Below are 57,671 nucleotides of genomic sequence, written 5' to 3'. Positions count from 1 at the left end.
AAGATGTCGGCCAGCACGTCGGAGGCCAGGAAATCCGTCAGCCGCTCCACGGTGGGCTGGTTGAACAGGGCCGTACTGCTGATGCCCCGCCCCAGCTGCTCCTCCAGGCGGCGCTTGACCTGCGTCAACAGGAGCGAGGTCATACCGAGCTCGAAGAAGCTGTCCTCCATCGGGAGCTCCTCGTCCTCGGGCATGAGCAGCGCCGTCTTGAATTCCGCCACGACGATTTCTTCCAGGAGCATCCGGCGTTCCGACCGGGGTGAGGACACCAATTGTTCTGTCATACCGGTCGAGTGAAGCACAGGCTCCGTGACGACCGGCTGACGTCCTCCTGACCCGTACGCCCCGTCAGTTCAGCGTCAGCAGCGACATGGGAGGCTCGGGCGGCAGGAGTGTGTGAGATCCGGCGTGGAGGAGCCAATAATGCAGACCGATGCAAGGGAAGAGCTGCGGAGTCAGGGATATTCGTTGCTGCCGGCCGAAGGGCTCGTCCTCGACGCCGAATCGCGTCAACACGCGAAGGAATTGGCGGCCGAGTGGGACAACCTCGAAACGGACCGGTACCTGAAGGGCGGCTCCCGCTTCCGCGAGCGGCGCTACGACCGCTTCCTGTACCTCCCGCGCGCCGAGGAGGTCCGGCTGCGCCCCCACCGCCCCTACTTCCAGTCGATGGGGGCGAACGACTACGCCGGCGGCATCGACCGCGAGGTGGCCCCGCTCAGCCGGACCACCCTGGACAACCCGCTCCTGACCCGGCTGCTGCGCGCGAACTTCGAGAAGTTCCCCGTGGGCGCCGACGACGCCCGGCTGGACGATCCCTGGGACGTCCAGTGCCACCAGTTCCGGATCATCAGCACCCCCGACGAGACGGGCGAGCCCACCCCGGAGGGCCCGCACCGCGACGAGGTCGACTTCGGGGCGATCCACCTGATGGGCCGCTTCAACGCCGACGGCGGCGAGTCCCAGGTCTACGACCTCGACCGCCGGCTGGTCACCGAGTTCACCCTCACCGCGCCGATGGACACCATGTTCTGGGCCGACGCCCAGATCCTGCACGCCGTCCGCCCGATCTTCCCGCAGGACCCGTCGAAGGCGGCGGTCCGCGACGTACTGATCATGGGCTACCGGCACGCCCCGGAACTGCGGGGCTCGGACGAACTCCGCGACGCCGCCGTGCTCGGGGGTCCCACCGGCTGACCCCGGAACCGACGCCGAACACCGACATGACGATGCCCCCGAGCCGCTCACCGGCTCGGGGGCATCGTCATGGAGCGTTCACCCCCATTCGTTGCAACGGCTGCGAGGGGGGTTTGTTGCGTTAGATTCAAAACCATTGCAATGAAATCCACGCCTCCATCTGCATGTTTGTGGTTCTCGCGCAACGAATGTGTTGCCAACACCGTGAATGCAACGTAGCGTTTGCGTCATCGGAAACAGCGGGCCGGACCAGAGCACGCTGCAGAAGCTGAGGAGAGCACGATGCAGAAGTTCGACACCCAGGCCCCCGTCTCCGCCGTTCTCGACATCCCCGCCGGGCACATCCGCTTCATCGCCGCCGATCGGTCCAACACGACGGTGGAGGTCCTGCCGGCGAACCCCTCGAAGAGCCGCGACGTGAAGGCCGCGGAGCAGGTCACCGTGGCGTACGCCGACGGGGTCCTGCGGATCGAGGCCCTGCCGCCGAAGAGCCGGATCCTCGGCAGCTCGGGCTCCGTGGAGGTGACCGTCCAGCTGCCGGCCGGGTCCCGCGTCGAGGCGAAGCTGGCCGCCGGCGAGTTCCGGGGCGTCGGTCGCCTCGGAGACGTCACCTTCGAGGGCGCCCAGGGCACCGTCAAGGTCGACGAGACCGCCGGCGCCCGCCTCAGCCTCCTCGCCGGAGACATCTCGGTCGGCCGCCTGGGCGGCCCGGCGGAGATCAGCACGCAGAAGGGCGACATCCAGGTCAGCGAGGCCGTTCGCGGCACGGTGACCGTGCGCACGGAGGCCGGCGACCTGTCGATCGGCGCCGCCCGCGGAGTCTCCGCCGCCCTGGACGCCGGCACCGGTTACGGCCGGATCCACAACGCGCTCAAGAACAGCGACGGCGCCGCCGACCTGACCATCCACGCCACCACGTCCTACGGCGACATCACCGCCCGCAGCCTCTGACCGCCCGAAGTCCCCGATAGCCCGAAGCCTCTACAAGGAGCAGCTCCCACCATGACGAACCTGGCCATCGCGGCGCACGGGTTGCGCAAGTCCTACGGTGACAAGACCGTCCTCGACGGCATCGACCTGGCCGTTCCCGCCGGAACGATCTTCTCCCTGCTCGGCCCGAACGGCGCCGGCAAGACCACTGCCGTGAAGATCCTCTCCACCCTCATCACCGCCGACGCCGGCGAACTGCACGTCGCCGGCCACGCACTGGCCACCGACGCCCGCTCCGTACGATCGGCGATCGGTGTCACCGGCCAGTTCTCCGCCGTCGACGGCCTGATCACCGGCGAGGAGAACATGCTCCTCATGGCCGACCTGCACCACCTCACCAAGGCCGAGGGCCGTCGGATCACCGCCGAACTCCTCGCACGCTTCGACCTCGTCGAAGCCGCGAAGAAGCCCGCCTCCACCTACTCCGGCGGCATGAAACGACGACTCGACATCGCCATGACGTTGGTCGGCAGCCCGCGGATCATCTTCCTCGACGAGCCCACCACCGGCCTCGACCCCCGCTCCCGCCACAACATGTGGCAGATCATCCGCGAACTCGTCACCGGCGGCGTCACCGTCTTCCTCACCACCCAATACCTCGAAGAAGCCGACCAGCTCGCCGACCGCATCGCCGTCCTGAGCAACGGCAAGATCGCCGCCGAAGGCACCGCCGCCGAACTCAAGCGCCTCATCCCCGGCGGCCACGTCCGACTCCGCTTCACCGACCCCACCAGCTACCGCACCGCCGCCACCACCCTGGCCACCGCCACCCGCGACGACGAAGCCCTCGCCCTGCAACTCCCCAGCGACGGCAGCCAACGCGACCTGCGCACCATCCTCGACCGCCTGGACGCCGCCGGCATCGAAGCCGACGAACTCACCGTCCACACCCCCGACCTCGACGACGTCTTCTTCGCCCTCACCGGCGCCCCGATCCCCACCCAGAACACCCAGACCACCGAGAACGCCCCCTCCAAGGAGAACGTCCGATGAGCTCCCTCTCCCTCGCCGTACGCGACTCCTCCACCATGCTGCGCCGCAACCTCCTCCACGCGCGCCGCTACCCCTCCCTCACCCTGAACCTGCTGCTCACCCCCGTGATGCTGCTCCTGCTGTTCGTCTACATCTTCGGCGGCGTCATGAGCGCCGGCCTCGGCGGCGGCGCCGACCGCTCCGCCTACATCGCCTACGTCGTCCCCGGCATCCTGCTCATGACCATCGGCTCCACCGTCATCGGAGCCGCCGTCTCCGTCTCCACCGACATGTCCGAGGGCATCATCGCCCGCTTCCGCACCATGAACATCCACCGCGGATCCGTCCTCATCGGACACGTCGTCGGCAGCGTCCTGCAATCCATCGCCAGCGTCGTCCTCGTCGGCATCGTCGCCGTCGCCATCGGCTTCCGCTCCACCGACGCCACCGTCCTGGAATGGCTCGCCGCCTTCGGCCTCATCGCCCTCTTCGCCCTCGCCCTGACCTGGATCGCCGTCGGCATGGGCATGGTCAGCCCCAACGCCGAAGCCGCCAGCAACAGCGCGATGCCCCTGATCCTCCTCCCCCTGATCTCCAGCGCCTTCACCCCCATCGACGCCATGCCCGGCTGGTTCCAGCCCATCGCCCAGTACCAGCCCTTCACCCCCGCCATCGAAACCCTCCGCGGCCTCCTCCTGGGTACCGAAATCGGCTACAACGGCTGGCTCGCCCTCGCCTGGTCCATCGCCCTCACCGTCCTCGGCTACCGCTGGTCCACCTCCTCCTTCAAGCGCGACCCCAAGTAGGCGGAGTGAGCCCGAGGCCTCGCGCCGACGCTCCGCCCGAGGGCGGCGTACCCCCGACATCACGTCGGACGTACGCCGCCCCTTCGGCGTTCTCCGGGCTCAGACCGAGTACGGGTTCGCCGCCCGCGCCCCGCGCAGCGCCTCGGCCCACCACACGAGGCGCTCGATCATCACCTTGGCGGCGGTCCCGGTGGCCTCCGGATCGGTGGGGCGGCCCTCCCCGTCGAACTGCGACCAGACGTTGTGGAAGCTGACGGTGTCCCGGACGGTGACCGCGTGCACCTCGGAGAAGACCGGGCGCAGGTGCTCGACGGCGCGCAGACCGCCGGACATGCCGCCGTAGGAGACGAAGCCGACGGGCTTGGCGTGCCACTCCCGGTTGTGCCAGTCGATGACGTTCTTCACCGAGGCGGGGTAGCTGTGGTTGTACTCCGGCGTGACGATCACGAAGGCGTCCGCCGCGCCCAGCCGTTCGCGCAGCGACTCGGCCGCCGCGGCCGTCGCCCCGGTGGGCCGGGAACCGTGGGCGGGGAAGGTCATGGGCAGGTCGACCTCGTGCAGGTCGATCAGATCCGTCTCGATCTCGGGGTGTTCGCCGACGCGGTCGGCGAACCAGTTCGCCACGACGGGGCCGAAGCGCCCTTCGCGGACGCTCCCGATGACGACGGCGAGGCGCAGGGGGCTGACGGACATGGTGTGCTCCCGAGGAGGTCGGTCGGTGCCGACCGGTTGATCGACTCGACCTGAGCCTAAAAGCTGAAGTTTGGTTGAGGTCAAGGCCGGATCGGAGGCCCGGGACGGGACCCCGGATCCCTTGACCTCGACCGAGGTCGAGGTCGAGGTACCAGCCTGGGCGTCATGAGCACAGATGCAGCGAGCGGTTCCGGTCCCGACACCGACCTGGACGCGATCGCCGACGGCCTCGCCCCGGGCGCGACGGTCGTCGGCATCGGGGAGGCCACCCGGTCCGCCCACGAGACCTTCGTCGTGCGCGAGCGGATCTTCCGCCTGCTGGTGATCCGGCACGGCTTCCGGCTGCCGGCCGTGCACGAGGCCGCCGGCGCCGCCGCCCGCCTCGACCGGTACGTGGCCACCGGCGAGGGCACGGCCGCGGGCGCCCTCGCCGGCGCCTGGAGCCCTTGGCGCAGTGCCGAGATGGCCGGGGCCCTGGAGTGGATCCGGGAGTTCAACCGGGAACACCCGGGGGACCCCGTACGGATCGTCGGGATCAAGCCCGCCCAGGCGCGGGCCGAGGACATCGCCGTCCTGGCCCACGTACGGTCCGTGGCCCCGGAGTCGGCGGCGCGGCTCGCCTCCCACCTGGACCCGATCCGGACCGCCCACGACACCGAGGAGCACGTCCGACTCGCCCGGGGGACGCACCTGGGACGTCCCTTCGTCGAGCACGCCCGCGACGCCCTCGCCCTGGTCGAGTCCCTGCCCGACCCCGACGCCGGCGGTGTCCTGGCACGGATGCGGTTGGTCGTGGACCTCCACGAGCGCAGCGTCGCCACGCGCGGCGACTACTCCGGCGAGGCCTCCGTGGGGGCGGAGGCGATCGGCGAGCGGCAGGCCCGCACCGGCGCCCGCGTGGTCTATTGGGACGGCACGGCCCACACCGCCGCCACCGACCGGGCCCTGGGCCTGACCCCCGATCAGGGTCCGCGTCCCACCACCGGCGTCCTGTTGCGGCAGCGGTACGGCGCGGGCTGCGTCTCCGTGGCGATCGGCCCTGATCCGGTCGCCCCAGCGGGGCTCGCGCCACAGGGGCGCCACGAGCACGGAGCCGGCCTCCGCCCCGTTGGGCTCCGCGTGAGGAACGCGGCGATCGTCCCGGACGGCCGGCGGGGCCCGGGACGATCGGCGGGTCCGCTCGGCCCGGGGTCAGTGGGCCCGGGGTCGGAGGGCGCCAGGTCAGTGGGCGCGGGGTCAGACGGAGGCGCCGCTGTCGACGGCCGGCGAGTTCCCGAGGACCTTGACGGCCTGGTAGTACGTCCAGGCGGTGGAGTCGCAGGAGGTGCGCTTCGCGCCCGTGTAGGCGGAGCACACGCGCTTGAGGTCGGAGTAGAAGGCGTCGTCGAGCCGGGGCTTGTTCGCGCTGAACGATCCGGCCGCCTTGTAGTTGCGGTACCCGAAGTCGTGGCGGGCGCAGGCCGTCTGGAAGGGGAATCCGAACGGGTTGTCCGGGGAGGACGAGCAGTAGTCGGTCGACCAGTCGAACCCGTAGGCCGACCAGCTGCCCTGGCTCCCGCGCGCGGACACCCAGGAGTTGTAGCTCGCCGTGCCGGACTGCGTCCAACCGCTCAGGACCTGCGGCTTGTCGGCCGGGGCGGCCGAGGCGGGGGTGGCCAGGGCGACTATTCCGGCCACCAAGGCTGCGGTGACGGCGGTGAGTTGACGGCGCATCGGGTTCCTCCTGCGACAGTGCGCCGGGAATCCTCCGGCGCCGATGCACATCAGACTGGAAGACCGGAATATTACGGAACCCCTCTGCGGCTATACGGAATCTCTTTGCACCACATGCGGATGTTCGACGAGGGCAATGCCCGGGATCGGCCCGGTGTGATCATCTGAAGTGGATCTACCAGCCGGTAACTGGTCACATTGGCAGGTGCGTCGGGGAAACCGGCACAACGCAAACACCCGGGGGGATCGCAGCGATGCGAGAGTTTGTATTCAGTCTGTTAGGACCACTCGACGTACAAATCGACGGAATGTCGGTCCATCTGGGGGGAGCCCGACAGCGGACGGTCCTCACCATGCTGCTGCTGTCGCCCGGCCGCATCGTCTCCGTGGACAGCCTCATCGACGCCGTGTGGCCGGGCGGCGCCCCCACCACGGCCCGCAACCAGATCGCCATCTGCGTCGCCGGCCTGCGCCGGGTCTTCAAGGACACCGGCGCCCCCCTGATCACCACCTCGCACCCCGGCTACGTCCTCAACCCGGTCGACCACCGCATCGACTCCGTCGCCTTCGACGACGCGGTCCTCCAGGCCCGCGAACTCTCCCGCAGCGGCAAGAGCGCCGAGGCCTGCGACCGCTACGCCGAGGCCCTCTCCCTGTGGCGCGGACGCGCGCTGGAGGGGGTCACCGGCCCCCGCGTCGAGCAGGAGGCCTCCCGCCTGGAGGAACTGCGCCTGGACGTCCGCGAGGAGTACGCCGGCCTGCGCCTCCAGCTCGGCCGCCACCGGGCCCTGATCCCCGAGCTCTACACCCTGGTCGTGGAGAACCCGCTGCGCGAACAGGCCCGCGCCCACCTGATGCTCGCCCAGTACCGGTCCGGCCGCCGGGCCGACGCCCTCGCCGTCTTCCGCGAGGGCCGTCGGCTCCTCGTCGACGAACTGGGCATCGAGCCCGGACCCGTCCTCCAGGGCCTGCACGACCTCGTGCTCAGCGACTCCCCCGAACTCACCCAACCGCCCGCCGACCCCACCCCCGCCCCCGCCACCCACATCGCCGCCCAGTTGCCCGCCGCCTCCGCCTCCTTCACCGGCCGCGCCAAGGAACTGAGCGCCTTGGACCGGATGCTCGACGAACGCCTCGGCCAGTCGCCGCTCACCATGGCCGCCATCAGCGGCATAGGAGGGGTCGGCAAGACCGCCCTGGCCGTCCAGTGGGCCAACCAGATCGCCGCCCGGTTCCCCGACGGCCAGCTCTTCACCGACCTGCGCGGCTACGACGAGACGTACGAGCCCGTCTCGCCCGCCACCACCCTCGATCGCTTCCTGCGCGACCTCGGCGTCCCGGGCCCCCAGATCCCCGCCGATCCCGGCGACCGGGCCTCCCTCTACCGCAGCGTGCTCGGCGGCAAGCGCGTCCTGATCGTGCTCGACAACGCCCGCTCCTTCCGCCAGATCCGGCCACTGCTCCCGGGCAACGGCCGCTGCTGCGTGATCATCACCGGCCGCGACCTGATGGACGACCTGATCGGCGACTACGCCGTCCTGCGCATCGGCCTGAACACGATGTCCGCGCAGGAGGCCACCGCCCTGCTCGCCGGGGTCGCCGGCGCGGAGCGGATCGCCGCCAACCCCAGCGCCACCGAACGCCTGGGGGAGCTGTGCGACCGCCTGCCGCTCGCCCTGCGCATCGCCGGCGCGCGCCTCGCCGCGAAATCCCACTGGACCGTACGCAGCCTCGTCACCCGGCTGGAGGACCAGCGCCGCCGGCTCGACGAACTCAGCCCCGGCGAGGGCGGCGTGCGCGCCGGCTTCAGACTCAGCTACCGCGACCTGTCCCCGCCCGCCCGCCGCCTCTACCGCCGCCTCGGCCTGCTCAACGTCCCCGACTTCGCCTCCTGGGTCGGCGCGGCCCTGATCGACGCGGGCCCCGACGGGATCAACGACGCCGAGGACCTCATCGAACAGCTCGTCGACACCCAGCTCCTGGAGGTCTCCGCCTCCTCCGGCCCCGCCACCCGCTACCGCTTCCAGGACCTGCTCCGGCTCTTCGCCCAGGAGTGCGCCCAGGCGGAGGAGACCGAGGAGGACCGTACGGCCGCCCTGGAACGGGCTTACGGCGGCTGGCTCCACCTCGCCGACGCGGCCCGGGAACGCACGTACGGCGGCACGCACGCCATGACGTACGGCCGGGTGAAGCCCCTGGCCCTGCCCGACGACCTCGTGGACGAGCTGCTCGCCGACCCGATGGAGTGGTTCGAGTCCGAACGCGTGGCCCTCGGCGACGTCATCAGCCAGTCCGCGGCCGGCGATCGGTTCGCCGGCTACTCCTGGGGGCTGACCCTCAACAGCACCACCCTCTTCGAGGCCCACAACTACCTGGAGGACTGGCGCACCTGCGCCGAACAGGCCCTGGCCGCCGCCTCGCGCACCGGCGACGCGCTCGGCGAGGCGACCATGCTGCGCTCCCTGGCGACCCTGGCCATCTACCAGCGCCACTACCCGCAGGCCCAGCCGCTGCTGCTGCGCTCGCTCGCCCTGTTCGACGAGATCGGCGAGGTGCACGGGCGCGCCGTCACCCTGCGCAACCTGGCCCTGTGCGCCCGTTTCTCCGGTGACCTGGAAAGCGCCACCGCCGACGCCCGCAGGGCCCTGGAAGGGTTCCGCACGGCCGCCGACACCGCGGGCGAGTCCCACGTACTGGGCCTGCTCGCCCAACTGGAACTCGAACGGGGCAACCTCGCCGAGGGCATAGAGCTGTGCACGCAGGCCATCGCCAAGAGCAGGGAGGCGGGCAGCGTCCGGGGCGAGACCCAGAACACCTACCGGCTGGCCGAAGCCCTGCTGTTGCACGGCGACCCGGTCGGCGCCGAGCGGACCTGCCTGACGGTGCTGGAACTGACCCGCGCGGAGGGCGACCGGCTGGGCGAGGCCCACGCGCTGCGCGGGATCGGCGAGGCACGCTGGCGCCAGGGCGACTGGAACGGTTCGCAGACCGCGCTGCTCCAGGCGCTGGAAGTGGCCGAGGAGGTCGGCGACCGCTTCCTCCAGGCCCGCATCGAGGCCGACCTCGGCTTCTCGCTCGCCGTGCGCGGGGCGCCCGACGCGGTCGGCCGGCTCGAATCCGCCCGCGTCGTGTTCGAGGAACTGCGCGCCCCGGTCTGGCGGGACCGGGTGACCCGGGCCCTGCCCACCGTGGTCGCGGCGGTGGGGCCCGTCCCGCCGGAGGCCCTCGTCCGGCTGCTGGAGGAGGGCTGAGGCGAGCGCGCGAGAACGGGAAGGGCCCGGTGCCCGCGGGGACCGTCACATGACGGCCGGTGCGGCACCGGGCCCTTCCGTTCGCGCTGTTCGATCGATCGGCCGGGCCGATCAGGTCCAGGGCACCTCTCCGCCGTCGACCAGGTCGACGACGGTTCCCACGACCACGTCCACCACCGCGTCGACCACGTGGGGGAGCGGGCCGGTCCAGGGCACCTCCGGGTTGGGGCCGGTCCACGGAACCTCGTCCTGAAGGGTGTCGCGGGCGGTCGACGACACCGGCAGCCCGCTCGCCGCCGCCTCACCCGCAGAACCCGCCGCGAGGGCCACGGCGGCGGCCACCGAGCAAATGATGCCGGCGAGAACGGTGCGGGTGCTTCGCATACGGAATCTCCTCGTCAAGTCCACTTCGTCGCCGCCGTACCGGGGCGATGAGAAGGACGCTACGAACCGCCTCTGTCGGCCCGATGTTGCTCTTATTTCGCCGATGGAGTTTCGGGTTCCGGAGGCCTGAAATCGTTTCGACATCGACGGGACAGAGGTTTCGGCCATCGTGTGGCCCAGAGCCTCCACCCGGCCCGTCGTCGACAGGAAACCATGGACCTCCAGTTGCTTGGCCCGGTTGAGGCCACCCGCGAGGGCGCGCGCGTCGCGCTCTCGGGAACGAAGATGCACACCCTCCTCGCCGCCCTCCTGCTGGCCCGCGGCCGGGTGGTGCCCGACACCCGCCTCAGCCGGCTGCTGTGGGGAGCCGATCCGCCCGCCACGATGAGCGCGCAGATCTACACCTACGTCTCGCGGCTGCGCAAGCTCCTCGAACCCGAGGTCACCCTGGAGCGCCGCGCACCCGGATACGCCATCAAAACAGGTACGAGCCGTGTGGACATCCTCGAATACGAGCGACTCGACCGAACCGGCCGCCAGGCACTCCAGGAACACCGCTACGCCGAAGCCGCCGGCCTCCTGCGGGGCGCGCTGGAATTGTGGCAGGGGCCCATGTTGGTGAATGTCACCGAATTCCTCGCGGAGGAAGAAATTCCGCAATGGGAGGAGGAGCGCGCCGCCACTCTGGAAAACCGGATGGAAGCCGATCTCGCCCTCGGAAGGCACCCGGAGATCGTCGCCGAACTGACCCGGCTGGTGGCCGATTTCCCCCTGCGCGAGCGGATGCGCGCCCAGCTGATGACCGCCCTGTACCGGTGCGGACGCCAGGCCGACGCCCTCCACGTCTTCCACGAGGGCCGCTCGGTCCTCGCCGACGAGCTGGGGGTCGACCCCGGCAGCGGGCTGAAGGCCGCCCACCAGGCCCTGCTCTGCGCCACCCTGGACCTCGACCCGCAGACCGTCCGGCGCGCCACCGCCTCGCTGTCCGCCGCCCCCGCCCCCGCCGGAGCGCGGGCGGCCCGCGGACCTCAGGGCGCCACCGACCCCGGGGCCGCCCCCGCCCACGCCCGGGTACCGGGCCCCCGGAGTCCGGAGCCCGCCGGCGCCGTGCGCCCGGTGCGTGGCGAAACCGCGGCCACCTGGGCCGACGCCCCTCGGGCCACCTCCACCGAGGGCGCTCCGGCCGGGGCCGCGCCCTTCATGCCGCCCCCCGACATCGCCGGCTTCACCGGCCGGGCCCGCGAACTGGCCGCGCTGCGCCGCGTCCTCGCCGCCCCCGCCGGCCCCGGTGAGCCCGCCGGCCCCCGCCGCTGCCTGATCACCGGCATGGCGGGCATCGGCAAGACGGCCCTCGCCGTCCACGCGGCCCACGCCGCCCGGGAGGAGTTCGCCGACGGGCAGCTGTACGCCGACCTGACCGGGCCCGACGGCGCCCCCAAGGACCCGCGCGGCGTCCTGGCCCGCTTCCTGCGCGCCCTCGGCACGCCGGCGCCCGAGTCCGCCGTCCACGACCTGGAGGAACTCGTACGCATCTACCGCACCCGCACCGCGGGCCGTCGCCTCCTCGTCCTCCTGGACAACGCCCCCGACGGCGCCGAGATCGCCCCGCTCCTGCCCGCCGGGCCGCACGCCGCGGCCCTGGTCGTCGGACACGTCCACCTCGCCGTCGAGACCGGGCCGCTCACGCTCGCCCTCGGCCCGATGAACGCCGCCGAGTCCCTCGCCCTGCTCACCGCGACGGCCGGACGGGCCCGCACCACCGCCGAACCGGCCGCCGCCCGGCTGATCGTGGAGCACTGCGCCGGGATGCCCCTCGCCCTGCGCATCGCCGGAGCCCGCCTCGCCGCCCGCCCGCACTGGTCGGTGGCGCGCCTGGCACAACGGCTGGCCGACGAGCCCACCCGCCTGGAGGAACTCGCCTTCGGCGAGCTGGACGTGGCCGGCTCCCTCGCGGGCTGGCTGCGCCGCACCGACACCGAGAGCCGCGAGCTGCTGGCCCGGCTCTCCGTGCTCGGCGCGCGGCCCTTCTCCGCCGCCTCCGCCGCCACCGTCCTCGGACTGCCCGTCCGGCGGGCCGAGGACCTGGTGGAACGCCTCGCCGACGGCGCCCTCCTGGAGCCGGTCCGCTCGCCCGGCGTCCTGGGCGGCCCGTCCGCCCACGCCTTCCACTTCCACCCGCTGGTCCTGCTCCACGTCCAGTCGCTGCCGGTGGAGCGCCCCGTACGGGCCACGCTCGCGCAGGCCGGCTGACGACGGACGGGCCCCCCTTCCCCGGAGTTCGCTCCGGGGAAGGGGGGCCCGTCCGTGCGCCCCGGCACGTTCAGCGCGGGGCGTTGCCCGCGCGCACCGCCATCGACCCGCGGCAGAACTCCAGTACGGCCATGGCCATCGTGCCGCCGGGACGCCCGAGGCGATCGGCGTAGCGGCGGATGACGACGTTCTCCCGGCCCAGCTCGGTCCGGCGGCCACCGGCCGAGATCCGGGCGCTCTGGACGGCCTCGGAGAGCCCGTGGCGGCGCTCCAGCAGGTGCAGGATCTCCGCGTCGAGGACGTCGATGGAGTCGCGCAGGCCGGCGATGACCTCGTCGGCGGAGACGGGCGCGACGGTCGTGAGGGTGGACGAGCTCATGGCGTTCTCCCGGTGGGGTGGACGGACGGAACGGACGGACGGAACGGACGGACGTACAGACGTGCGGACGTGCGGGGCCTGGTGGGCGACCGGGTCAGCCGTTGACGGCGTCGGGTACCGGCTCGCCCGCCAGGGCGAGCAGCACGGACGCGGCCACCGAGGTCCCCGCCTTCTCCTGGGCCTCGACCGTCCCGGCGCCCAGGTGCGGGGTCGCCACCACGTTGTCCAGGCCGAACAGCGGGGAGTCGGTGCACGGTTCGGTCGCGAAGACGTCCAGGGCGGCCCCCGCGATCCGGCCCTCGACCAGCGCCTCGTACAGGGCGTGCTCGTCGACGATGCCGCCGCGCGCGGCGTTCACCAGCCGCACCCCCGGCTTCATCAGGGTCATCGCCGCGGCGTCGATCAGGCCGACGGTCTCGGGGGTCCTGGGCAGGTGGACGGTGAGGAAGTCGCTCAGGGACAGCAGGGTGTCCAGCGGCACCAGCCGCACCCCGGCCCGCGCGGCCGAGGCCTCGTCCGCGTAGGGGTCGTAGGCCACCAGTTCCATCCCGAAGGCGGCCATCCGGGAGGCGACCAGGGAGCCGATGCGGCCGAGGCCGACGATCCCGAGGACCTTCCCCGACAGCTCCACGCCGGTGAAGCGGGCCCGCTGCCACCGGCCCGCCCGCAGCGAGGCGTCGGCGGGTGCCACGTTGCGGGCCACGGCGAGGAGCAGCGCGATGGCGTGCTCGGCGGCGCTGACGATGTTGGAGGTGGGCGCGTTGACGACCAGGACGCCCGCGGCGGTGGCCGCCGCCACATCCACGTTGTCGAGGCCGATGCCGGCGCGGGCGATCACCCGCAGCCGGGGCGCGGCGGCGATGGCCTCGGCGTCCATGGTGGTGGCGGAGCGCACGAGCACCGCGTCGGCGTCGGCGAGCGCGGCGAACAGCGCGGGGCGGTCCGTGCCGTCGCAGCGGCGCACCTCGACCTCGGTGCCGAGCGCCGCGACGGTGGCCGGCGACAGCTCTTCGGCCAGCAGGACGGTCGCTCTTCGGACGGGGGGCGCCTCGGTGGCGCGGAGGGGGGCGAGCACGGCGAAGCTCATCGTCGGTCCTCTTTCGGATCGGTTCGACTCGGGTGGGTGCGCACACGCCGCCGGGCGACGTGCGTCGTGCGGGAGGCCTCACTGACGGGCGGCGGCCAGGTCCAGGGCCCGGGCGCGCAGCGCGATCCGGGCGGGCACGAGACTGGAGACGAGGGCGAGACCGAGGCCGGCGACGGCGGCGGCGCCGATCGCGGTCCAGGGCAGGCTCAGGGGGAGCGAGGGACCGGACTCCAGGATCCGGTTCCCGATCAGCAACAGGGTGGCGGCCTGGGTGCCGGTGGTGACCAGCAGGGCCAGCGCCGTGGCGGTCGCGGCCGTCAGCAGCGCCTCGACCCCCACCATGGACAGCACCTGGCGGTCGTTGCCGCCGGTGAGCCGGAGGGTGGAGAAGTCCCGCAGCCGGTCGCCGGTGGACATCATCATCGTGTTGACGATCGCGATCAGGGCGTAGAGCAGGGCCGGACCCAGGATCGCGATCATGGCGATCCAGTCGGAACGGGACCGGGGATCGTCGTCCCCGCCCCACGCCGCCGCCGCGGTGACCTCGGCCCCCGGGACCGCGGCCGGTGCCGGGAGCCCGGCCGGGGCGGTGAGGAAGGCGGCGGTGGGCCGGGGTTCGTCGTTCAGGTGCCCGGCCACGACCGCGTACGGCAGGAGCACCTCCGCCAGGCTCAGCGGCGTCTTGACCAGGGCGACCACGGCGAGGGTCACCGAGGTCCCGTCGTCCAGGGTGGTGGTCAGCCGGTCGCCGACCTGCCAGCCGTTGGCCTCGGCCAGCGAACGGGAGACGGCGACGGAGGAGCCCCGCAGGGCGTCCAACGAGCCCGCCTCGGTGGGGAGTTTCCAGGTGGCGGCGGCGTCCCCGTCCACCGCGGTCGCGGCGATCGTGCCCGAGGCCGCGGCCCCGGAACCCGAACCGGAACCGCCGTCCAGCCCGTTCAACCAGGTCGTGCGGACCGTGGTCGTGCCCACCCCGGGCAGGGCGCGCAACCGCTCCACGGTGTCCGGGGTCAGGGTGGAGCCGCCGATGGGTTCGACGACGTACGAGGCCCGCAGCGCCTCCCGCGACTGGACGGTCCGCGCGTCCCCGAAGGTCAGCGTCGAGCCGACCACCGTGCCCGTCAGGCCGATCACCAGGAACATCGGGGTCGCCGTGGAGACCGTGCGCCGCACCGCCGCCAGGGCGTTCTGCCGGGCCAGCAGGCCCACCGCGCCGGACGCCGGCAGCACCGGCAGCGTCAGCAGCCGCACCAGCGCGGGGACCAGCAGCGGCGCGAACAGGGCCACCGCCATGATGGCCATGACGTCGATCAGGAGCGACCAGACGGGCATGTTCTGCGGATCGCGCAGCTGCGGGTCCTGGTCCATCCCGGGCGGCATGGTGGTGAACAGGACCAGCACGGTCGCGAACACCAGCAGATAGCCGACGGCCCACAGCCAGCGGCCGAGGGTCATCACCTTCCCGTCGACCGCGGCGTCCCCCAGCGCCTCCACCGGACGCACCCGGCCGGCCCGGCGGGCCGCCGCGTAGGCGCCGACCACCGCCACCGCCACCTCGACGGCGGCGGCCACCAGCAGCGGCCCCGCGCTGATCTCCACGGTGAAGCCCTCGGGCGCCGCCCCCCGCGAGACCAGCCAGCGGGCGAACAGCGGCGCCACGGCCAGGCCCAGGAGGGCCCCGCAGACCGAGGCGGCCAGCGAGACGACGACCGCCTCGCCGAGCACGAGCAGCCGGACCTGGCGCGGGGTCGCGCCGACCGCCCGCAGGAGCGCCGTCTCCCGACGCCGCCCCGCGACCGCGAAAGCGAACGTCGAGGCGACGACGAACACCGACACGAAGCCGGACATGCCCGCCATGAAGGTGAGCAGCTTCTTCAGGGACGGCGCCGACGGGTCGTCGTTCTGCAGACCGGCCGACGTGCTGACGAGCAACCCCGTCGCGGCGATCAGGGCAACGCCCAGGGTGAGCGCGACGAAGGAACCGGCGAAGCCGAGCCACCGCTTGCGCAGGGTGGCCGCGGCCACCGGCAGCAGGAGCGAGATGCCCATCAGCGGCCACCGTCGATCCGGGCCGGCTCCGCGGCGGGGCGCGGATCGGCTCGCGGACCGGCCTGCGGATCGGCTTCCGGGTCGTCCTCCAGCCGCGCCATGTGCTCGGCCACCCGTCGGGCGGTCGGCCGGTGCATCTCGTCGGTCACGCGGCCGTCGACGAGGAAGACGACGCGGTCCGCGTAGGAGGCGGCCACCGGGTCGTGGGTGACCATGATCGTGGTCTGGCCCTGCTCGTCGACCAGGCCGCGCAGCAGCTTCAGGACGGTCTTGCTGGAGCTGCTGTCCAGGGCGCCCGTCGGCTCGTCGGCGAACAGCACCTTCGGGCGGGTGATCAGGGCCCGGGCGATGGCCACGCGTTGCTGCTGGCCACCGGACATCTGCGAGGGCAGGTGCCCGGCGCGTTCGCCGAGCCCGACCCGCCCGAGCGCCGCCCGCACCTCGGCCGGATCCGGACGGCGGCCGGCCAGCCGCAGCGGCAGCCCCACGTTCTGCTCGGCGCTGAGCGCGCCCAGCAGGTTGAAGGCCTGGAAGACGAAGCCGATCCGGTCCCGGCGCAGCTCGGTGAGGGCCTTCTCGCGCAGCGGGCCCAGGTCGACGCCGTCCACGACGACGCGTCCCGAATCGGGGCGGTCCAGGCCGGCGGCGCACTGCAGGAGGGTGCTCTTGCCCGAGCCCGACGGGCCCATCACCGCGGTGAAGGTGCCCTGTTCGAACGTCACCGAGATCCCGTCGAGGGCGCGCACCTGCGCCGCCGAACCGGCCGCGTAGCAGCGGCTGACCTCTTCGAGCCTGACTAACTGGTTGTCGTGCATTTCCTCAACACCTATCAAGTGATCTCGTACGGGTGGGGTGGACCGTCGCCTCGTTCGGCCTGGTTCAGTACCCACCCCGGGGGGCCGGCAGATCCTGCGGCCCGGTCCTTTCTTCCCCGAGGACGTCCCCGGGAGCCGGCTGTTCGAGCCGGCCCACCGGGGTTTGCCTCGCGTCGGCGACCGCCTCCAGGATCCGCGTCATCCGGTCCAGGAGGTCCTGCGCCCGGTCCTGCCGGTAGACCTGAGGAAGGTACCCGAGGTGCAGTCCCAGCCTGCTGTCGTCGAGCCCCGGCACCGCCTGCATCCGCAGCGGGTAGTGCGTGGCGTCCTCGCTGTCCCCTCCGGCCAGCCGCAGCCCGTCCGTCGCGCCGGCCCGGCCCAGCAGCGTGCCGGCGTCCAGCGGGGTGTTCTTGACGACGGTCGTGGTGTCGAAGAGCGGCCCGCCCCCCGTCAGCCGCTGCACGTGGCCGAGCCCGAGGTGGTGGTGGGGCAGCAGGGCGGTCTGTTCCTCCTGGACGCGGGTGAGCAGGGCGCCCAGCGGCTCCGCCGGATCCAACCGGACCCGTACGGGCAGGGTGTTGATGAAGTTGCCGACCATCCGCTCGATGCCGGGCACCTCCGGGGTCCGCCCGGAGACCGTCGAGCCGAAGACCACGTCGTCACGGCCCGTGTGCCGGGCCAGGACCAGTGCCCAGGCGGCCTGGACCGCCGTGGACAGGGTGACCCCGGCGGACCGGAGCCCCGCGTGGAGCCGGGCGGTCAGCTCCGCCGACAGCTCCACCCGGACCGACTCCTGTTCCCGGGGCTCCTCCTCGGCGACCTCGGGGGCGACCAGGGTGGGGGCCACCGGCCCCGCCAGGGCGGCCCGCCAGGCGGACTCCGCCGCGACGCGGTCCCGCCCGTCGAGCCAGGCCAGGTAGGCGCGCAGCGGGGGCGGCGCGGGCAGGGAGGAGGCCGCGTCGCGTTCGGCGTACAGGGTGAACAGCTCCTCGACCAGCACCGGCACCGACCAGCCGTCCCAGAGGATGTGGTGGGCCGTCAGGACCAGCCGGTGGCGCCCGCCCGGCAGGGCGATCAGCAGCACCCGCAGGAGCGGCGGGGCGGCCAGGTCGAAGCTGCGCCGGCGCTCGCCGCGGGCCAGTTCGCGGGCCCGTGCCTCGGCGTCCTCGTGGGCGCCGAGGTCGGCCGACAGCCAGGGCAGCGCCACCTTCGCGTGGACCACCTGGACCGGCCGCTCGGTGTCGTGCCGGAACCCGACCCGCAGGGCCGGCTGCCGGGCCATCAGCCGCTCGGCCGCCGCGCGCAGGGCGTCCGCGTCGAGCGGCCCGTCCAGGTCGAGGGCGAGCTGCGTGGTGTAGACGTCGGGCTCGTCGCCGTCGTCCCCGGTGAGCAGGGCGTGGAAGAGGAAGCCCTCCTGGAGCGGGGTGATCGGCAGTACGTCGACGAGGTCCGGGTCGGACCTCTTCAGCAGGGCGGTCTCCTCCTCCAGGCCGGGGAAGGGCCCGTCGAGCCAGGGGGAGTCCACGGGCCGCTCCTCCCGACCCACCTCCGCGGCCACGGAGGCCAGCGCGGCGGGCGTGCGCTGGACGAACACGTCCCGCACGGTGAGCGAGAGCCCCTCGGACCGGGCCCGGGAGACGAGCCGGATCGCGGTGATGCTGTCGCCGCCCAGGTCGAAGAAGGAGTCGTCGGCCCCCGCGATCCCCGAGGCCCCCGGGACGCCCAGGACCTCCGCGAACAGCGCGCACAGCAGGGCCTCGCGGGGCGTGGCGGGCGCCCGGCCGCCCTCGGCGGACGCGGACCGCGGCGCGGGCAGTGCCTTGCGGTCCACCTTGCCGTTGGCGGTCAGGGGGAGCTCCGGGAGCGCCACGAACGCGGACGGGACCATGTAGTCGGGCAGCGAGGCCCCCAGGAAGGCGCGCAGGGCCGGGGCCCCGACGTCCTCCCCGACCACGTACGCCACGAGCCTCTTGGCGCCCGGCCGGTCCTCCCGGACCAGTACGGCGGCCCGTTCGACGCCGGGGTGCGCGGTCAGCGCCGACTCGATCTCGCCGGGCTCGATCCGGAACCCGCGGATCTTGACCTGGTGGTCGGTGCGGCCCAGGTAGTCCAGGGTGCCGTCGGCCCGCCACCGGGCGAGGTCGCCGGTGCGGTACATGCGCGAGCCGGGCTCCCCGAAGGGGTCGGCGACGAATCGGTCCGCCGTCAGGTCCGGACGGCCCAGGTAGCCGCGGGCCAGACCCGACCCGGCCAGGTACAGCTCGCCGGGAGCGCCGGCCGGCACCGGCTGGAGGTGCGGATCGAGCACGTACAGGCGGGTGTTGGGGATCGGGCGGCCGATCGGCGCGAGGACCGGCCCGGTCAGCGGGTCGCTCATGCTGGCGCAGACCGTGGACTCGGTCGGACCGTACGCGTTGACCATCCGACGCCCCCGCGACCACCGGTCCACCAGATCGGGGGCCGTGGCCTCGCCCGCCACCACCAGCGTGGAGCCGGGCGGCAGCGCGTCCTCGGGCATCACCGGCAACGCCGACGGCGGCAGGGTCACGTGCGTGACCCCGTGCTCGGCGATCAGCGCGGCCAGCGTCGGGCCGGGCAACAGCCGGTCCGCGTCGCCGAGGACCGCGCGGGCCCCGGTCAGCAGGGCCATGCACAGCTCCCACACCGCCGCGTCGAAACTCGGCGAGGCGAAGAGCAGCACCCGGCTGTCCGGGGTGACGCCCAGACCCGCCCGCTGCCCGGCCACCATGGAGGCGACGCCGCGGTGGGTGACCACCACCCCCTTGGGGCGGCCGGTGGAGCCCGAGGTGTAGATGACGTAGGCCGGGCGGTCCGCGTGGCGGGCCACGGTCAGACCCCGGCCCGAGTACCGGCCGTGGTCGGCGCGGTCGACCAGCAGCACGGGAGCCGCGCACCGCGGCAGCCCGCCGGCGGCCACCTCGCCGCTCGTGACGACCAGCGCGGGAGCGGAGTCGGCCAGCATGTACGCGAGCCGGTCGGCCGGGTAGCCCGGGTCGAGCGGCACGAACGCGGCGCCCGCCTTGAGCACGGCCAGCTGCGTCACCACCAGCTCCACCGACCGGTGCAGCGCGACGGCTACGAACTGCTCGGGGCCCGCCCCCCGCCGCACCAGCAGCCGGGCGAGCCGGTTGGCGCGGGTGTTCAGCTCGCGGTACGTCAGCTCCGTGTCCCCGTGCACCAGCGCGACCGCGTCCGGAGTACGGGCCACCTGGGCCTCGAAGAGCCCCGGGATCGTGAAGTGGCGGCCCGCGGCGGGCACGTCGCTGTCGTTCCACTCGACCAACAGCCGCCCCCGCTCGGCGGGGGACAGGACGTCGAGCCGGCCGACCGGGGTGCCGGGGCGCTCCGCGAACGCGGTGAGCACCCGTAGCAGCCGGTCGGCGACCCCGCGGGCCTGCTCGGCGTCCAGCAGGTCGCCCTGGTGGTCCAGCCGGAAGCGCAGCCCGTCGGGGCCGGGCCGGGCGACCATGCCCAGCGTGTAGTGCACCGCGTCATGGCCGTCCACCCCGTCGAGGACCAGCCCCGAACCGGCGGTGGCCGCGGCCAGCGCGGAGACGTCCAGCGGATAGTTCTCGAAGACCATCGCCGTGTCGAACAGCGCGCCCACGCCGGTGACCTGCTGGATCTCGGCGAGCCCCAGGTGCTGGTGGCCCAGGAGCGCCGACTGCTCGCGCTGCATCCGCTCCAGCATCGCCCCGAGGGACTCGGCGCCGTCCAGACGCAGCCGGACCGGAACGGTGTTGATGAACAGGCCGACCATCGACTCGACGTCGGGCAGCTCCGGCGGACGCCCGGAGACGGTCGAGCCGAAGACCACGTCGTCGCGCCCGGTCAGCCGGGCCAGGACCAGCGCCCAGGCGCCCTGGAGCACCGTGTTCAGGGTCAGCCCCGCCGTGCGGGCCCACCCGGCGAGCGCGTCGGACACCGGCGCGGGCAGCCCGAACTCCAGTCGCTCGGGCACCGTCGGTGCGCGCCCGGGATCCGCCGGGCGCACCAGCGTGGGCTCCTCGACCCCGGCGAGTGCCTCGCTCCAGGCGGCCCGCGCGGCCTGCCCGTCGACGTCGGCCAGATGGGTGAGGAAGGCGCGGTACGGGCGCACCCGCGCCAGGGGCGACGGCCCGGAGTCCGCCCCGTACAGGCTCAGCAGCTCCCGCACCAGCACCGGCATGGACCAGCCGTCGAGCAGCAGGTGGTGGTTGGTCAGCAGCAGCCGGTGGGCGTCGGGGCCGGTGCGCACCAGGGTGAAGCGCAGCAGCGGCCCCTCGTCCGGGGTGAAGCCGACGGACCGCTCGGCGGCGGCCAGCGCGTCGGCGCCGGGGAGGCGCTCCTCGGGCGGCAGGTCCGTGAGGTCCACCTCGAACCAGGGCGGTTCGACGGCGCCCGGCACGACCTGCACCGGCCGGCCCAGGCCCTCGTGGTGGAACTCGGCGCCCAGGTGGGGGTGGCGGGCGAGCAGATCGCGGGCGGCGCGGCGCAGCCGGTCCGCGTCGAGCGGACCGTTCAGACCGAGCCACAACTGGGCGGTGTAGACGTCGCCCTCGCCCCCCTCGCCGGCCTGGAGGCTGTGGAAGAGCAGGCCCTCCTGGAGCGGGGACAGCGGCAGGATGTCCGCGAGGCCGGGCCTGCGGCGCTCCAGCAGCTCGATCTCGCGCTGGGTCGGCGCGGCCGGGGCCACGTCCGAGGGCGAGCGGCCGCCCGCTCCCGGACGGGAGCCGTCTCGGGCCAGCGCCCGCAGGGCGTCGAACCACAGGGCGGCCAGCTCGGCCACCTCCTGCTCGCCGAGGAGCCCGCGGGCCCAGCTCCAGCCGGCCACCAGCTCGGGACCGTCCGGCCCGTCCTGGGTCAGGGCGTTGAGCTCCAGGGCGTGCCCCAGCGGCATGTCCGGCAGCCCGCCCGGGATGCCGTCCCCGAGGCGCGGGACCACCGCCCAGTCGGCGTGGGCGCCGGGTGCGGCGAAGCGGCCCAGGTAGTTGAAACCGATCTCGGGGGCGCCGAGCGGGGCCAGCCGTTCGGCGCCGCGCGGGTTGAGCCGGCGCAGCATGCCGAAGCCGACGCCCTTGCCGGGGACGGCCCGCAGCTGCTCCTTGACGGCCTTCAGGGCGGCGCCCGGGTCGAGGTCGAAGTCCGCGCCGGAGCCCGGGTCGAGGTCCGCGCCGGGGACGCCGGCGGCGTCCAGCAGGACCGGGTACATGCTGGTGAACCAGCCCACGGTGCGCGACAGGTCGGCGCCGGGGACCGCCGCGTCCTCGCGGCCGTGACCCTCCAGGTCGAGCAGCACCGGCCGGTCGTCGCCCCGCCAGCGCCGGTACGCCAGCGCGAACGCGGTCAGCAGCACGTCGTTGACCTCGGCGTGGAACGCGGCCGGCACCGCCGTCAGCAGGGCGTGCGTCACCTCGGCGGGCAGCCGCAGGGTCAGCCGGTCCGCCGTCTCCAGCGTGTCCGTCCGCGGGTCGAGCGCGCGATCCGCGACGGGCGCCGCATCGGCGGACAACACCGCGCTCCAGTAGGGGAGTTCGGCCTCGCGCTCCGGCGAGAGCGCCGCCTGAGCGAGGCGGTGGGCCCAGGTGCGCAGCGAGGTGCCGACCGGATCCGGCCGAGGGGTCTGGCCCCGCGACACCGCCGCCCAGGCCCGCTCCAGGTCCGGGGCCAGCACCCGCCAGGACACGCCGTCGACCACCAAGTGGTGGAGGACCAGGACCAGCAGACCCGCCTCGGCGGGCCCCCGGTCGCACCACACGACGCGCACCGTGCCGCCCGGCTCGCGCGGCGCGAGCGTGGCGAGCGCGGCCCGACCCTCGGCATCCGCCAGCGCGTCCAGCGCCGCCCCGTCCAGCCCGCCCGCGTCCACCCGGCGCACGAGCGCCGCCGCGTCGACCGACCCGGGCGGGCCCACGACCAGCGTCTCGTCGGTGCGGTGGGCCCGCAGCGCGTCGTGCCGGTCCAGCAGGGCCCGTACGCAGTCCACGAGCCCCTCGTGGGTCAGCGCCGCCGGCACCCGCAACACCATCGACTGGTTGTAGCCGTCCAGCGGACCGCCGAGGCCGTCCGCCCAGCGCATCACCGGGGTCAGCGGCAGTTCGCCCAGACCCGCTCCCTCGGCCTCCACCGGTGCGGCTTCCACCTCGGTCGCGGCCTCGGCCAGCGCCGCCGGCGTACGCAGCCCGAACACCTCGCGCGGACTGAGCACCAGCCCCGCCCGACGGGCCTGCGACACCAGCTGGATGGCCATGATGCTGTCACCGCCCAGATCGAAGAACGAATCGTCGGCGCCCGCCCGCGCCACCCCGATCACCTCGGCGAACAGCGCGCACAGCACCTCCTCGCGCGGGGTGCGCGGCGCGCGCCCCGCGCCCGAGCCGGCGACGGCGGGGGCGGGCAGGGACCGGGTGTCGAGCTTCCCGTTCGCCGTCAGCGGCAACGCGTCCAGCGTGACGAAGGCGGCCGGCACCATGTGCGCGGGCAACACCGCGCCCAGCGCGGCGCGCAGCTCGCCGTCGGCGAAGGCGGCGCCGGGCGCGGGCACCACGTAGGCGACCAGACGCTTGTCGCCGGGGCGGTCCTCGCGGACGACGACCGCGCCGCTCGCCACCCGCGCCACCGCGAGCAGGGCGGCCTCGATCTCGCCGAGTTCGATGCGGAAGCCGCGGATCTTGACCTGGTGGTCGGACCGGCCCAGGTACTCCAGGGCGCCACCGGCGAGCCGGCGGGCGAGGTCGCCGGTGCGGTACATGCGGGTGCCGGGCTCCCCGAAGGGGTCGGCGACGAACCGGTCGGCGGACAGGTCGGGGCGGCCGAGGTAGCCGCGGGCCAGGCCGGCGCCCGCCACGTACATCTCGCCGCGCTCGCCGACCGGGGACGGTCGCAGCGCCGAGTCGAGGACGTAGATCGCGAGGTCGGGGATGGGCCGGCCGATGAGACTGCGGGTCTGGCCCGCCGTCGCGTCCTCGTCGAGCGCGAGGTGGCTGACGTGCACGGTCGTCTCGGTGATGCCGTACATGTTGACGAGCACGGCCTCCGGGTGGGCCCGCTGCCAGGGCGCCAGCCGGGCCAGGTCCAGGGCCTCACCGCCGAACACCACCCGGCGCAGGGCCAGTTCACCGACGGGATGGTCGGCGTCGGCCCGCATCAGCTGGTAGAACGCCGACGGCGTCTGGTTGAGGACCGTCACCCGCTCCTCGGCGAGCAGGGTCAGGAACTCCTGCGGCGAGCGGCTCACCGCGTGCGGTACGACGACCAGCCGGCCCCCGTACAGCAGCGGACCCCACAGCTCCCACACGGAGAAGTCGAAGGCGTAGCTGTGGAACAGCGTCCACACGTCCTCGGGCCCGAAGTCGAACCAGTGCCGGGTCGCCGTGAACAGCCGCACCACGTTGCGGTGCGGGATCACCACGCCCTTGGGGCGACCGGTGGAGCCGGAGGTGTAGATGACGTACGCCGGGTTGCCGGGCGTCAGCGCGGCCGTCCGGTCGCCGTCCACGAGCGGGCCCGGATCGGCCCCGGCCAGCGCGGCCAGCGTCTCCGGCGCGTCCAGGACGAGCACCGGCACCGAGGTCGTCGGCAGCCCGGCCACACCCGCCATGGTGGTGATCACCAGGGCCGGGGCGGCGTCCTCCATCATGTAGGCGAGCCGGTCGGCCGGGTAGTGCGGATCGAGCGGCACGTAGCCCGCACCCGCCTTGACCACGGCGAGCAGCGCCGTCACCAGCTCGGCGGAGCGCTCCAGCGCGACCGCCACGTAGCCCTCGGGGCCGGCGCCGCGGGCGGCTAGCAGCCGGGCGAGCCGGTTGGCCCGCTCCTCCAACCGCGCGTACGTCAGCGACTCGGAGCCGTGGGTGACGGCGGTGCGGTCGGGATGCAGGGCCGCCCGCTCCTCGAAGAGCGCGGCCAGCGTGCGGTCCTCGGCGGGCACCTCGGCGTCGGGAGCGTTGCAGCCGACGATCAACTCCCGGCGCTCCTGCTCGCCCACCAGCTCCAGCCGGCCGACGGCCGCCCCGGGCTCCTCCAGCGCGGCGTGCACGAAGTTCAGGAAACGGTCCTGGTGGGCCGCCGCCGCGTCGATGTCGCAGGCGTCGGGAGCGGCGTCGAAGTCGATCCGCAGCCCCTCCTCCTCGCCCAGGTCGTAGATCCCGATCGACAGGTCGTCGACGGGACCGTTGCTGAGGTTGTGCTGCACACCCGGCTGTCCCAGGAAGCCCAGGTCCGGGGCGAACGCCATGATGTTGACCATCGGGGCCGCGATCCGGCGGCCCGAGTCCCCGCCGGACACCTCCCGGCACAGGTCCTCGTAGCGCGGCAGCTGGTGCGCCAGCGCGGCGCGCACCTCGGAGCGGACGGCGGCCACCAGCTCGCCGATCCGCAGCTCGGGGCGGACCGCGAGCCGCAGCGGCACGACGTTCGAGGTCATGGCGGGCGTGCGGCGGGTCAGTTCCGTGGTGCGGCCGGTCACCGGCAGGCCGAGCACCAGCTCGCCCTGGCCGGACACCCGGTGCACGTACGCCGCCACCAGCGCGATCATCAGCATCGACCAGGGCGCCCGGGCGGACCGCGCCACCTCGCGCACCCGCCGCGCCTGCGGCGCCGTCAGCCGTACGCTGCGCCGCACGAACGGCGCTCCAGCGGCGGGCCGTTCCCCGCCCGCGCCCTCCGCCAGGCGCGGTGTGTCCCGCAGCCCCGCGAGCCTTCGCGCCCAGTGGGCGCCGTCCTCGGCGGCGGCCGGCGAGAGCCGGTAGGCGGCGTCCTCCGCCAGCACCTCGGCCAGGCTCCCGAAGGGACCGGGCTCCCAGGCGGCGCCGGCCAGTGCCCGCACGTACAGCTCGGTGAGCCGGGCGTCGAGCAGGGCGGCGGACATCCCGTCCAGGATGATGTGGTGGTAGCGCTGGTAGTAGAGGAAGTGCTCGGGGGCCAGCCGGAGCAGGGCGACGGTGTAGAGGTTCCCGGCCGCCAGGTCCACCGGCGTCGCCAGGTCCTCGTCCATCCAGGCCCGGGCGCTCGCCAGGGGGTCGGCGGCGTCGCTCAGGTCGAGCAGGCGCAGCGCGCGCCCGCCCGGCTCGGGGTCCAGCACCTGCCACAGTCCGCTGTCGTCCCGCTCGATCCGGGCCACGCGCAGGATGTCCGCCTCGGCGGCCAGCCGGTACCAGGAGGCGCGGAGCAGTTCCGGGTCGAGCGGCCCGCGGACCTCCTTGTACTCGGCGACGTTGTATCGCCGGCCGGTCGGGTCCAGGTCGTGGGCGAACCAGATGCCGCGCTGGGCGGCCGAGAGCGCCAGGCGCCCGCCGAGGTCAGCCATGGTTCGGCCCCGCCACCGGCTCGCGCAGGCCCAACGGCCGCAGGTCGGTCCAACGGGTGTTGACGAAGTCCACGCACGCGGCCCGCCCGGCCTCGGGCAGCGCCACCGTCCACCCCTCGGGAACCTCGGCGAACGCCGGCCAGAGGGAGTACTGCTCCTCGCCGTTGACCAGGACGTGGAAGACGCCGTCCTGGTCGTCGAAGGGGTTGTTCGCCATCGGGAGAGCTCCTTGGGGTGTGGTGGACGTCAGTGGGCGGCCGGGGCCGGGGCGAGCGTGTCGGCGAGCAGCGCCATCAGTCCTTCCGGTGCGCTCTCCAGGTAGAAGTGGCCGCCGTTCAGCTCGCGCAGGTCGAAGGCGCCGGTCGTGTACCGCTCCCAGGCCGCGGCGTCGGCGCGCGTGCAGGCGGCGTCGTACGAGCCGGATATCGCGGTCACCGGGCAGGTCAGCGGGGCGCCGGGGCGGTGGGTGTAGGTGTCGATGAGGTGGAAGTCGCCGCGCAGCACGAACAGGGCCAGCTCGCGCAGCTCCTCGTGGGCGAGCAGCATGCCCGCGTTGCCTCCGAGGCCGGTGACGTAGCGCAGCATGCCCTCGTCGCCGCGGAACTCCGGGGCCAGGGGCGCGCAGTCGTCCGGGGCCTTGCGGGCCGAGGCGAAGAAGTGGACCAGCGCGGGGCGCAGCGCGCGCGGCAGGGAGCGGGCCACCTCGTAGGCGACGGTGGCGCCCATGCTGTGCCCGAAGAAGGCCACCGGCCGGTCGAGGAACGGTTCGATCTCGGCGGTCGCCTCACGGACCAGGGTGTCCATGTCGGGGGCCTGTTCCACCATGATGCGGTCCTGTCGGCCCGGGTACTGGACCGCCGTGACCTCGATCGACGGGGGCAGCATCTCGGCCCACCCCCGGTAGGCGCTGGCGGCGCCCCCGGCGTGCGGGAAGCAGATCAGCCGCAGCCGCGCGGCGGGGCGCGGCACGAAGGTGCGGAACCAGGTGCTCACGCCGTCACCCGCTCGGCCGGGGCGTACGGCTCGGCCATCGCGACGGCGATCCGGCGCGGCCCCGTGAACGGCTCGCGGCCGTGCGCGGCCAGCATGTTGTCGACGACGAGGATGTCGTCGGCGCGGTAGTCGAAGCGGGTCGAGGCGGCCCGGTAGCACTCCCGCAGGTGGGCGGTGACCTCGTCCGGGATCGCCCCGCCGTCGCCGTAGAACGTGTCGCTCGGCAGGTCGCCGGCGCCGAACAGCTCCAGCAGGCCCTCGCGGACGTCGGGCGCCAGCGTGGTGTGGTGGAAGAAGGTGATGTGGTTGAACCAGACCCGCTCACCGGTCACGGGGTGGACGTGCACCGCCCGGCGGACGCCGCGCGTGCGCAGGCCGCCGTCCGGCTTCCACTCGAACTCCAATGCCTTCGCACGGCAGTTGGCCTCGACCTCAGCGCGGTCCTCGGTGTTGAAGACGTGCCGCCAGTCGACGCCGAAGCCCTCGTGGAAGTTGCGCACGACCATCCAGCCGCGGCGCTCGAACTCCTCCAGGACGGTCGGGTCGATCCGCCGCAGCACCTCGCGGGTGTCCGCCAACGGGGTCGCCCCCAGCGTCTCGGCCTCGCGCACGCAGTGGAAGTAGAGGACCTGCGGCCAGGAGGCCTGGTACGAGTTCTCGGTGTGCAGGAAGATCTCCTCGTCCGGCGGGTAGTCCGTCGAGGTGTAGACGTTGCCCTTGATGGTGGAGCGCGGGGAGGAACGCTCGGAGTACTTCAGCGGCTCCCCGGACAGCGCCCGTACGACGTCGGCGAAGCCGTCCACACCACCGACGTCGAAGCCGCGCAGCAGCAGGGCGCCGTGCGTGCGCAGCTTCTCGCGCAGGTGTGCCGACTCCTTGCCGATCAGCTCGACGATGCCGGGGCTGCCGCTCTCGCGCTCCACGGCGAAGGCAAGTGTCTGCGCGGTCATCTGTCTCTCCTCGTCTCGACCGGTTGTGCCGCCGGCTCGGGAACACGAAGAACCCCCGGCCGGATCACTCTCCGGCCGGGGGCTATACATCTTCGATACAGGAGCTGCGCGGACCGCCGTCACCGATGGCCGGCGCCCTCCTCGTGGCTCGTCAGCGGTCCACTCCCACCGCCTTCAGGATGCGTTCGTTGAACTCCCCGTTGGTCAGCACGACCACTCCGCCGCCCTGGTGCAGGCGGTTCATGGAGACCGCCTGGTAGCCGCCGGGCGAGCCGCCGTGGCCGTACTCCACCTCCGTGCCGCCGGCGTCGACGATCGTGCCGAGGCCGTAGAAGGAGTCGCTGTGCGGGGTGAGCAACTGTCGCGCGGACTCGCGGGACAGCAGCGCCAGCGGGCGCCCCAGGTAGCCGCGGCGCACCTCCAGTTCGAAGCGGGCCATGTCCGCCGCCGTGCTCCACAGGCCGGCCGCCGCCAGCTCCGGATGGATCAGCCAGCCGCCCGGGAGGGGCCGGCCCTCCTCGTCGTGGCCGAGGGCCACCGGCCGGCCGGAACGCTCCGGGAAGTCCTGGTCGAAGCTGCTGCCCGTCATCCCCAGCGGATCGAGCACCAGCCGTCGGGCCAGGGCCTCGAACGGTTCCCCGGTGACGTCGACGAGGAGCTGTTCCAGCACCGAGTAGTGGGCGTTGGACTTGTGGAACTCCGACCCGGCGGGCCGCTCCGCCACCGCGCCCAGGCGCAGCAGGTCCACCAGCGGCGGCACCGGCCGACCCCGGGGCACGCCCCGGCGCGGGGTCTCGGCGAGCCCGCCCAGATGGCTGAGCAGGTGGCGCACGGTGACGGGCCGTTCGGCGGCCGGCAGCCGCCAGGTGCGCAGGTACGCGTCGGCGTCCGCGTCCAGCTCCAAGACCCCCAGATCGACCAGGCGCAGGACGGCCACGGCCGTCACGTGCTTGCCCCAGGAACCGACCTGGAAGAGGGTGTCGGGCGTGACCGGCTCGTCCGAGTCCGCGCTCAGCGTGCCGATACCCTCCAACGCGACCAGCTCGCCGCCCTCGATCACCGCCAGGCTCGCGCCCGGCACCCCGCTCGCCGCGAGGGCCTCCCGTACCGCCTGCGGGTCGAACGCCCGCTCGGCCGCCGGGGCGCCGCCCGTGCGGGGCGCCGCGGGTGCGGCGGTCAGGGCCGCCGCCGTCACGGCCGCCGCGTCCACGGCCGCCGCCAGCGCGGCCAGGGTGTCGTGCTGGTAGAGGAGGAACAGGGAGATGTCGAGCCCCGCCCGGCGGCCCGCCGCGATGACCCGGATCACCAGGATCGAGTCGCCGCCCAGCCGGAAGAAGCCGTCCTCACGGCCGATCCGCCCGATGCCGAGCGTCTGCGACCAGATCGCCGCGATCCGCCGCTCGGTGGCCGTGGCGGGCTCGGTGTACGCCCGGTCCCCGGCCGACCACTGCGCCGGTTCCGGCAGCGCCTTGCGGTCCACCTTCCCGTTGGGCGTCAGCGGCAGCGCGGGCAGCGCCACGTAACCCGCCGGGACCATCGCCTCGGGCAGCGTTCCGGCGAGCCGTTCGCGCAGGGCGGCGGCGTCCGGGGCGGCGCCGTCGACGGTGACGACGTAGCCGATGAGCTGCTCGTGGCCCAGCGGCCCCCGGCGCACGGCGACCGCCGCGTCCGCGATCTCCGCCAGCGCCGTCAGCGCCGCCTCGATCTCGCCCAGCTCGATGCGCACGCCGCGCACCTTGACCTGGTGGTCGACGCGGCCCAGGAACTCGACGGTGCCGTCCGCGTTCCAGGCCGCCACGTCCCCCGTCCGGTACAGCCGCGAGCCGGCCGGACCGAACGGATCGGGCACGAACCGCTCGGCGGTCAGCGCCGGGCGGCCTCCGTAGCCGCGCGAGACCCCGGTGCCGCCCGCGTACAGCTCACCGGGGACTCCCAGCGGGACCGGCGCCATCGCGGAGTCCAGTACGTACAGCCGGGTGTTGCGCACCGGCCGTCCGATGGTGACCCGCGCCTCGCCGACCGGATCGCCGGCCCGGACCAAGGCGTGCGTGATGTCGTCCGAGCACTCGGTCGGCCCGTAGGCGTTGACCATGGGCACGTCCGGGAAGCGGGCGAACCAGCGCCGGCACAGGTCCGGCGGCAGCGCCTCCCCGGTCACCACCATCCACCGCAGGGCGGGCAGGTCGAAGCCGATCAGGCCGGCGTCCCAGGCGTCGAGCGCGGACCGCAGCAGCGACGGCACGACCTCCAGCACGGTGATCCGCTCGTCCGCCGTACGACCGAACAGCGCCGCCGGATCCGCCACGGCCGCCTCCTCGACCACCCGGACCCGACCGCCGACGGCGAACGCGACGAGCATCTGCCACACCGAGATGTCGAAGGACATCGAGGCGTTCTGCACGATCGAGTCGGCCCCGGTCAGCTCCAGGTCCTCCACCTTCGCCAACAGGTGGTTGGCCATGCCCCGCCGGGTGGCCTCGACCCCCTTCGGCCGGCCGGTGGAACCCGAGGTGTAGATCACGTACGCCAGGTGGTCCGGGTCCGCGAGCGCGGTCGGAGCCGTGGCGGGCAGGTGCGCCCAGGCCTGCGGCCGGTCCAGCGCCACGACAGCCCGGCGCGGACCGTCCCCGGCGTCACCGAACCCCTCGACCGCCTCCCCCAACACCACGCGGACGTCCGCGTCGGCGGCCATGTAGGCCAGCCGCTCCGCCGGCAGCGTCGGGTCCAGCGGCAGCCAGGCACCGCCCGCCTTGAGCACCGCGAGGACCGCGAGGACCGTGGCGGGGGAGCGGCGGGCGTGGACCGCCACGACCGTGTCCGGTCCGACCCCGAGCGCCCGCAGGTGGTGGGCGAGCCGGTTCGACTCGGCCGCGACCTCGGCGTACGAGAGTTCCACCCCGTCGGCGACGAGCGCCGTACGCCGCGGATCCTCGGCGGCGAACCGGTCCAGTTCTTCCTCCACGGCCACCCACGCGGGCTCGCGGTCGGTCTCGGTGAAGGAGCGCAGCAGCTCCTCCTCCGCCTCACCCAGGTACGTCCGGCGCGCGTCGCCGTCCGGTGAGGCCGCCATCGAGGCGAGCACCGCCCGGTACATGCGGGCCAGCCGCTCGCCGTCGGCCCGACCGAGCACCCGCGAGTCCGCGGTCAGGTTCAGGCCCCGGCCGCCGGTGGCGACGCTCAGCGCGAACTCCGTGGTCGTCTCGCCGACGCTCGAACCCGCGTCGATCCGGTCGCTGTTGAACGACCGCAGGTCGTGGTAGTTGAACAGGACGTCGATCTGCCGCTGCGAGCCCGGAGCCTCCCGCTGGATCGCCGCCATCGGATAGCGGCGGTGGGCCCACAGGTCGACCTCGCGGGCGAAGACGTCCCGCACCAGCTCGCCCCAGGTCCGGGCCGAGCGGTCGTGGGCGAAGGGCAGGGTGTTGAGGTACATGCCCAGCACCCGGTCCGAGCCGAGCACCTCGGGCCGCGCGTCGACGACCAGACCGGTGTGGAAGGACTCCTCCTCGGTGAGCTGGCTCATCACCTTCAGGTGGGCGGCCAGCAGCACGCTCTTGAGGGAGACCCGGGCGCGCGAGGCGAACGCGCGCAGCGGCTGCTCCAGGTCGGTGAGGTCGACCGGCACCACGTGGGTGCGCCGGGCGCCCTCCTCACCCCAGCCGGCCGGGAGCCGCAGCGGCGCCCAACCGCTGGTGACCCCCTTCCAGTAGGCACTGTCCACGCCCTGCGCGAGCGACTCCAGCTCGCCCGCCACGAAGTCCGCGTACCGGGTCGGCGGAGCCTGGTGGGACACGGCGTCGGCGTGGCCGTCGCGGATCTCCCGGTAGCGCTCGACGAGTTCGGTGACCAGGGCGAACTGCCCCCAGCCCTGGGTGATCGCGTGCGGCTGGCTGAAGGTGATCCGCCAGGCCGTGTCGCTCTCCGGGTGGGCCGCGACCCGCAGCAGCGGAGCGCGCGAGGGATCGAAGGCATCGGCCCGCTCGGCGGCCAGGAAGGCGCCGAGCGCCGCCTCCTGGGCGGCCGCGTCCCGGCCGCGCAGGTCGTGGACGCGCACCGGTACGGCCACGCCCTCGTGCACCAGCTGCATCGGCTGGGAGAACCCGGTCAGGTCGAAGGAGGTCCGCAGCACGTCGTGACGGGCCGTGACGTCCGCGACGGCCGCGCGCAGCGCCGCCCCGTCGAAGGGCAGGTCGTCGTTGACCCGGATGGAAACGCACTGGTGGTAGGTCGAACCGCCGGTGTCGGCGAGCATCTCCACCAACATGCCGAGCTGGAGCTGCGACGCCGGATAGGCGTCCACCACCCCGGCGGGCACCAGCGCCCGGTCCCCGCCCGAGATCAGGGCGAACGGGGCCACCGCGTCGATCCGGCCCGTCAGCGCGGGCCTCCCGGCCGCCGCCTCGGCGAGCCCGGCGACCGTGCGCTGCTCGAACACGTCGCGGACGGCGATGTCGTAGCCCGCCTCCCGCAGCGCCCCGACCAGGTTGACGGCCCGCAGGGAGTCGCCGCCGAGGTCGAAGAAGGAGTCCAGGACGCCGACCCGGTCCGCCCCGAGGACCTCGGCCCACAGCGCGGCCATCCGCTCCTCGCCCGGGGTCCGGGGCGCCAGGTAGTCCCCGGTCGCCAGGGCCTCCCCCTCCGGCGCCGGCAGCGCCTTGCGGTCGATCTTCCCGGCGGCGTTCAACGGCAGCGCCTCCAGGCCGACGAACGCGGAGGGCAGCATCGGCTCCGGCAGCAGTGCGGCCAGCAGCCGCCGCAGTTCGCCGGGATCCGGCGCCTGGGCGTCCGTCGTGACCACGTACGCCACCAGGCGCTTGTCGCCCGGGGTGTCCTCGCGGACGGTCACGGCGGTGTGCGCGACCCCGGGCAGCTTCATCAGCGCCGCCTCGATCTCGCCCGGCTCGATGCGCACCCCGCGGATCTTGACCTGGTCGTCGGCGCGGCCCACGTACAGCAGGGCGCCGTCCACCGGCATCCGTACGACGTCGCCGGTGCGGTACATCCGCGCGCCGGGATCCGTGGAGAACGGGTCCGGGACGAACGAGGACGCCGTCCGCGCGGGCAGGTTCCGGTAGCCGCGGGCCAGCCCCGAGCCGCCGATGTACAGCTCGCCCGCGACCCCGGCCGGCACCGGCCGCAGCAGGGAGTCCAGCACGTACACGGTGTTGTTGGCGATCGGACGTCCGATCGAGATCCGCGCCGCCCCCTCGGGCACCTCCCAACTCGTCGACCAGATCGTCGTCTCGGTCGGCCCGTACACGTTGACCAGCCGGTCCACCCGGGAGCGCAGCTCGGCCGCCAGCTCGACGGGCAGTGCCTCGCCGCCGGTCAGGGCGGTGACGGCGGCCCGCTCGAAGCCCGAGCGCAGCAGCAGGTTCCACCCCGAGGGGGTGGCCTGCACGTGGGTGATGCCGTACCGCTCGACCAGGCGGCCCAGCGCGGCGCCGTCCTTGGTCTCCAGGCTGTCGGCGAGCACCAGCCGGCCACCGGTCACCAGCGGCAGGAACAGCTCCAGGCCCGAGATGTCGAAGGAGACCGAGGTCAGGGAGAGCCAGGTGTCCGCGCTCCCCGAGCCGAGCTGCTCGGCCATCGCCGACAACAGGTTGGCCAGGGCCGCGTGGGCGATGCCGACGCCCTTGGGGCGGCCGGTGGAGCCCGAGGTGTAGAGCGTGTAGGCCAGGTGCCCGGCCTCGGCGCGCACCGGCGCCGCCGTCGGCGCGGGCTCCTCCCACGGCAGGTCGTGGACCAGCCGGGGCCCGTCGTGCCGCCCGTCGAGCACCTGCGCGTACGTCGATCGCGTGACCACCGGCCCCGCCCCGGCGTCCGCGAGCACGTACGCGATCCGGTCGGCGGGGAACGCCGGGTCCAGCGGGACGTACGAGGCACCCGTGCGCCACGCGCCGAGCATCGCCGCGACCAGCTCCGGCGTACGGTCCAGCAGCAGCCCGACCACCGATTCGGGACCGGCGCCCAGGGCGTGCAGCCGCCGCGCGTACCGCTCGGAGCGCGCGAGCAGCTCCCCGTAGGAGACCTCGCCCCCGTCCCACAGCAGCGCGACCGCGTCGGGGTCGGCGACCGCCCGCCGCGCGAACAGGTCGTAGGCCGTCGCCGCCTCGCGCGGCACGCGGGTGTCGTTGACCTCCGTCAGCAGCCGGCGGCGCTCCTCCTCCGGGAGGAGGTCGACGGTGGCGTCCCCGTCCGGATCGGCGGCCATCGCCTCCAACACCCGCCGGTACATCGCCACCAGGCGTTCGGCGTTCTCCCGGTTCACGGTGTGCGAGTCGCAGGTCACGATGATGTGGCCGACCCGCGAGGACACCGTCAGCGGGAACTCGGACGGGCTGTCGTCGATCCCGCCCTCGTGGTCCACCAGCCCGGAGTCGACCTGCCGGAAGTCCTGGTAGTTGAAGTACACGTCGAGCAGTCGGCGCGAGCCGCCCCACTCCCGCTGGATCGCCGCCATCGGGTAGCGGCGGTGGTCCCACAGACCGACCTCGCGGGCGAAGACCTGCCGGACCAGCTCGTCCCAGGTGCGCGCCGAGCGGTCGTGGGCGAAGGGCAGGGTGTTGAGGTACATGCCCAGCACCCGGTCGGCACCGAGCAGTTCGGGCCGGGCGTCGCACACGAGCCCGGTGTGGAAGGCCGCCTCGTCGGTGAGCCGGCTCATCACGGCCAGGTGTGCCGCGACCATCACGCTCTTGAGGGAGGTCTTGGCGCGCGCGGCCAGCGCGCGCAGCCCCTCCTCCAGATCGGTCCACACGATGCCCGCCTGCACGGTCTCCCGGGGCAGCTCGGGGTGGTCCCCCCAGCCCTGCGGGAGCCTGAGCGGCGCGTGCTCGGTGACCACCGAGCGCCAGTACCCGCGGTCCTCGGGGGAGTCCACGGCGCGCAGCTCACCGGCGACGAAGTCGGCGAAGCGCACGGCCGGAGCGTCGAAGGGCTCCGGCTCGCGGCCGTCGCGGACCGCCCGGTAGACCTCGATCAGCTCCATCAGCAGCGAGTGGTGGCCCCAGCCCTCCAGGATCGGGTGGCATTCGGTGACCGAGATCCACCAACCGTCCGCGCCGCCCGTCAGATGCGCGTGGAAGCGCATCAGCGAGGGCACCGCGAGGTCGAAGACCCGGCCCCGCTCGGCGACCGTGAACGCGCGCAGCGCCGCGTCCACGGCGGCCGGGTCCAGGGCGCTCAGGTCCTGCGAGCCGAGCGGCATCTCGGCCTGGGCGTGCACCAGCTGCATGGGGCGGGAGAAGCCGGACAGCGCGATCGAGGTGCGCAGCACCTCGTGCCGGGCGGTGACGATCCGACCCGCCTCGGCGAAGGCCCGTCCGTCGAAGGGCCGGTCGTCGCGGATCCTGAAGGTGGAGACGTTGTGGTAGAGGTTGCGGCTGGTGTCGGCGAGCATCTCGACGATCATGCCGAGCTGCATCTGCGACAGCGGATAGGCGTCCGTGACCCCGGCCGGGACGGCCGCCCGGTCCGCCGCGTCGATCAACGCGAACGGCTCGACGGTCTCCGTGCCCGGGGCGAGCGCGGGCCGCCCGGTGATCGACTCGCAGAGCTGCGCGACGGTGCGGAAGTCGAAGACGTCGCGCACCGAGACGTCGTACCCGGCCGCGCGCAGGGCGCCGACCAGGGCGATCGCCCGGATCGAGTCGCCTCCGAGGTCGAAGAAGGAGTCCAGGACACCGACCCGGTCCACGCCGAGCACCTCGGTCCACACCGCGGCGACCCGCTCCTCGACGGGCGTACGGGGCGCCGTGAACGCGCCCGCGCCGCGCAGGGTCGTGGTGTCGGGGGCGGGCAGCGCGCGGTGGTCGAGCTTGCCGTTGACGGTCAGCGGGATCCGCTCCAGGGACACGAACGCCGAGGGCAGCATGTACTCGGGCAGGGTCCGCCGCAGCAGGGTGCGCAGCTCACCGGGCTCGGGAAGGCCGCCGGGCTCGCGCGCCACCAGGTAGCCGACCAGCTGCTTCTCGCCGGAGTCGGTGCGGACCTGGACCACGGCCTCACCGACGCCCGGGTGCTCCAGCAGGGCGTGGGCGATCTCGCCCAGCTCGACGCGGTAGCCGCGGATCTTGACCTGGTTGTCGATGCGGCCGATGAACTCCAGGCTCCCGTCGGGCAGCCGGCGCGCGGCGTCGCCGCTGCGGTACAGCCGGGCGCCGGGCGGACCGAAGGGGTCGGGGACGAACCGCTCGGCCGTCAGCTCCGGGCGGCCCAGGTAGCCGCGGGCGACTCCCGGACCACCGACGTGGATCTCACCCGGGACGCCGAGGGGCGCCGGGTTGCCCGAGGCGTCCAGGAGATACACCGGAAGGTCGCTGAGCGGATGGCCCACCCGGTTGCCCGCAAGCGGTTCAAAGTCGGCCTCCTCGATCCGGTGGTACGTCGTGTGGACGGTGGTCTCGGTGATGCCGTACATGTTGACGAGGGCGGGACCGTCGGGGCCGACGCGCTCCAGCCACGGCCGCAGCTCGGGGACCTCCAGCTTCTCCCCGGCGAACACCACCGCGCGCAGGGACAGTTCGTCGATCCGCGGGTCGCCCGAGCCGGCCGCGGCGACCAGCGAGCGGAAGGCGGTCGGGGTCTGCGAGAGCACCGTCGCCCGCTCGGAGACGAGCAGGTCGAGGAAGTCCGAGGGCGAGCGGGTGACGTCCTGGCCGACGACCACGAGCCGGCCGCCGTGGAGCAGCGCGCCCCACATCTCGAACACCGACACGTCGAAGGCGTAGCTGTGGAACATGGTCCACACGTCTCCGGCGCCGAAGCCGTAGTGCTCGTGGGCGGTGCTCAGCAGGCGCAGCACGTTGCCGTGCTCCAGGACCACGCCCTTGGGGCGCCCGGTGGAGCCCGAGGTGTAGATGACGTAGATGGTGGAGCCGGGCCCGCCCGTCGGCTCCGGGTTCGTGGCCGCACGCGCCCCGATCAGGGCGGAGTCCCGGTCCAGGAACAGGGTCTCGACGTCCCGGGCGTCGGCGAGCGCGGGGGCGGTCGCCTCGGAGGCGACGACGATCCGGGCCCCCGCGTCGGCCATGACGTAGGCGAGCCGGTCGGCCGGGTTGGCCGGGTCGAGGGGAAGGTAGCCCGCCCCGGATTTGAGGATGCCGAGCAGCGCCGGCATCAGCTCGGGGCCGCGCTCCAGGCAGAGGCCGACGAGGTGCTCGGGCCCGGCGCCCATGGCGCGCAGCTGGTGGGCCACCCGGTTCGCCCGCTCGTTCAGCTCCCGGTAGGTGAGGTGGGCGGCGCCGGCCGTCACGGCGATCGCGTCGGGGGTCGCCGCGGCGCGCTCCTCGAAGACCTGGTGCACGCAGCGGTCCACCGGCGGGCCCGGCCGGAACCCGCTGAGCGAGCCGGTGGCGACGGCGAGTTCGGCGTCGCCGAGGAGGCGCAGCCGGGACACGGGCAGGGCCGGGTCCGCGGTGGCCTCCGTCAGCAGCCGCAGCAGGTGCCCGGCCATCCGCTCGGCCGTGGCGCGGTCGAAGAGGGCGGTGGCGTAGTTGAGGGCGCCGCCCAGCGACCCGTCGGGGCCCTCCTCGATCTGGAGGGTCAGCTCGTACTTGGCGACCCGGTCCCGGCGCGCGTACTGCTCGACGGTCAGACCGGGCAGGGCGAACGCGTCCAGCCGCCGCTCGTGCATCGTGAAGGCGACCTGGTGCAGCGGGGTGCGTGACATGTCGCGCTCCGGCTGCAGCTCGTCCACCAGCCGGGCGAACGGCACCTCCTGGTGGTCGAACGCGTCGAGGACGTCGGCCCGGGTCCGGGCGAGCAGCCCGCCGAAACCCGGGTCGTCCGCCCAACTGCCGCGCATCACCAGGGTGTTGATGCCGTACCCGATCAGCTTCTGCAGCTCGGGCCGGCCGCGCCCGGAGACCACGGTGCCGACCGAGACGTCGCTCTGGCCGGTGTAGCGGGACACCAGCACCTGGAAGGCGGTCAACAGCACCGCGAACGGGGTGGTGGCGTGGGCCGCGGCCAGCTCGCGGACCCGCCGCGCCAGCCCCTCGGGGAAGGCGACTGGCACGTCGGCGCCGGCGGTGTCGCGCACCGCCGGTCGGGGCCGGTCGGTGGGCAGCTCCACGGGCAGGGCGCCGGTGAGCCGCTCCCGCCAGTGGGCGAGCTGCCGCTCCAGGGCCGGCCCGGTCAGCCGCTCGCGCTGCCAGGCCGCGTAGTCCGCGTACTGCACCTCCAGCGGCGCGAGCGGGGTGCTGTCGCCGGTGGTCCGGCGGGTGTAGAGGGTGCTCAGCTCGTCGGCGAACACGCGGGTCGACCAGGCGTCGCAGGCGATGTGGTGGAAGGCCACGACCAGGACGTGCTCGTCGGCGGCCAGTCGGATCAGCCGCGCCCGGGCCGGCCACTGGGCGGCCAGGTCGAAGGGGGTGCCCAGCTCGCGCTCGACCAGGGCGGCGGCCAGGGCCTCGCGCTCGTCGGGGCGCTCGCCGCCGAGGTCGTCGAGCGGCAGGGCGACGGGGGCCGGGGCGTCGACGAACTGCACGGGCAGGGTGCCCGAGAGGCCGTAGCGGGTGCGCAGGATCTCGTGCCGGTCGGTCACCGTCTGCCAGGCGGCGGCCAGCGCCCCGGTGTCGAGGGCGCCGCGCAGTCGCAGCACCAGCGGCACCAGGTATTCGGCGCTGTCCGGCTCCAGCCGGCTCAGGAACCACATCTGCTGCTGTCCGGAGGACAGCGGGAGCGGGGCGTCGCGGTCGGCCCTCGGTATGCCCGAGGGCGCGGGGGCGGTCGGGCCGGCCCCGCCCCGCGGGCCGCGACGGCCCGCGAGGCGGCTGCGGAGCAGCTCGGCGCGGAGTTCCTCGGGGGACGCCGCCGGGGCGGACCGCCGGGCCCCGGCCTGCTGTACGGGAGTCGTTTCCTGAATGCTCATGCTCTCTGCTCCTCCAACAGCTCGGCGTCCGACAACTGCTCGATCTCGGCGCGGATACGGGATTCGACGGCGTCCGCCAGGGCGGCGACGGTCGGGTGTTCGAAGATCTCGCGGACCGGCAGGGCGATCTCGAACTCCGACTGGATGGCCGCGATCAGCCGGATCGCGAGGATGGAGTTGCCCCCCGACCGGAAGAAGTTGTCGCGGACGCCGATCCGGGAGCCGAGCAGCTCGGCCCAGATCTCGGAGATACGTTCCTGCAACGGACCGGACGGCTCGTCCTCGACGGACGCGGCCGACGCCGGCGCCGGGTCGGGCAGGGCCGCCCGGTCCAGCTTGCCGTTCGCGTTCAGCGGGACGGCCTCCAGCGCGGTGAACGAGGACGGGACCAGGTGGTCCGGCAGCAGCTCGGCGCAGTACTCCGCCAGCTCGCCGCCGTCGACCGGATTGAAGGCCGGTACGAAGTACCCCGCCAGCCGCACCACCCCGCCGTCGGTACGGGCGACCACCACGGCCTCCCGCACCCCCGGGTGGTCGGCGAGCACGGCCTGCGCCTCGCCTGGCTCCACCCGGTAGCCGCGGATCTTGACCTGGTGGTCGGTGCGGCCCAGGAACTCGACCTGCCCGTCCGCCGACCAGCGGGCCAGGTCACCGGTGCGGTAGAGGCGGGCGCCCGCCTCCCCGAAGGGGTCGGGCACGAACTTCTCCGCCGTCGCCACCGGGAGCTCCGCGTAACCGCGGGCCACGCCCGTGCCACCGACGTACAGCTCGCCCACCGAGCCGGTCGGCACCGGCCGCATCGCCCCGTCCAGGACGTACGTCGTCATGCCGGGCAGCGGGCCGCCGATCGGCACCACCGGGGGCAGCTCGCCCCGCGGCACCGGATGGACGCTCGTGCCCACGGAGGCCTCGGTCGGGCCGTACTCGTTGACCAGCCGGCCCGCGCCGAGCCGCTCGACCCACTCGCGGGCCAGCGGTCCCGGCAGCGCCTCGCCGGCGACCACGACCACCCCGGCCAGCTCCGCCGACTGCTCGGGCGTCAACTGCTGCGTCAGGATGTCCAGGTGGCCGGGTGTCAGCTTGAGGAAGCTGTACGGCCCCGAGGCGGCCAAGCGCGCCCCCAGCTCCGACAGATCGGTGTCCTGGGGCAACATCACCACCCGCTGTCCGGCCAGCAGGGGCGCCCACACGTTGGGCACGGCCAGGTCGAAGGCGGTCGAGGAGAAGACGGCGCTGCCGCCCCTGCCCCGCGCCACCAGCTCGTCCACGGCCCACCGCAGGTGGTTGGCCAGACCCCGGTGGGGCACCGCGACCCCCTTGGGGCGGCCGGTGGACCCCGAGGTGTAGATCAGGTACGCCAGCCGGTCCAGGTCGGCCGGGACCTCGGGCGCGGTCGCCGGGAGCGCCGCGAGGGCGTCGGCGTTCGCGTCCGCGTCCACGAGGACCAGGGCGCCGGTGTACCCGGAGAACCGCTTCGCGTACCCGGCGGAGGTCACCACCACCCGGGCGCCGGCGTCGGCCGGCATGGCGCCGACCCGCTCGGTCGGCCACGCCGGGTCCATCGGCACGTAGGCGCCGCCGGCCTTCCAGACCGCCAGCAGGGTCGCGGTCAGTTCGGCGCCGCGGTCCAGCAGCACCCCGACCCGGGCCTCGGGACCGATCCCGAGGGTGCGCAGGTGGTGGGCCAGCCGGTTGGCCCGGGCGTCGAGTTCCGCGTAGTCGACCGTGCGCCCGTCCTCCTGGATCGCGACCGCGTCGGGCGTCCGCGCCGCCTGCGCGGCGAACACCTCGTGCGCGGCGACGGTGACCGGCGCGTTCGGGGCGGTCGCCCACGTCGAGGTCAGCAGCTCCCGCTCCGCCCCCGACAGCAGGTCCACCTCGCCGAGAACGACGTCCGGGTCGGCGGCGACGGCCGCCAACAGGTGCCGGAAGCGTTCGGCGAGGCGCTCGACGGTGGCCGCGTCGTAGAGCGCGGTCGCGAACTCCAGGCTCGCGAACATCGTCCCGTCCGCGTGCCGGCGCATGTACAGCGTCAGATCGGTGTGCGCGACCCCCCACATCTCCTTGAGGGTCCGCACGTCCTCGTCGCCCTCCACGGCGCCGTTGAACGACTCGTCGTGCAGGTCGAAGGCCACCTGGTACAGGGGCGTACGGGACAGGTCGCGCTCCGGCGCCAGCTCCTCCACCAGCCGCTCGAACGGCAGGTCCTGGTGGGCGAAGGCGTCCCGGGTGGTCCGCTTGACCCGCTCCAGGGCCTCGCGGAAGGTGAGTCGGGCGTCCAGAGCGCAGCGCAGCACCAGGCTGTTGAGGAAGAAGCCGACGATCCCCTCGGTCTCGGCGCGGTCGCGCCCGGCCACCGGTGTGCCCACCGGCACGTCCCACTGGCCGGCGTGCGCCGCGATCAGCGTCGCGTACGCCGTCAGCAGCGTGGTGAACGGCGTCGCGCCGTGGCCGCGCCCCAGCTCGGTCAGCCGGGTCACGACCTCCTCGGGAACGGAGAAGTGGACGACCGAGCCGTGGCCGTCGCGGACCGCGGTCCGCTGCCGGTCGGCCGGCAGCTCCACCGGGTTCGAGCCCGTCAGGACGCCGCGCCAGTGGCGCAGTTCCCCGTCGACGACCTCGTCGGTGAGCCGGCCGCGCTGCCAGGCCGCGTAGTCGGCGTAGTCCAGGGTGCGCACCGGCAGCCCCGGGTCCGAGCGGTCCTCGCGGTAGGCGTCGATCAGCTGGTGGAACTCCCGCTCCAGCACGTTCGAGGACCAGCCGTCGGTGGTGATGTGGTGCATCGCCACCGTGACGACGTGGTCGCCGCCGCGCAGCCGGACCAGGGTGGCCCGCAGCAGCGGCCCGTTCTCCAGGTCGAAGCCCCGCCCGAACTCCTCCTTCAGGATCGCGGTGAACTCCTCGCGATCCGCGTGCAGGTGGCGCAGCTCGACCCGGTGCGGGGCGGCGATGAACTGCACGGACTCGCCGTCCACCACCGCGTACCGGGTGCGCAGCGCCTCGTGCCGCTCCACCAGGGCGTTCAGGGCCCGCTGGACGTGGGCGACATGGGTGCCGTCGGGCACCTTGAGGAACATCCCGGCGACCCACTCGGAGCTGCCCGGGTTCATCCGGTCCAGGAACCACAGCCGGCGCTGGCCGAAGGACAGCGGCAGCGGTCCGCCGTCGCGCGGCACGGCGGCGATCGCCGGCTCGGCGGCCTCGGCCGGTGCCTGCTCCGGCGTGGCCGCGGCGCCCGGTGCCGCGTCGTCGGCGGCCGGGGCGGGGGCGAGCAGGAGGGCCTGGGCCTCGACGGTGGTCGCGGCGAACAGCCCGCGCAGTTGGATCTTGCGGCCCGACAGGGCGCGCAGCCGGCCGGCCAGGCGGGCCAGTTGGAGGGAGGTGCCGCCCAGGGCGAAGAAGTCGTCGTCCAGGCTGATGTCCCGGGTCTTCAACAGCTCCCGCCAGGCGGTGGCGACCAGTCGCTCCGCCTCGGTACGGGGCTCGCGGCCCGGCGCCCGGACGTCGTCGCCGCCGAGTTCGGGGGCGGGCAGCGCGGCCCGGTCGACCTTGCCGTTGACGGTCAGGGGGAAGGCGTCCAGGCGCAGGAACACCGCCGGGACGTGGGTGTCGGGCAGTCGTTCCTGGAGGAAGCCGCGCAGTCCGGCCAGGACCTCGTCGGAGGCCGCGAGCACGTACGCGGCCAGTCGCTTGCCCCCGTCGGGACCGGCGAAGGCGGTGACCACGGCGCCCTGGACGCGGGGGTGGGCGCTCAGCGCGCTCTCCACCTCGCCCGGCTCGATCCGGACCCCGTTGACCTTGACCTGGTGGTCGATGCGGCCGAGGTACTCCAGCACCCCGTCCTCGCGCAGGCGCACCTGGTCGCCCGTACGGTAGAGCCGCGAGCCGTCCGAGGCGAGCGGGTCCGGCACGAAGCGGTCGGCGGTCTGCCCGGGGGCGGCGAGGTAGCCGCGGGCCACGCCCACGCCCCCCGCGTACAGTTCGCCCGCCTCGCCGAGCCCGACCGGGTGTCCTTCGGGGTCGGCGACCATGACCCGCATCCCGCCGATGGGGCGGCCGATGGGCACGGCGCCGGAGTGCTGACCCGGCTCGAAGCGGTGCGCGGTCACGTCGATCGCGCACTCGGTCGGGCCGTAGGTGTTCCACAGCTCGAAGCCGCCGTCCGCGGCGCGCTCGCCGATCCGGCGCAGCACCCGCTGCGCCAGCTCGGCCTGGAGGGGCTCGCCCGCCGAGAACAGCAGCCGCAGGGCGCCGCAGCGCTCCCAGCCCGCCTCCTCGACGAGCAGCCGCAGGACGGAGGGCACCACCTGGAGGACGGTCACGCGCTGGTCGGCGACCGTCTCCAGCAGGGCCGCGGGGTCGCGCTCGGCGCCCTGCGGGGCCAACACCAGGGTGGCGCCGCTGACCAGGGGCGCGAAGACCTCCCAGACGTGCGCGTCGAAGGTGACGGCGGTCTTGTGCAGGACCCGGTCGGCCGGGGAGAGGCCGTGCGTTCCGGTGGCCCAGGCGATGCGGTTGGAGATGCCCTCGTGGCTGATCACGACGCCCTTGGGGGTGCCCGTGGAGCCCGAGGTGTAGATGACGTAGGCGATGTCGAGGGCACCGGCGGCGGCGCCCTGCGCGCCGGCCGCCGGACCCGGGTCGGGCAGGCCGTCCAGGTCGGACAGGAGCAGCTCCTCGGCGGCCGAGGCGGCGGTGACGTGCACCCACGCGGTGTCGGTGACGACGAAGCGCGCCCCGGCCGCGTCCAGCATCCACGAGGAGCGGGCGGCGGGCTGGTCGGGATCGAGCGGCAGGTAGCCGGCCCCGGCCCGCCACACGGCCAGCAGGGCGGACACCAGTTCGACGGAACGGGGCAGGCAGACGCCGACCACCGCGCCCGGACCCACGCCCAGGCTCCGCAGCCGGCGGGCCAGCAGATCGGCGCGGGCGTCGAGTTCGGCGTAGCTGATCTCACGGGTGCCCTCGACCACTGCGATCGCGTCCGGAGTCGCCGCGGCGCGGCCCGCTACGAGTTCGTGAGCCAGGAGGGGCTCGCTGGGGGAGGCGCCCGTACGCGACTCGGGATTCATGTCTCTGAAGCTCCTCGTTGATGATCGGCGTGATCGGCGTGATCTGCGTGGTCGGGGCGACGGCGCGGTGCCGGGTCAGCTCGCGACGGCGTCCATGCGAAGGCGCAGGCTGAGCGGGCGCATGTCCGTCCACACCTCGCCGATGTGGGCCAGGCACGCCTCGCGGGACCCCTCGGTCCCCTCGGCGGTCCAGCCGGCGGGCAGCGGGCGGTCGGCCCACCAGATCGAGTACTGCTCCTCGGTGTTGAGCACCACGCGGTGGGTGGCGGCAGCGGTCTGCTCGGCGGTGTTCTCGGCGGTGTTCTCAGCGGACACGGTCGTCTCCTGGATCCTGTGAAGGGACGGCGAAGGGGGAGGTTCTGAGCGTTGGGGGAGGTGGGGGGAGGGGGCGCGTGGGGGGAGGGGGCGCGTGGGGGACGTGTGACGGGTGGGGGGCGTGTGACGGGTGGGGGCGGGTCAGTCCGACATCGCGACGAGTACCCGCCGCGGCCCGGTGAACGGTCGGCGGCCGTGGCCGACCAGCACGTTGTCGATGAGCAGGAGGTCCCCGCGCCGCCAGTCCACGTCCACGGCGTTGTCGAGGCCCCGGTCGCGGATCTGGATCGCGTACGCGTCGGGGATGGGCGAGCCGTCGGCGAAGCTGACGGACTGCGGCAGTTCCTCGGCCGGCATGATCGAGGCGAGGGCCTTGGCGGTGTCGTCGCCGAGCGCGGCGGGGTGCCACTGGTCGGCCTGGTTGAACCAGACCTCGTCCCCGGTGACCGGGTGGGTGATGATCGCGGGTCGCAGCTGGCTGACGCGCAGCGAGCCGTCCGGCTGCCACTTCCAGTCCGCGCCCGACGTGGCGAGGAACTCCTCCACGCGCCCGGAGTCCTCCGTCTCGAAGGTGGCCTGCCAGCTCTTGCCGAGGCCCATGCCGCCGTGCAGGTTCTGGCTGTAGCGGACCCCGCCCGCGAACGCCTCGCGGACCTCGGGGTCGAGGCAGGCGAGCCAGCGCGTCCCGTCGATGACCGGGGTGGCGCCCCCGGTGAGCGGAGCCGTCTCGCAGAAGAACAGCAGCCGCGCCGGCCACTGGTGGGCGTAGCTCATCTCGTTGTGCATCGAGATGCTGAACTCGGCCGGGTACTCCGTCGAGGTGTAGACGTTCGCCCCGACCTTGGTGCGGGGCGAGTTGCCGTGCACGTACGCCAGCCGGTTCGGCAGCAGCAGGTCCATCACCTCGTCCAGCTCGCCCGGCTCGACGCCGAACCCGCGGAAGACCAGGGCCTTCTCCCGGGCCAGCAGGCCGCCGAGGTCCTCCAGGGAGCCCAGGTGCTCGGCCAGTCCCCGGGCGCTCGCCTCGGTCCCGGTGTCCTGCGGGGTGACCTCGGCGGGGGCCCAGGGCCTGCCGTTCGCCAAGCTGTCCATGCGTTCTCTCCTCCTTGCGAAACCGGATCCCACCTTCGGAGGCGGGGCTATATTTCTTCGCTACGGGCCGTATCCGCGATCTCCGGCGCGGGGGGTTCCGGATCGGCGGCCGGCTCGCGATCGGCGGCCGGCTCTCGATCCGCGACGGGCTCCGGATCGGCCGCGACCCGCAACGCGGGGGACACCAGCGCGGCCAGGGCCAACAGCCCCATGCCCGCCGCGATCCCCAACGCCGTGCCGTGCGTGCCGAACGCGGCGAGCAGGAAGCCGCCCACCAGCGCCCCCGCGGAGGCCGTACCGGAACCCACCAGCGCGAAGACACTGGTCACCCGCCCCTGCAAGGCCTCCGGGGTGATCTTGATCTGGTGGACCCCGGCGACCACGTTCATCAGCGCGCCGGCGAAGCTCATCCCGCCGAGCAGCACCCCCAGGACCACCGGATCGGAGACGAAGGCGACCGGCGCCATCAAGGCCGCCCACAGGGTGAGCGCCCCGGCCAGCACCGCGCGCGGCGCCGCCCGGCCCGCCGCGCGGGAGCCGGCGAGCGCTCCCGCGACCCCACCGATCCCCGCGACCAGCCCGATCATGCCGATGGCCAGCGGCGACCCGTCGTCCTCCTTGACGACCAGCGCCAAGGTGAGCATCAGGACCTGGAAGAGCAGGTTGCTCCCGGCCAGCAGCACCACGGCCGTCCGCATGAAGCGTTGCCGCCATACCCAGCGCAGCCCCTCGGCCACGTCCGACCGCAACGTGGTGACGGGGGCGCCACGCGCCCCCTGGAGGGGGCGCCGGATCGCCAGCAGGGTGACGAGCGCCAGCAGGTGCGTGAGCGCGGTGAACGCGAACGGCAGCCACCGGCCGAACTGGAACAGCCCGCCGGCCGCCGGCTGGCCCAACAGCCCGGCCGCCTGCCCGCGCGCCTCGTTCTGCCCGAGCGCCGCCGTCAGCTGCGAGGGGTGCACGACGTGGCTGATCGCCGCCCGCTCCGCGAGCCGGTAGAACAGCCCCGCCGCGCCGTCGACGAAGGCCGCCGCCGCCACCAGGGGCAACCACAGACGACCCGTCAACAGCATCGCGGTGACCGCCGCCATGGCGAGCAGACCCGCCACGTCGCACACGATCAGCAGCCGCCTGCGGTCCCACCGGTCGATGAGAGCCCCGGCCGGCAACTGGACCACCAGTTGCGGCAGGAGGGCCGCGAACCCCACCACACCGGCCCCCGCGGGACTGTTCCCGAAGAAGATCATCAGCAGCGGGTACGCGGCCACGCTGGCCCGCAGCCCCAGCGCCGACAGTCCGGCCCCGATCCACAGCAGCAGGAAGTCCCGGTTGCGGCGCAGCGGTCCGGGCTCCGCGACCGGCTCCGCGCGCGGCTTGTCGAGCAGGCTCACGTCCGGACACCGCCGCGGCACCACTCCAGGACGGCCATCGCGCTGTGCATCTTGTTCTCCGCCTGGTCGAAGGCGATGCTCCGGTCCCCGTCGAGGACCTCGGCGCTCACCTCCTCACCGCGGTGGGCGGGCAGGTCGTGCATGAAGATCGCCTTCGGGCTGCCGCGCCACAGCGCCTCCGTGACCCGGAACGGCGTGAACCGCTCGCGCCAGTCGGCGTCGGGCTTGCTGGTGCCGGTGGTCTGCCAGCGGCTCGTGTAGATCACGTCGACGTCCGACGGCGGATCCGTCGGGTCGTGCCGCTCGACGACCACCGCGCCGTGGGCCGCCGCGTTCGCGCGGGCCCGCCGGTACACGTCCTCGCGGAGCCCGTAGCCCTCGGGCGTACGCAGCTCCAGCACGGTGCCGGGGAACCGCGACAGCCCGAGGGCGAGCGCCGCGGCGGTGTTGTTGCCCTCGCCGACGTACAGCACCCGCAGCCCCTCGATCCGGCCGAAGTGCCGTGCCAGCGTGGTCAGGTCGGTGAGTCCCTGGGTGGGGTGCTCGTCGGCGGTCATGGCGTTGACCACCGACATCCGGGACTGGCCCGCCCACGCCCGCAGCTCGGCCGGATCGTCGGCGGTCCGGGCGACCAGCACGTCCAGCATCCGGGAGAAGACCCGGCCGGTGTCCTCGCTGGTCTCCCCGGTGTTGGTCTGGAGGTCGCCGCCGTCGAAGGTGACGATCCGCGCGCCCAGCCGCAGCGCGCCCGAGGAGAAGGCGGTACGGGTACGGGTCGAGGTACGACGGAAGTAGATCCCGGCGACCAGACCGTCCAGCGCGCCCCCGGGCGCGGACCGCCCGGCGGAGAGGTCCGCGCCCCGCGCCACGATCGCGCGCAGGTCTTGGTCGGTCAGGTCATCGAGAGAGACAAGGTGGCGGACGGCCACGACGTACTCCTTTTCACATCGGGTTCCGCAGGCCCGGCGGCCTCCGGGACGGTCGGCGGCGGCTTCTCGATCAGTCGCACGGGACCGGCCGCCGCCGCCTCGCGCGCGATGGCGGCGTACCGGCCGGGGCCGACCACGAGGTCCTCGACCACCCACGTGTCCGGCCCGGTGCCCGCCGCGTGACGGACCACCAGCGGCCCGCAGTCGGGCGGCCCGTGCACGTCCACCTCGCGGGCGTCGGCGATCAGGCCGATCCCGCTGGCCTTGAGCACCGCCTCCTTCCTGGTCCAGTAGCGGAGGAAGACCGCGAGCCGGGCCGCGGGCTGCTGCTCGCGGCCCAGGTGCGACAGCTCCCGGTCCGAGAGCACCAGCGGCGCCACCGACTCGGTGTCGAAGCCCAGGACCTGCTCCAGGTCCACACCGATCCGGTGGCCGCCGCCGGTGACCCCGAGCAGCCAGTACGGTCCCGAGCGGGACAGGCTGTAACTCAGCTCCGTCACCGGCCACACCACGCACGGGGCGCCGTGTTCGGCGTCCCCGCACTCCGGGCAGCGCAGCCGGCCGAGCCGGAGCCCGGCCGGCGGCGTGCCCAGGTAGGCCCCCAGGATGCGGCGTACCGCCACGTGCGCCCCGGCGTAGTGCCGGCCCGCCTCCTCGGTCATCGCGCGTGCCGAGGCACGTTCGGCCGGGGACAGCACGGCGATGGCGTCCGGGCCGGGTGGCTCGTCGACCGTCCCCCACCACACGTGCGTCACGTCGGCGTCGAAGACGTCCGAGAAGTCCTCGGCGCTCATGGGTGTCACCCCTGTTCTCATCGGGCCCGATCCCTCACGGATCAGGCACTGGTGGCGGCCGCGGGCAGACGCGCGCCGCCGGGATCGGCGAGGGCGCGCTTCCACAGATGGGAAACCTCGCCGAAGTGTTCGCCGACCCAGTCGTCCGAATAGATGGTGCTGAGGTAACGGTCGCCGCCGTCCGGAAAGACCAGGACGACGTTCGAACCGTCGGGAATTTGGTCGCCGAGCTTCTGCAGCGCGGCCACGCCGGCCCCGGAGGAACCGCCGATCAGAATTCCCTCGTGATTCACCATCCGCCGACAGGCCACCACGCATTCGAGATCGGTGACGTGCACGACCTCGTCCGCCGCCGTCGGATCGAACAGGGCCGGCGGCACCGAGGCGCCGTGCCCCGGGATCAGCCGCGGACTGTGCGGCCCGCCGAAGATGGCACTGCCCACCGCGTCCACCGCGACCACCGTGGTCGACATCGCGTGGTCCTCGATGTACGTCGCGCAGCCGAGCAGCGTGCCGAAGGTGGAGACCGGCGAGAACAGGAAGTCGACCCGCCCCTCCAGCGCCTCGGCGATCTCCCGCATCGTCTCGCGGTGCGCCCGCGGGTTGAGCGGATTGGCGTACTGGTTCGGCCAGTACGCCCCGGGAAGCGATCCCACCAGCTCACGGACGCGCGCGAGCCGGGCGACGAGGTACTCGCCGGTGACCGGGTCGGGGGTCCGTACGACCTCGACCCGCGCGCCGTACGCGGACAGCAGCGTGAGGTTCTGCTCGGTCGTCTTCGCGTCGACCACACAGACGAAGTCGATCCCGAAGTACTTGCAGATCTGCGCGATGCCGATCGCCAGATTCCCGGAACTCGACTCGACCACCACCGAGTGCCCCGGAATCAACCGGCCTTCCCGGATCGCGCTGCGCAGCATGCTGAGCGCGGACCGGTCCTTGACGCTGCCTCCCGGATTGAACCTCTCCATCTTCGCGAACACGCGATAATTGCAACCAGAGAACATATTCCTCAGTTCGACCAACGGGGTATTCCCGATGGTTTCCAGAATCCCATGGAGCACGGGACGGCTCATGCTGCCCTTCCCTCTGTCGTGGCTTTCGGGATACACCACGGTGGGCAGTCGTCCTATGTCTGTTCTATTAGAGAATCGATATAGGGGGCATCGACAAGGTCGCCGCACCACTCGACCATCGAAAGGAACCGCGATGCTGATCCTTCGGCGCACCGACGTCCAGGAGACCCTGGCGGGCCGCGAGACGGAGATCATCGAGCTCGTCGCCGACGCGTACCGGCTGCACGACGAGGGAGCCACGGCGCTGCCGCACTCGACCTTCCTGCGCTTCCCCGAGGAGGAGCACGCGCGCGACCGGATCATCGGTCTGCCGGCCTACCGCGGCGGCTCGGCCCCCGTGGCCGGGATGAAGTGGATCGCCTCCTTCCCCGGCAACGTCGCGGCGGGCCTGGAACGCGCCAGCGCCAGCATCACCCTCAACTCCCTGGACACCGGCCGCCCCACGGCCTTCCTGGAGGGCTCCGTCATCTCCGCCAAGCGCACCGCCGCGAGCGCCGCGCTCGCCGCCCGCGTCCTGACCGAGCAGGAGCCGCCCACGGGCGTCGTCCTCGTCGGCTGCGGCGTGATCAACCTGGAGATCCTGCGCTTCCTCGCCGCCGCCCTGCCCGACCTGCGCGAGGCCGTGCTCTACGACATGGACCCCGCCCGCGCCGAGGCCTTCGCCGAGATCTGCGCCGCCGAGGTCCCCTCCGTCAAGGCCGCCGCCGTCGCCGACCTCACCGAGGCCCTCGGCGCGCACCCGCTCGTCTCCTTCGCCACCACCGCCGGCGAACCCCACACGGACCTGTCGGCCTGCCTGCCGGGCACCACCGTCCTGCACGTCTCGCTGCGCGACCTCACCGTCGAGACGATCCTCGCCTCCGTGAACGTCGTCGACGACGCCGACCACGCCGTCCGGGAGCGCACCTCGCTGCACCTGGCCGAACTGCGCACCGGCAACCGCGAGTTCGTCAACGCCTCCATCGGCGCCCTGCTGCGCGGCACGGCGACCGTCGAGCGCGCGCCCGGCCGGCCGGTCGTCTATTCGCCCTTCGGCCTCGGCGTCCTCGACATCGCGCTCGCCGAGTACGTCCGCGAGCGGGCCGCGCGGACCGGCCTCGGCATCACCGTCGACGACTTCCTCGCCGGCTGACCCCGCGCCGCCCCGGGCACGGAGCCCCTCAGGCTCCGTGCAGGTGCCGCAGGCAGTCGTACGCCGTCGGCAGCGTGTCCAACAGGATGCGCTGCTGACGCTTGACCGAGGTGAACACCTCGTCCGCCGCCGCGGCCTGGCGCACGTGGTGCGCCAACGCCGGCAGCGGGCGCGGCGGCTCGGTGCCCAGCCCCGTGAGGATGCTGTAGTAGTGCCCGTCGGTCCACACGTCGTACAGCTCCGCCTCCGGCCGGCCCGGCGCGCCGTAGTAGGCGGCCTCGTCCGCGGCCGTCGGATTGACCGGCAGCCCCGCCCGGTACGCGGCCACCTTGCGCCGCAGCCCCTCGGGCAGCTCCCGCTCCCCGGCCGCCCGCCAGAACGGCGTGTCCCGCCGCGGGGCGAAGGCCAGGTGGGCCTGTACGAAGTCCCGCGAGCGCGCGAACAGTTCCTCGGCCTGCCGGTTGTAGCTGTCCGCCAGCGCCGGGTCGAGGTCCAGGTCGGGGAAGTGCGTGACGAGCCGGTGCAGGGCGGCGAGCAGGAAGTGGCTGTCCGTCGGCTGCAAGGGCCCCAGGGAGCCCGCGGACCGGCCGACCGCGACGACGTTGCCGACCCAGGGCCGCCGGATCCGCCCCACCCGCACGGGGACCACGTCGAACCGGGTCCCGGCGGCGTCGACGCCCCACAGCGCGCCCAGCTCCGCCACGGCCCGCTCCGGCGTCGTCAGCGCGCCGTGGTGCACGTGCGCGGTGGTGAACCCCGACCGCAGCGGCGTCCTGCCCACCCAGCCGGAGGGCACAGCCACCGCCGAGGTGTACGGGTCGACGTTGTCGGGCCGGTCCTCGTGCGCCACCCGGGCGACGACCGCTCGGTCGCAGAGCAGTTCTTCGGACAGGTCCTCGAACGGCTCCTCCAACGCCCCGCCCAGGAGGGAGCCGGCCGACCCCGAACAGTCCAGGAACAGGTCCCCCTCCAGCAGCCGCCCGTCGGACGTCCGCAGGGCGGTCACCAGCCCGTGCGCGTCCCGCTCGGCGCCCGCGAAGGCGCCCCGGACGGCGCGGGCCCCCGGGGCCGCCAGGGTCCGCCTGCGCAGGAAGCGGGTCAGCAGGGCCTCGTCGAGGTGCCAGGCGTACCGGGTCGCGGCCCGCCCGTCGAGCCACCGGGGCGCCAGGCGGGCGTCCATCAGCGGGGGCTCGCGGAAGCAGGCGTAGTCGAAGGGCTCCGTCGTGCGCCCCTCCCGCGTGCGTAACAGCCAGTACTGCGACAGCGGAAGGCCCTCGCAGTCCGGGAGCAGCCCGGTGGAGTGGTAGAAGTGGTCCGCCCCGCCACCGGGCAGGACCCGGGCCGCGGCCGAAGCGGGGCCTTCCGTACGCCAGTTGACGAAGCGTGACGCCGTCCTGAAGGTGGCGCCGCACGCCCGCATCCACTCGTCCTCGTTGACGCCCAGGAGGTCGAAGAAGCACCGGTGGAAGTGGGGCAGCGTCGCGAAGGAGGCCGCCCCGGGCACCGGAGCGTCGTCCGGCGACTCCAGGACGGTGATGTCGACGGTCCCGCCCAACGCCTGCCCGAGATGCGCGGCGGCCATCCATCCCTCGGCCCCGCCCCCGAGGATGACGACCTTCTCGATGCGTCGGCTGGTCATACGGTGGCACTCCTCGCGGACGGGCACGGCTGGGAGGCGCCAGTCTCGCGCGGACTCCTATAGCCGTTCTGCAGTCGGGCGTCCGTACGGGTACAGAGATTTCATAGGAGGGCCGGAGGAGCCCGCCCCACTCTGACGGGAGCCGCGCCAGCCGTTCGAGGGAGACACCCATGAAGCGCCCGTTCCGTACGAAGCCGGCCGTGTACGCGCTGGCCGTCGTGATCTCCGGGGGACTCCTCTCGGGCTGCGTGGGCAGCACCACCACGGACTCCGCCAGCTACACCGTCGACTCCGCGGTGACCTCGCTCAAGGTCAACGCGTCCGGAGGCACCATCGAGGTCGTGGTCGGCGGCGGCGGTTCGGTGAAGGTCACCGAGAACCTCAAGTACGACGGCGACAAGCCGCGCACCTCCCACAGCGAGAACGGCGGCGAGCTGACCCTGACCGCCCCCAAGGACTGCGGTGGCAGCGGCATCGGCGGCTCGACCTGCCAGGTCGACTACCGCGTCGAGGTGCCCAAGGCCCTGGCCGCCACCCTGGACAGCGACGGCGGCGCCATCGTGGTGGAGCAGGCGGTCGCGGGCCGCCTCACCGCCCGCTCCGACGGGGGCAAGGTGACGGCCGGCTTCTCCGAGGCCCCCGACTCCGTGGACATCAACAGCGCCGGCGGGAACGTCACCCTGCGCCTCCCGGACAGCACCTACGCGGTGGACGCCTCCTCCGACGGCGGCAACCAGAGCGTCCGGGTCCGCACCGCCCCCGACTCCCCGCGCAAGATCCGCGCCCGCACCGACGGCGGCGCCGTCCAGGTCCTTCCCGGGACCTGACGGCCCGTCCCCCCTACCGGGGCCTGGAATCCCCCGTCGGGCCCCCCGCCTCCGGGCCGCCACCTCGCGTGGCGGCCCGGAGGTCGTTCCGGGACGCCGATGCCCCTGCCGATGCCGATGCTGCCGACGCCCCGGGGCCCCGAGGTCAGTCGGCGTCCACCCGCCGGGCGAGGACCTGGCCGGGCCAGTCGCCGGACAGGAAGCGCTCGGTGGGCCGGAAACCGTTGCGCTCGTAGAACCGGACCAGTTCGCCCCCGCCCCCGGCCCAGCAGTCGACCCGCAGCAGCCCCGCGCCGGCCCGCCGGGTCTCCTCGACGGCGTGCTCCAGCAGCGCCGCCCCGAGCCCCAGACCCCGCAGCCGCCGGTCGGACACCAACAGCCGTACGTAGCGCTCCGCTTCCCCGGCCGGCTCGATCGGCATCTGCTCACTGGGCCCGCGGTCGAGCACCATCGCCGCGGCGGCCACGCCGTCCCGCTCCGCGACGAACGGCATGTTCTCCGTCAGGTACCGCTCCACCCGCTCCGCCCCGCCGGGCTTGCGCGAGTAGGGGGTCGTCCCCCACTGCGTGGTGTTGCCGCGCCCGTTCATCCACGCCACCGCGCCGTCGAGCATGTCCAGTACCGCCGGCGCGTCGTCCGGGCCGCCCCGCCTGATCCGTATCCCGGATGTCGTCTCGTTCATCCCGCAAGGCTAGGACGTGCCCGCGAAGGAGCGGAGCGCCCCCGGACGACCCGGGGGAAACGGGCCGGCGGGCGTCGGTGCCGGGGCGGGTCCACACGACCCCGCTCGCTTCCCACTAGAGCCCCGCCAGAGCGGTGCTGGAGCGGTCGGGCCCCGGGGAGCGACTGAAGGACAGCGACTGAGTGCTGTCCGGGTCGCTCGGACCCTCTGAGGAAAATCCCAGGTCAGAGGCATGATCAGAGGTGAACAGCGACTGAAGCGACCCAAGGTTCGGGTATATGGAGACATTCGCATGCGTGCGTGCGTGTGCGTGTGTGCGTCATATATAGGGGTCTTCAGTCGCTTCAGTCGCTGTTTGGTCTTGCGTAGGCCTGTGACCTGGTGTTTCGTGAGCCACTCACCGAGCGACCGAACGGGATCGAGTAGCTGCCCGGTCAGTCGCTCGGTCGCTGGCGATCTCTGCGGGTACGTACATCTGTTCTGGCTCATATGCCTCTCGTTGCCCACCGGTTTCGCTAATCTGTTTTTGGGCGTTGAGTCGCTTCAGTCGCTGATGGGGGAAGTGAATGGCAGCTGAGCTGCGGGATTCGCGCAGCGACCCTGGGCAGTTCACCAGAGCCGCGCCGCTCGCGTCGCAGCCTCTGGCCACGGCTCGGTGGTGCGCGCGCCAGGGATGGCCGGTTCATCCCCTTGCGCCGGGCCGCAAGACGCCCGTGGGCAACTGCGGGGCGTGCCGCCGGCCGGGACACGACCGGAGCGCGTGCGGCTGCCTTCGCGCGGGACGCTGGTGCCACGGCTTCCACGCCGCCACGCGCGACGCGGACCGGATCCGACAGTGGTGGGGTGGGCGCCCCGACCTCGGGGTCGGGGTGGCCACCGGGCCCGCGGGCCTCGTCGTCATCGACATCGACGCCCACGCGTGCGAACTCCCCGACCGGGCGCGCCTGCTGCCCGGCGTCGCGATCTCCGACACGGTCGACCTGACCGGCCTGGCCAACGGCTTCCACACCCTGGGCGTACTGGCCGCCCTGCGCGGCGCCACGAGCCCGGCGGACGACGCGACGACCCTGCGCGTACGGACCCCCTCCGGGGGCCTGCACGTCTGGTACCGCAACGACGGCGGCCGCCGCTGGCAGTGCTCCACCGGATCGGGGAGCGGCCGGGCCCTGGCCTGGCAGGTCGACGTACGGGCGTACGGCGGCTACATCGTGGCCCCCGGGACCGTCACCCCCGCCGGCTCGTACCGGCCCCTGGGGGTCACCCGCGTGCCCGCCCCGCTGCCGGCGTGGCTCGCCGCGGAACTGGAGCGCACCGGGCACCTCCCCTCCACCGTCGTCCCCGGACCCCGCCCCGTGCCCCCCAGGGCACGGCAGGCGGTCATCGCGGCCGGAGGGGGCCGTGGCAGCTCGGAGCGGGTCCTGGCGGGCGTCCTCGCCGAGGTCACCGGCTGCGCCGTCGTACCCGAAGGAGCCGCGTTCTCCGAGAAGTTGAACCGCGCCGCCTACACGGTCGGCGGTCTGGTCGCCGCGGGGCACGTGGGCGAGGCCGAGGCCCTGCGGGCCCTCCAGGGCGCCGCCGAGCGCGCCCGCCCCGGTCAGGAACGCCGCTGCCGCGCGATCATCCGCGGCGGGCTGAGCGCCGGGCAGGCCCGCCCGATGGCCCTCCGAGGCCGCGCGTGAGTGTGGAGAACGACAGCGTGCTGGCCGGCTTCGACGTACAGGCCGTCGCCGCGCAGATCCTCGCCCAGCCCGTCCCGGCCCCCCGCGTGCCGGCGGAGTCCGAGCGGCGCTCCGTCGGCCCCGCCGCGACCGACGCGGCCCCGACGGCGACCGACGCGGCCCCGGCGGGCGACGACGGGGCGGGGGACGGCGAGGCGACGGCGGACGGACTGCTGCCCGACACGCTCACCGACCGCGGCAACGCCAAACTGTTCGTCAAGCTCTACCGCAACGACTACCGGCACGTCCCCGGGATCGGCTGGTTCCGCTGGGACGGGACCCGCTGGCAGATCGACGAGGACGACACCGTCATGTGGTCGGCGGGAGACCTGGCGGAATCCATCGCCACCACCGACCCCCGCGGCCTCTACACCCCGGCCGCCCTCCAGCAGCACCGCCGCCGCACGCTCAGCACCAGCGGCATGAACGCGATGCTCACCCAGGCCAAGTCCGCCCCGGGCATGGTGCTCAACGCGGCGCTGCTGGACGCCGACCCGTACGCGCTGTGCACGCCCTCGGGCGTCGTGGACCTGCGGACCGGGCACATCCGTCCCGCCGAGCCCACCAAGGACTTCCACTCCCGCTCCACCTCGGCGGCGCCGCGGCCGATGCCCACGCCCCGTTGGAGCCGCTTCCTGACCGACACCTTCGGTGAGGGACCGGAGGGCGCGGAGATGATCGACTTCCTCCAGCTGCTGCTCGGCTACTCCGTCACCGGCGACGTCGGCGCCCAGGTCATGCCCTTCCTGTTCGGCTCGGGCAAGAACGGCAAGTCCGTACTCCTGGACGTCCTGATGAAGCTGCTCGGGGACTACGCCGACGCGGCGCCCCCCGGCTTCCTGATGTCCCGGCCGTACGAAGGGCACCCGACGGACCTCGCCGAACTGCACGGTCGACGCGTGATCGTGTGCAGCGAGGTCAAGCCCGGCGACCGCTTCGACGAGGCCCGCGTCAAACTCCTCACCGGAGGCGACCGCATCAAGGCCCGCAGGATGCGGCAGGACTTCTTCAGCTTCGAGCCGACGCACAAGATGTGGCTGCTGGGCAACCACCGGCCGGAGGTGGGCACCGGCGGCTTCGCGTTCTGGCGCCGGATGCGGCTCATCCCGTTCGAGCGGGTCGTCTCCGACGACCGCAAGATCGACAACCTGGCCGACGTCCTCGTCACCCAGGAGGGGCCCGGCATCCTCAACTGGCTCATCGAGGGCGCCCGTCGCTACCTCGACGGCGACCGCGACCTCACCGGCCCCGAGCGGGTCCGCATCGCGACCACCGCCTACGCGGAGACCGAGGACCACACCGGGCGCTTCATCGGCGAGACCTGCCGCCTGGAGGGCGATCTGCGGGCGGAGCAGGCCCACCTCTACGCCGCCTACCGGAGCTGGTGCCAGCACGAGGGGGCCCCGGCGATCTCTTCCCGGGCCTTCGCGGCACGGGTCCGCGAGGTGGTGGGCCTGGCCTCGCCGAAGGAAATGATCCTGTCCAACCAGCGCAAGTACTACCCGGGCATCGGCCTGCTCGCGGACGAGGAGACAGCATGAGCGCCCTCATCGCAGAGGACGAGATCGTCCACGAAGTGGACCTCGTCTGGCTGGAGGACATCAGCCGGCTCGACTACGTCCGCCAGAGCCTGGACCGCCTGCCGACCCGGCGCGGCAGGCCCGCGTACCACCGCGACGGCCGGATGGTCGGCTACGCCCTGCTGGGCCCGAAGGCCAAGCCGTCCCGCTCCTCCGGCACCTTCCGCCGCAGGGTGTTCTGGCTGCTCCCGCACGACCGCGACACGGCCCCCGACGGCCTGTACGCGACGGGAGCCCCCGCGGAAGCCGTAGACGCCCGCACCCTGGCCCCGGGCACCAAGGGCCGCAAGACGGAACGTTCGGAGGGCGGCCCCATGTCCCCGGCGACGCGGGAGTTCCTGGCGTGATCCCACCCAGCCGTCCCGGTGAACGGGCTTGCGGCCGAGCCGCGTTCGACATGCCCTGATTCGTCGTCACCTGAGCACGCACACAGCCGCCACCTGCGACTCCGCCATTGAAAAAAACAGGACACCCGGTATATTTTCTTCCCATCGCGTGAGCACGGCCTGGGGGAAGGCTGCGACGCGCGGGAACCTCCGGTGGACGGGCACGTCATCGCGTGCCCCGGACGCGCCGCACGCCGTGCGGTCTGGGGTTTCCCGCGTCGGTCGCCCTCGTCGGGCCCGGGGGAGGGACAGGATGAAGGCACAGGTCGTGGTGGTCGGCGGGGGGCCGGTCGGCATGCTCGTGGCCGCCGAGTTGGCGGCGTACG

32 protein-coding genes and 3 pseudogenes (2 of these 35 only partly in view) are annotated in these 57,671 nt (G+C 73.6%); 13 read left to right on the top strand and 22 right to left on the bottom strand.

Annotation, left to right across the window (positions count from 1 at the left end; all coding sequences use genetic code 11):
* Positions 1–242, bottom strand: the 5' portion of a protein-coding gene (locus ACIOD1_RS23205) for an acyl carrier protein (protein WP_365622518.1). 13 nt of this gene lie to the left of the window's left edge; only the first 242 of its 255 coding nucleotides appear in the window; it begins with the start codon at positions 240–242; its stop codon lies off the left edge, out of view.
* Between the two features lie 181 nt (positions 243–423).
* On the opposite strand from ACIOD1_RS23205, the gene ACIOD1_RS23200 reads away from it, so the two are divergent.
* From ACIOD1_RS23200 to ACIOD1_RS23185, 4 genes are all read left to right on the top strand, one after another.
* Complete coding sequence (locus tag ACIOD1_RS23200; protein ID WP_365622516.1) at positions 424–1,197, top strand: 2OG-Fe dioxygenase family protein; 774 nt, start codon at positions 424–426, stop codon at positions 1,195–1,197.
* Between the two features lie 282 nt (positions 1,198–1,479).
* A complete protein-coding gene (locus ACIOD1_RS23195) occupies positions 1,480–2,148 on the top strand; it encodes a DUF4097 family beta strand repeat-containing protein (protein ID WP_401904349.1) in 669 nt (222 codons plus the stop codon).
* A gap of 51 nt (positions 2,149–2,199) precedes the next feature.
* A complete protein-coding gene (locus ACIOD1_RS23190) occupies positions 2,200–3,180 on the top strand; it encodes an ATP-binding cassette domain-containing protein (RefSeq protein WP_401904347.1) in 981 nt (326 codons plus the stop codon).
* Positions 3,177–3,965 (top strand): ABC transporter permease, encoded by a 789-nt coding sequence (locus tag ACIOD1_RS23185; RefSeq protein WP_365622510.1) that lies wholly within the window; start codon positions 3,177–3,179, stop codon positions 3,963–3,965. Before ACIOD1_RS23190 ends, ACIOD1_RS23185 begins: the two co-directional genes overlap by 4 nt.
* Before the next feature lie 99 nt (positions 3,966–4,064).
* On the opposite strand, the gene ACIOD1_RS23180 is transcribed toward ACIOD1_RS23185, so the two are convergent.
* Positions 4,065–4,658: an NAD(P)H-dependent oxidoreductase gene (locus ACIOD1_RS23180; protein WP_365622508.1), complete on the bottom strand. Its 594-nt coding sequence runs from the start codon at positions 4,656–4,658 to the stop codon at positions 4,065–4,067.
* A gap of 165 nt (positions 4,659–4,823) precedes the next feature.
* Between ACIOD1_RS23180 and ACIOD1_RS23175 the strand changes: the two are divergent.
* Positions 4,824–5,684, top strand: a pseudogene (locus ACIOD1_RS23175) (erythromycin esterase family protein); the annotation flags it as partial.
* 210 nt (positions 5,685–5,894) lie between these two features.
* Here ACIOD1_RS23175 and ACIOD1_RS23170 read toward each other — a convergent pair.
* Entirely contained in the window at positions 5,895–6,371 is a 477-nt protein-coding gene (locus ACIOD1_RS23170) for a phospholipase (protein WP_401904344.1), read from the bottom strand.
* A gap of 308 nt (positions 6,372–6,679) precedes the next feature.
* Between ACIOD1_RS23170 and ACIOD1_RS23165 the strand changes: the two genes are divergently transcribed.
* Positions 6,680–9,622, top strand: a complete 2,943-nt coding sequence (locus tag ACIOD1_RS23165) for a BTAD domain-containing putative transcriptional regulator (protein ID WP_365622504.1) — start codon at positions 6,680–6,682, stop codon at positions 9,620–9,622.
* A gap of 111 nt (positions 9,623–9,733) precedes the next feature.
* On the opposite strand, the gene ACIOD1_RS23160 is transcribed toward ACIOD1_RS23165, so the two are convergent.
* On the bottom strand, positions 9,734–10,006 hold the full coding sequence (locus tag ACIOD1_RS23160; protein WP_365622502.1) for a hypothetical protein: 273 nt from the start codon (positions 10,004–10,006) through the stop codon (positions 9,734–9,736).
* Between the two features lie 213 nt (positions 10,007–10,219).
* On the opposite strand from ACIOD1_RS23160, the gene ACIOD1_RS23155 reads away from it, so the two are divergent.
* Positions 10,220–12,256 (top strand): BTAD domain-containing putative transcriptional regulator, encoded by a 2,037-nt coding sequence (locus ACIOD1_RS23155; protein ID WP_401904341.1) that lies wholly within the window; start codon positions 10,220–10,222, stop codon positions 12,254–12,256.
* 70 nt (positions 12,257–12,326) lie between these two features.
* Here the strand turns inward: ACIOD1_RS23155 and ACIOD1_RS23150 are convergent.
* From ACIOD1_RS23150 to sbnA, 16 genes and pseudogenes are all read right to left on the bottom strand, one after another.
* A pseudogene (locus tag ACIOD1_RS23150) lies at positions 12,327–12,641 on the bottom strand (chorismate mutase); the annotation flags it as partial.
* Between the two features lie 94 nt (positions 12,642–12,735).
* A pseudogene (locus tag ACIOD1_RS23145) lies at positions 12,736–13,722 on the bottom strand (hydroxyacid dehydrogenase); the annotation flags it as partial.
* A gap of 78 nt (positions 13,723–13,800) precedes the next feature.
* Positions 13,801–15,771 (bottom strand): FtsX-like permease family protein, encoded by a 1,971-nt coding sequence (locus ACIOD1_RS23140; protein ID WP_401904340.1) that lies wholly within the window; start codon positions 15,769–15,771, stop codon positions 13,801–13,803.
* Positions 15,771–16,586, bottom strand: a complete 816-nt coding sequence (locus ACIOD1_RS23135) for an ABC transporter ATP-binding protein (RefSeq protein ID WP_365622496.1) — start codon at positions 16,584–16,586, stop codon at positions 15,771–15,773. Before ACIOD1_RS23135 ends, ACIOD1_RS23140 begins: the two co-directional genes overlap by 1 nt.
* A gap of 64 nt (positions 16,587–16,650) precedes the next feature.
* Positions 16,651–25,893, bottom strand: coding sequence for an amino acid adenylation domain-containing protein (locus tag ACIOD1_RS23130; RefSeq protein ID WP_401904338.1), 9,243 nt, complete (start codon positions 25,891–25,893; stop codon positions 16,651–16,653).
* Positions 25,886–26,110: an MbtH family protein gene (locus ACIOD1_RS23125; RefSeq protein WP_365622492.1), complete on the bottom strand. Its 225-nt coding sequence runs from the start codon at positions 26,108–26,110 to the stop codon at positions 25,886–25,888. The genes ACIOD1_RS23130 and ACIOD1_RS23125 overlap by 8 nt, the downstream gene beginning before the upstream one ends.
* 29 nt (positions 26,111–26,139) lie before the next feature.
* Positions 26,140–26,886, bottom strand: a complete 747-nt coding sequence (locus ACIOD1_RS23120) for a thioesterase II family protein (protein ID WP_401904335.1) — start codon at positions 26,884–26,886, stop codon at positions 26,140–26,142.
* Positions 26,883–27,836 carry a TauD/TfdA family dioxygenase gene (locus ACIOD1_RS23115; protein ID WP_365622488.1) on the bottom strand — a complete coding sequence of 318 codons (954 nt, stop codon included), beginning with the start codon at positions 27,834–27,836 and terminating at the stop codon, positions 26,883–26,885. The genes ACIOD1_RS23120 and ACIOD1_RS23115 overlap by 4 nt, the downstream gene beginning before the upstream one ends.
* Before the next feature lie 151 nt (positions 27,837–27,987).
* Positions 27,988–38,712 carry an amino acid adenylation domain-containing protein gene (locus ACIOD1_RS23110; RefSeq protein ID WP_401904332.1) on the bottom strand — a complete coding sequence of 3,575 codons (10,725 nt, stop codon included), beginning with the start codon at positions 38,710–38,712 and terminating at the stop codon, positions 27,988–27,990.
* The gene (locus tag ACIOD1_RS23105; protein ID WP_401904330.1) at positions 38,709–43,784 is read right to left on the bottom strand and encodes an amino acid adenylation domain-containing protein; all 5,076 of its coding nucleotides are present in this window, start codon (positions 43,782–43,784) and stop codon (positions 38,709–38,711) included. Before ACIOD1_RS23105 ends, ACIOD1_RS23110 begins: the two co-directional genes overlap by 4 nt.
* Positions 43,785–43,859: 75 nt before the next feature.
* Positions 43,860–44,099: an MbtH family NRPS accessory protein gene (locus tag ACIOD1_RS23100; RefSeq protein WP_365622482.1), complete on the bottom strand. Its 240-nt coding sequence runs from the start codon at positions 44,097–44,099 to the stop codon at positions 43,860–43,862.
* A 141-nt stretch (positions 44,100–44,240) separates the two neighbouring features.
* Entirely contained in the window at positions 44,241–45,191 is a 951-nt protein-coding gene (locus ACIOD1_RS23095) for a TauD/TfdA family dioxygenase (RefSeq protein ID WP_401904327.1), read from the bottom strand.
* A 47-nt stretch (positions 45,192–45,238) separates the two neighbouring features.
* Complete coding sequence (locus ACIOD1_RS23090) at positions 45,239–46,582, bottom strand: MFS transporter (RefSeq protein WP_401904324.1); 1,344 nt, start codon at positions 46,580–46,582, stop codon at positions 45,239–45,241.
* Positions 46,579–47,511 (bottom strand): ornithine carbamoyltransferase, encoded by a 933-nt coding sequence (locus tag ACIOD1_RS23085; protein WP_401904322.1) that lies wholly within the window; start codon positions 47,509–47,511, stop codon positions 46,579–46,581. The genes ACIOD1_RS23090 and ACIOD1_RS23085 overlap by 4 nt, the downstream gene beginning before the upstream one ends.
* On the bottom strand, positions 47,475–48,305 hold the full coding sequence (locus ACIOD1_RS23080) for a 4'-phosphopantetheinyl transferase family protein (protein WP_401904320.1): 831 nt from the start codon (positions 48,303–48,305) through the stop codon (positions 47,475–47,477). Before ACIOD1_RS23080 ends, ACIOD1_RS23085 begins: the two co-directional genes overlap by 37 nt.
* A 41-nt stretch (positions 48,306–48,346) precedes the next feature.
* Entirely contained in the window at positions 48,347–49,381 is a 1,035-nt protein-coding gene (sbnA, locus tag ACIOD1_RS23075) for a 2,3-diaminopropionate biosynthesis protein SbnA (RefSeq protein WP_365622474.1), read from the bottom strand.
* Between the two features lie 133 nt (positions 49,382–49,514).
* On the opposite strand from sbnA, the gene sbnB reads away from it, so the two are divergent.
* Complete coding sequence (gene sbnB, locus ACIOD1_RS23070; protein ID WP_365622472.1) at positions 49,515–50,513, top strand: 2,3-diaminopropionate biosynthesis protein SbnB; 999 nt, start codon at positions 49,515–49,517, stop codon at positions 50,511–50,513.
* Positions 50,514–50,541: 28 nt separating this feature from the next.
* Here the strand turns inward: sbnB and ACIOD1_RS23065 are convergent, their stop codons facing one another.
* Entirely contained in the window at positions 50,542–52,152 is a 1,611-nt protein-coding gene (locus ACIOD1_RS23065) for a tryptophan halogenase family protein (RefSeq protein WP_401904317.1), read from the bottom strand.
* Positions 52,153–52,322: 170 nt separating this feature from the next.
* Between ACIOD1_RS23065 and ACIOD1_RS23060 the strand changes: the two genes are divergently transcribed.
* Positions 52,323–52,979, top strand: a complete 657-nt coding sequence (locus ACIOD1_RS23060) for a DUF4097 family beta strand repeat-containing protein (protein WP_365622468.1) — start codon at positions 52,323–52,325, stop codon at positions 52,977–52,979.
* 145 nt (positions 52,980–53,124) lie between these two features.
* Here the strand turns inward: ACIOD1_RS23060 and ACIOD1_RS23055 are convergent, their stop codons facing one another.
* Positions 53,125–53,661 carry a GNAT family N-acetyltransferase gene (locus ACIOD1_RS23055; protein WP_365622466.1) on the bottom strand — a complete coding sequence of 179 codons (537 nt, stop codon included), beginning with the start codon at positions 53,659–53,661 and terminating at the stop codon, positions 53,125–53,127.
* A gap of 566 nt (positions 53,662–54,227) precedes the next feature.
* Here ACIOD1_RS23055 and ACIOD1_RS23050 point away from each other — a divergent pair.
* The 4 genes from ACIOD1_RS23050 to ACIOD1_RS23035 all read left to right on the top strand — a co-directional run.
* Positions 54,228–55,340, top strand: a complete 1,113-nt coding sequence (locus tag ACIOD1_RS23050; RefSeq protein ID WP_401904314.1) for a bifunctional DNA primase/polymerase — start codon at positions 54,228–54,230, stop codon at positions 55,338–55,340.
* A gap of 2 nt (positions 55,341–55,342) precedes the next feature.
* Positions 55,343–56,920 (top strand): phage/plasmid primase, P4 family, encoded by a 1,578-nt coding sequence (locus ACIOD1_RS23045; RefSeq protein ID WP_401904436.1) that lies wholly within the window; start codon positions 55,343–55,345, stop codon positions 56,918–56,920.
* Positions 56,917–57,306 (top strand): DUF6009 family protein, encoded by a 390-nt coding sequence (locus ACIOD1_RS23040; protein WP_365622460.1) that lies wholly within the window; start codon positions 56,917–56,919, stop codon positions 57,304–57,306. Before ACIOD1_RS23045 ends, ACIOD1_RS23040 begins: the two co-directional genes overlap by 4 nt.
* 235 nt (positions 57,307–57,541) lie before the next feature.
* On the top strand, positions 57,542–57,671 hold the 5' end (the start) of the coding sequence (locus tag ACIOD1_RS23035) for an FAD-dependent monooxygenase (protein ID WP_401904312.1). Its footprint extends 1,466 nt past the window's final position; only the first 130 of its 1,596 coding nucleotides appear in the window; its start codon is at positions 57,542–57,544; the stop codon falls past the right edge of the window.

Origin of the sequence: Streptomyces sp. NPDC088097, from assembly GCF_044741845.1 — a bacterium.
Taxonomy (GTDB): domain Bacteria; phylum Actinomycetota; class Actinomycetes; order Streptomycetales; family Streptomycetaceae; genus Streptomyces.
Note: the sequence above shows the minus strand (reverse complement) of the source record. Positions and strands in the feature narration are given on the sequence as shown.

Excerpts from the sequence above, each read along its gene's own strand:
- ACIOD1_RS23200 (WP_365622516.1), top strand. The coding sequence starts at position 424 with ATGCAGACCGATGCAAGGGAAGAGCTGCGGAGTCAGGGATATTCGTTG.
- ACIOD1_RS23195 (WP_401904349.1), top strand. The coding sequence starts at position 1,480 with ATGCAGAAGTTCGACACCCAGGCCCCCGTCTCCGCCGTTCTCGACATC.
- ACIOD1_RS23190 (WP_401904347.1), top strand. The coding sequence starts at position 2,200 with ATGACGAACCTGGCCATCGCGGCGCACGGGTTGCGCAAGTCCTACGGT.
- ACIOD1_RS23185 (WP_365622510.1), top strand. The coding sequence starts at position 3,177 with ATGAGCTCCCTCTCCCTCGCCGTACGCGACTCCTCCACCATGCTGCGC.
- ACIOD1_RS23180 (WP_365622508.1), bottom strand. The coding sequence starts at position 4,658 with ATGTCCGTCAGCCCCCTGCGCCTCGCCGTCGTCATCGGGAGCGTCCGC.
- ACIOD1_RS23170 (WP_401904344.1), bottom strand. The coding sequence starts at position 6,371 with ATGCGCCGTCAACTCACCGCCGTCACCGCAGCCTTGGTGGCCGGAATA.
- ACIOD1_RS23165 (WP_365622504.1), top strand. The coding sequence starts at position 6,680 with ATGTCGGTCCATCTGGGGGGAGCCCGACAGCGGACGGTCCTCACCATG.
- ACIOD1_RS23160 (WP_365622502.1), bottom strand. The coding sequence starts at position 10,006 with ATGCGAAGCACCCGCACCGTTCTCGCCGGCATCATTTGCTCGGTGGCC.
- ACIOD1_RS23155 (WP_401904341.1), top strand. The coding sequence starts at position 10,220 with ATGGACCTCCAGTTGCTTGGCCCGGTTGAGGCCACCCGCGAGGGCGCG.
- ACIOD1_RS23140 (WP_401904340.1), bottom strand. The coding sequence starts at position 15,771 with ATGGGCATCTCGCTCCTGCTGCCGGTGGCCGCGGCCACCCTGCGCAAG.
- ACIOD1_RS23135 (WP_365622496.1), bottom strand. The coding sequence starts at position 16,586 with ATGCACGACAACCAGTTAGTCAGGCTCGAAGAGGTCAGCCGCTGCTAC.
- ACIOD1_RS23130 (WP_401904338.1), bottom strand. The coding sequence starts at position 25,893 with ATGGCTGACCTCGGCGGGCGCCTGGCGCTCTCGGCCGCCCAGCGCGGC.
- ACIOD1_RS23125 (WP_365622492.1), bottom strand. The coding sequence starts at position 26,110 with ATGGCGAACAACCCCTTCGACGACCAGGACGGCGTCTTCCACGTCCTG.
- ACIOD1_RS23115 (WP_365622488.1), bottom strand. The coding sequence starts at position 27,836 with ATGACCGCGCAGACACTTGCCTTCGCCGTGGAGCGCGAGAGCGGCAGC.
- ACIOD1_RS23110 (WP_401904332.1), bottom strand. The coding sequence starts at position 38,712 with ATGAGCATTCAGGAAACGACTCCCGTACAGCAGGCCGGGGCCCGGCGG.
- ACIOD1_RS23105 (WP_401904330.1), bottom strand. The coding sequence starts at position 43,784 with ATGAATCCCGAGTCGCGTACGGGCGCCTCCCCCAGCGAGCCCCTCCTG.
- ACIOD1_RS23095 (WP_401904327.1), bottom strand. The coding sequence starts at position 45,191 with ATGGACAGCTTGGCGAACGGCAGGCCCTGGGCCCCCGCCGAGGTCACC.
- ACIOD1_RS23080 (WP_401904320.1), bottom strand. The coding sequence starts at position 48,305 with ATGAGCGCCGAGGACTTCTCGGACGTCTTCGACGCCGACGTGACGCAC.
- sbnA (WP_365622474.1), bottom strand. The coding sequence starts at position 49,381 with ATGAGCCGTCCCGTGCTCCATGGGATTCTGGAAACCATCGGGAATACC.
- sbnB (WP_365622472.1), top strand. The coding sequence starts at position 49,515 with ATGCTGATCCTTCGGCGCACCGACGTCCAGGAGACCCTGGCGGGCCGC.
- ACIOD1_RS23065 (WP_401904317.1), bottom strand. The coding sequence starts at position 52,152 with ATGACCAGCCGACGCATCGAGAAGGTCGTCATCCTCGGGGGCGGGGCC.
- ACIOD1_RS23060 (WP_365622468.1), top strand. The coding sequence starts at position 52,323 with ATGAAGCGCCCGTTCCGTACGAAGCCGGCCGTGTACGCGCTGGCCGTC.
- ACIOD1_RS23055 (WP_365622466.1), bottom strand. The coding sequence starts at position 53,661 with ATGAACGAGACGACATCCGGGATACGGATCAGGCGGGGCGGCCCGGAC.
- ACIOD1_RS23050 (WP_401904314.1), top strand. The coding sequence starts at position 54,228 with ATGGCAGCTGAGCTGCGGGATTCGCGCAGCGACCCTGGGCAGTTCACC.
- ACIOD1_RS23040 (WP_365622460.1), top strand. The coding sequence starts at position 56,917 with ATGAGCGCCCTCATCGCAGAGGACGAGATCGTCCACGAAGTGGACCTC.